Here is a 53,952-nt window from a genome sequence, read left to right as displayed (position 1 = left end):
CCTTCGGGGGCTTGTACGTCCGCGAGGAGATGCCGGCGGACGACTTCGAGCCGGTGGCCACAAGCCACGCGGAGCCCCCGGGCGCCTACGAGGTGCTGGGCGCGCGTCCCGGCCCGGTGAAGGCGTCCTTCCCCACCCTGCCGGCCGCCGCGCCCGCCAGGGAGGAGAAGCCACAGAGGCTCGACGTCGACGTGCCACTGGCGCCCCTTCCCCCCAAGGAGTCGGCGAAGGCCGTGGAGGTGGATGCCGCTGAAGCACCCCACTCCGCCGAGCCGTCCGCGCCGCGCGCCAGCCTCAAGGCCAGCGCCGTGGTGGTGGCGTTCGGCCCGTACAAGGGGAAGACAGCCTCGGAGCTCTCCGACGAGGAGCTGAGCGAGAGCATCGAGCTGGCGAACGAGAAGCTGATGGAGCAGCCCCGAGCGCGCTGGGCCAAGGCGATGCGAGACAACCTGCTCGCGCTGGAGGCGGAGACGGAGCTGCGCTGCCGGGTGCCCACCGCCGACAAGGGCAACGGCGCCTCGCACGGAGCCTGATCCGCACCCGGACGCGATGAAGTCCTCCTCCGCCGGAAGAGCCTCGGCGGAGGACAGGCCGCGCGGATCCACGGGTGCGAAGGGGCGGGCGTCTCTCCGGAAGCGCCGTTGCTCGGGCGCGGATCATCGGAGTGACAGGGTACTGGAGCGCGCTCGGAGGGACTTGAACCCCCAACCCCTGGGTTCGAAGCCCAGTGCTCTATCCAGTTGAGCTACGAGCGCAGAGTACGGAAGAGAAAAACGTGGGCGGCCAACCGGGGTCGAACCGGCAACCTCTGGAGTCACAGTCCAGCGCTCTAACCAGTTGAGCTATGGCCGCCGTTCCGCAACGGCGTTTGAAGCGTGGCTTCCCTACCGTGGAAAGCCGGGCCAGTTCAAGGCCCAAATGTCACGGCAGCCAGGTTGGCGCCCCAAGCAGGACTCGAACCTGCGACCCCCGACTTAGAAGGTCGGTGCTCTATCCAGCTGAGCTATTGGAGCTGGCCGGGCCGCCTGCTTCCACTTCGCTACTTAAAGTCGGGGCGAGAGGATTCGAACCTCCGACCCCCTGCGCCCAAGGCAGGTGCGCTACCAGGCTGCGCTACGCCCCGAAAAGTAGAGTGCGGCATTGTTGAACCATCGCGGACGGACGCGCAAGGACAACGTGTCTGACGGGCTCGCTCAAGTGCCCGTGGTGAGCATCAGCAGCCTGGGCTTCATCTTCCGGAAGGCCGCGCCCCGGTGCGACACGGCGGACTTCTCCTCCGGGGTCAGCTCCGCCATCGTCCGGCCACTGTCCGGAAACATGAAGATGGGGTCATAGCCAAAGCCATGCGTCCCGCTCGGCGCGTGGCCGATGCGGCCCTCGCACCGCCCCTCCTCCACGTGCGTCCGGCCGTCCGGCCACGCCAGCGCCAGCGCGCAGCGGAACGACGCCGTGCGCTTCGCGTCGGGCACCCCGGTCAGCGCGGAGAGCAGCTTCTGGTACCGGGCCTTGTCATCCCCCGGCGCGTACCGGGCGGACAACACGCCGGGCTGGCCGTCCAGCGCGTCCACGCAAAGTCCGGAGTCGTCCGCCAGCGCGGGCAGTCCGGTAGCCCGGGCATACTCCAGCGCCTTCTTCACCGCGTTGGCCTCGAAGGTGTCGCCGTCCTCCTCGGGCTCGGGGATGGGCGGCAGGTCCCCAAGCGACACCACCTCCACCGAGTCCCCCACCAGCTCCCGCAGCTCGCGCAGCTTTCCCTTGTTGGTGGTGGCGAAGAGGAGCTTCGACGTGCCCGTCGTCATTCGAGGGCCTTGGCCTGCGCGACGACGAGCTGCTGGATGGCGGCAAGCCCCCCGTCGAGCATCGCGTCCATCGTCTTGCGGTCGAAGAGCTGGTGCTCGGCGGTGCCCTGCACTTCCACCATGCGCCCGTCCCCCGTGGCCACGATGTTCAGGTCCACGTCCGCCTTCGAGTCCTCCTCGTAGTCCAGGTCCACGCGCACCTCGCCCCCCACCACGCCCACGGACACCGCGGCCATGGGCGTCAGCTTGGGCGTCTTGGTGAGGGTGCCCGCCTTCTGCAGCGAGCGCAGCGCGAGTACCAGGGCCACGTACGCGCCCGTAATCGAGGCGGTACGCGTGCCGCCGTCCGCCTGAATCACGTCGCAGTCCAGCGTGAGGGTGCGCGTGCCCAGGGTGGTCAGGTCCACCGCGGCGCGCAGGGAGCGGCCGATGAGCCGCTGGATTTCCATGGTGCGGCCGGTCTGCTTGCCCTTGGCCGCCTCGCGGTGGCTGCGCGTGTGCGTGGCCCGGGGCAGCATGCCGTACTCGGCCGTCACCCAGCCGGTGCCCTTGCCCATCAGGTGCGGGGGGACGCGCTCCTCGGTGGAGCACGTGACGAGCACCTTGGTGTGGCCGAACTCCACCTGCACGGAGCCCTCCGCATAGCGGGACACTCCGGGGGTGATGATGACGGGGCGAAGGTCCAGCGCACCACGTTGGAAGGAACGCACGGCGAGCTCCTGGGGAAGTGAGGCGAGCGTCCCTTCTCTACCAGAGCCGCGCGGCGCGCGTGGCGTCCCCATCGCCCGCCTGTCCACTCAGGGGGAGACAGGGCCCGCCACCTGGGCGGGCCGGGCGGCGTCCCGCCGACGCGTCTCACGCAGGAAGGCAAGCACGCCCTCGCTGATCGCCTCGGCCAGCTTCTCCTGGTAGTCGTCCCGCCCCAGCCGCATGCCCTCCTCCGGATGGGAGATGTAGCCCACCTCGACGAGCACGGCGGGGCACTCCACGCCGGAGAGCACGAAGAAGGGCGCCTGTTGCACGCCCCGGTCCGCCGCGCGTGTGCGAGCCACCAGGCGGGGGTGGATGGCATAGGCCAGCCGGGAGGAATCCGAGTGCGCCTCCGTGCGGACCAGGTCCTCGAGGATGAGCGCCAGTGTCGAGTCGCCGCGTGCCACGCGGGACATGGGCGCCTCCGCGTTCTCCCGGTCCGCCACCGCGAGGGCCGCCTCACCCGAGGCACTGGCGGACAGGAAGTAGGTCTCCACGCCCTCGGTGCGCGCGCGCATGCGGGGCGTGGGCATGGAGTTGGCGTGGATGGAGATGAAGAGGTCCGCGCCGTGGTCGTTCGTCATCTCCACGCGCTCGGTGAGCGTCACCAGCGCGTCGCGCTCCCGCGTCAGGTAGACCTCTCCACCCGCCGCCTCCAGCTTCGAGCGAAGCCGGTGGGCAATCTGGAGCGCCACTTCCTTCTCGCGCAGCGCGCCCGGCCCCTTCGCGCCTTCCTTGATTCCACCGTGCCCCGGGTCGATGACGATGCGCGCGGGGCGCTCGCCGGCACCGGCGGTGACGGGGACGAGCCAGAGGAAGGCAACGAAGGCCAGGAGGGGGCGAGGGGACAGCGGCATGCCGGGGTGGAATGCTAGCGGAGCCCCACCCCGGGCGCGAAATCCCAGCCCGGCCCGGGTTCTAAAGCTCGGCGGCCCGGCGGTTCAGCCGATGACTTCGATTGCGGGGCGCCCCGCCCGGACTTCACCGATGAGGGCCGCGTCCACGCCCGCCTTCTCCAGGGCCTTGAGGGCCTTGAGCGCGTCGCTCGCGGGCACGCTGGCCAGCAGCCCACCGTTGGTCTGCGCGTCGGCGAGCACCCACTGAATCGCCTCCGGCAACCCCTTGGGGAAGCGGACCTTCTTCTGGACGTGGGCCAGGTTGGACCGGGTGCCACCGGGCACCACCCCCGCCTCGGCCAGCGCGGGCACTTCGGCGATGAGGGGGATGCGCTCCAGGTCGATGGCCGCGCGCGTCTTCGCGCCCGTCATCATCTCCAACAGGTGGCCCAGAAGGCCGTAACCCGTCACGTCGGTGAGCGCGTTCACCTTGAACCTGCCGGACGCGAAGACCTCGCCCGCGGCGCGGTTCAGCGTGGTCATCACCGCGACCACGCGCTTCTGGAGCTGCTTCGAGGCGAGCCCGCGCTTGATGGCCGTGGTCGCGATGCCCGTGCCCAGCGGCTTGGTGAGCAGCAGCACGTCGCCCGGCTTCGCGCCCGCGTTGGTGAGGACCTTCTTCGGATCCACCACGCCGGTGACGGCCAGGCCGTACTTGGGCTCCGGGTCTCGAATGCTGTGGCCCCCGAGGATGGAGATGCCCGCCTCCTCCACCTTGGACTGGCCCCCCGCGAGAATCTTCGACAGCACGGACAGCGGGAGGCTGTCCGGGAAGCCGACGAGGTTGAGCGCGAACAGTGGCTTGGCGCCCATCGCGTAGATGTCCGAGAGGGCATTCGCCGCGGCGATGGCCCCGAACTGGAACGGGTCGTCCACCACCGGCGGGAAGAAGTCCACCGTCTCCACCACGGCGAGGCCGGGCGAGAGGCGGTAGACGGCCGCATCGTCGTTCGTGTTGAAGCCCACCAGGGCCTGAGGGGCGCGGGAGGATTTCAGTCCCCCCAGGATTTTCGACAGGTCCCCGGCCTTGAGCTTCGCCGCGCAACCCGCGCAGTGACTCAGCTCGGTGAGGCGCAGGCGCTTCACCGACTTCGCGTTCGCCACGGCGTGTTCCCCTTTTCGGACCCGCCCGGATGAGGGGCGGGCCAAGTGTCCGACTCAGATGATGCGCACGTACTCGCGCTTGAGGAGCTGTACCAGACCCTCCGCCGTGACGACATCATCCGCGTCCGCGCGGTCCAGCACGCCCACCAGGGTGCCCTGGTTGATGACCAGTTGGAGCACGTCCAAAAGCTCCGGCGTGAGTTCCTTGAGCGGCGCCGCCAGCGGGACAACAAGCTGGAGCATCGCCTCCGGGGGCGGCAGGCTCGGCTGGAGGCGCTTGAGTTCGTCGAGCTGACGGAGCGCATCCATCAGCAGCGCCTCCGTGGACGAGTCCAGCTCCACCATGAACTCCTGGCTGTCCGCCGGACGCAGCTCGAAGTCGCCCTGCTCCCAGGTGATGATGCGGTTGAAGCTCTTCTGCGGCCCCAGGTTGTGGTTCTCGTTGATGACCGCGTAGTACACGCGCCCCTGGCGCAGGTAGATCTTCCCCTCCTGGGCGCTGTTGACGACCAGCACGCCGTTCTTCTTGGAGGTGTGGAAGAGCTGGAGCAGGTCCGGCAGGGGGATTTCCTCAATCTTCCCCGTCATGGAGCTGCCCTTGGTGGTGGTCCGCGCGGCCTGGGCGGCGGCGGCCTCCTCCAGCTTCAGCTTGGCCATGCTCTCGTCCACGTTGGCGCCGTCAGCGCCCTGGTGCACGAGCTTGAGGATGGAGGTGCCAATGAGGATGCGGTCCCCCTCCTTGAGCCGGGCCTGCTTCACCTTCTCGCCGTTGACGAAGGTGCCGTTGGTCGAGCCGAGGTCCTCGATGGTGATCTTCCCATCCGAGAAGCTGATCTTCGCATGCTTGCGCGAGACCATGTCCTCGACGAGCACCATGTCCAGCTCGCTGGAGCGGCCGATGACGATCTGCTTCTCCGCCTTCAGCGGGAACTCTCCGCCCTGGTACTTCCCGGAGATGAACTTCAGGGCATAGGTCTTCGTAATATCCATGGTCATCAACCCGCCTGCTCCACCTTGCCGGGGTCCTTCACCAGGTTGAGATACATCTGCGCGCTCTTGTTGTCCGGGCTGCGCGCCAGCACGTCCTCCCACACCTGCACCGCCTCCGCCCTGCGACCGGCGGAGTACAGCGCCACGCCGTACTGGATACGGCCTGGGATGAAGGATGGGTTCTGGGCGATGACCTGCTCGTACTCGGCGATGGCCGCCACGTTGTCACCCGCGTCGCGCAGGGCGTTGCCCAGCTTGAGGCGGATGTCCACGAACTGGGGACACAGGCCCAGCGCGCGACGGTACTCCTCGACGGCCTTCTGCCAGGCGCCGCTGGACGCGTACACGTCGCCAATCTCGCCGTACATGTTGGCGATCTTCTTCTCGACGTAGGGGTCCAACTCACCGGGGCCGGTCTTCTGCCGGGACAAGGCGGCCTGGTAGACCTCCTTCGCCTCGGCGTACTTCCCCATGTCGTTGTAGATGACCGCCAGGTTCAGCGCCGCTTCGGTGTACGCCGGATTCAGGTTCAGCGCGGACTCGAACGCCCGCTGCGCCCGGGCGAACTGGCCCTGGTCGTGGTAGATGATGCCGAGCATGTTGAATACGTCCGCGAACGTCGGATTCTGCTCGACGATTTTCGCGAGGTACTGCTCGGCCTGGGCGTACTGCTTCTTCTCGAAGTAGCCGCGCCCGAGGGTCAGTAGCTGCTTGAGGGGCTCTTCCATGACTCGGCCCGTCCTCGGGCCCTGCCTCCGACGCAGGTAGCCTACATGAGCCCGGGCGAAAACAAGAATTCATCACCGTGAAGCGTGAGCGACAGCGACCGTTGGCCCCGGGTGTCCACCGGCCTCGACGGGAGAGAGCCCTGCAGCCGCCAGTGCTCCGTGACGACCGCCTCCTCCCGCTCCAAACGGATGTACCACGCCTCCGCCCGATAGACGCGTCCTCGCATCATCTTCAGCTCTTCCCATTCGGGTCCCGCCACTCCGGGATTTCCCGGCACGGTCAGCCGACTCAGGGCCTCCGCGTTCGCCGTCTCGAGCGCGCGGCGCCGGGCCTCCAGCGCGGCCACCACGGCGACCAGTCGGGGGGCGGCGGAGGGCTCGGGTTCCCAGTCTCCATTCTTGAAGACGAAGGGCACGCGCTCCACGCCGGCCGTGCCCACCTGGGTAGGGCCCAGCGTCCCCTTGAAGTCGAGGGTGGCGAAGGCCTCCGCCCGCTTCGCACCGGGCTCCACCGTCACGGTGATGCGGGCGAAGTGGTGCTCCTGGGAGACGAGCGGCACGGCCGCGTGGGGGATGGGCAGGGAAAGCCCGTAGGCCTCGGTCTGCTTCAGGACGGTGATGACCTCCGCCTCGGGCCCCGCGGCGAAGCCCAGGAGCCGGGGGACGAGCACCGCGCAGGCGGCGAGCACCGCCAGTCCGGCGATGAACAGGCCGCCCAGGCGACTCCACTGCTGCGTCGTCCTCACGTGCCCAGCATGCGCTGGGCCTTCTCCGCGGCGGGAGTCCCGGGCAGGCGGCGCAGCACCTGGCGCAGCGTCTCCTCCGCGCGCTTCGGGTCATTCAGCTTCACGTACGCCTCATGCAGGTCGAAGAGCGCCTCCTCCTCGAAGGGCGTGCCCGGGTACTTGGTGAGCAGGGCCTCCAGTCGCTGGGCGACGGCCTTCCAGCGCTCGCGCTTCGTGTAGAAGCGGGCCACGTACAGCTCGTGCTCGGCCAGCCGCTTGCGCGCCTCGTCCGCGTGCTTCTTGGCCTCCGGGGCGAACTCCGAATCGGGGTACTGGCGGAGGAACTCCTCCATGGTGGACAGCCCCGCGCGAATCTCCACCTGGTCCTTCTCCTCCGAGGGCGGGAGGGCGAAGAAGTCGGAGGGATACTCCTCCACGTGGGTGAGGGCGGAGCGGAAGGCGGCGTAGTCCACCTTGGCGTGGGTGGGGTGGAGCTTGATGAAGGACTGGTACTGGTCCCGGGCCTCCGGAAAGGCCTCGCGAGCGAAGTCCAGGTCCGCCAGTCGCAGCTCCGCTTCGCGCGCGGCCTCCTGGTAGGGGAACTTGGCGCGGACGTACTCGAAGTACTTCTGGGACTTGAGGAAGTCCTTGTTCTCCAGGGCCTCGCTGCCGAGTCGGAGGTTCTCCTCGGCGGTGACGGCGTAGTCAGGGTCTCCGCCCTGCGTGCCGGAGAGGGCGGCGCAACCGGAGGTGAGCAGCAGGACGGTGGTCAGGAAGGCGACGGCGGAACGCATCGGCGCCACGCTATTCGTCCGGCCCCGAGGGGTCCAGCGAAGGTTCTCCCAGGAGCTGATGGATGACGTCCTGGGAGAATCCACGACCCGACAGGAACCGTGCGGCGCGGGCCCACGCCTTCCCGTCGGGCGGGCGAGCCGACAGCCCCCGCTTCTCCAGGGCCGTGCGCGCGGCGGCCACCGCGTCGAACTCCACCGCGTCCCGGGCGGAGTCGAGCGCACCTTGGGCCTCGTCCTCGGACAACCCATGGGAGTGGAGGCGATGGAGGACGGCCGCGGGCCCCTTGCCGCCCTTCAGGAGGGAGGCGGCGCGCTCGCGGCCGAAGCGGGTGTCGTCGAGGTAACCCCAGCCCTGGAGCCGGGCGAGCGCGGCGTCACGCACGGAGGACGGGAAGCCCTTTTTCTCCAGGGCCTGGAGCAGCTCGTGGCGGGTGCGGGCGCGGGCCGCCAGGAGCTTGAGGCCCGCATCCGTGGCGCGCTGGACGGCCTCCGGTCCTTCATCCTCCGAGAGCATGGCGGGATACGTAGCATGTGGTAACAGGCGCGGGCATGCACCCTGTCCTCGCCCGCTTCCTCACCGCCGATGTCGCGAAGGAGACGCTCCGCAAGCAGCAGGCGGGAGAGTCCCTCGCTCCGGAGGAGAAGTCCTTCACCGAGGCCGCCAAGGCTCACCCGCGCCAGGCCTCCATCCTCATGGACGTGGGAGGCCGCGTCCTGTCCTCGGATGCCCAGGCCGCGCTCGTGCTGCTGGCGGCCCATGCCTCGGCGCGCGCGCTGATGGAGGACGCGGAGCTGGCCGAGCCGGCTCGCAAGGCCCGCGAGGCGCTGGCCGAGGAAGGAGCCAGTGAGGAGGAGACGGACGCGTTCATCGCCTCCATCCTCCTGGAGGAAGCCTTCGGCTACGCGCAGGACGTGGATTCGTTCGACGGGGACTACGTGAAGGAGTCCCTGGGCGAAGTGCCCGCGCTGGCGGGGCTCACCAAGGAAGCGGTGGACGCCCTCTTCCTCGGGTTCGTGAAGGGTGCGCCGAACGACGGCGAGCGCAAGGTGCGGGAGACCATGGCCCGCGCGCTCTTCGACATCGCCTGGGAAGAAGGGCCCGCGCCCATCAACCCCGAGCACATCGATTCGCTCTTCGACGCGGAGATCGCCAACAAGCCCGAGGAGGAGCAGGAGGCCAAGGTGCACGCCACCGCGCAGTTGCTCCAGGTGCTCTCGCGTGAGGGACTCATGGGGCCGCTGCGCCTGTCGCGGCTGCGCGCCATGCTCGGCGAGGAAGACGCGTAGAGACGAAGCTCGCGGCTGAAGGGCCCAGGGCGACTGGAGGGGCGAGCCCCCTGCCCTGCCTCAACGTCAAGCGCTCGGACGGTCCTGGGCAACCGCTGAACCGGCCGAAGCCACCGCTCGGAGCGAGCCGGCCCCTCTGGACGATGCGGCTCACGCAGGCGAACCGTCCGGTCGGCGGGTGCTGACGGGCTGCCGGGCGGGGCGACTCACTCAGGCCAGCGGGCCCATCCGTTCGATTGGATGGGCACCGCTGTCACATCAGAAGCGTTCGATCTGGAAGTCGTCGTCGCCGCCGGCCGCCGGTGCGGGCGCGGGGGCCGGAGCGGGAGGACGTGCGGCGGGCGCGGGGGCCGGTGGACGCGCGGCCTGGGCGGGCGCGGGCGGGCGGGCGGCGGCGGGAGCCATGGGCGGGCCCGGACGCTGGGCCTGGGCGGGCACCGGCGTGGGCGGTGAAGCCGGAGGCGGCGGGGCGGCTCCCGTGGGAGCCCCCTTCTGCGCGAAGGCGGCCGAGCCGGGAATCGGGCGGGCATCGCCGGGCTTCGCGTCGAAGTTGTCCCACTTCGAGTCGGACGTGCCGCTGATGCCGGAGAAGCGCAGCGCGAAGTCGTCCGGGTTGGACGCCTGCCGGTGGGCCTCCTCGTAGGTGACGAGTCCCTGTCGCACCAGGCTCATCAACGACTGGTCGAAGGTCTGCATGCCGTAGGAGTCGGTGCCCTGGGCGATGGCGTCGTGAATCTCCTTCGTCCGGTCCTTGTCCTCGATGAGCTCGCGCACGCGCGCGGTGACGCGCAGCACCTCCACCGCGGCCACGCGGCCCTTGCCGTCCGCGCGCGGCACCAGACGCTGGCTGACCACGCCCTTGAGCACGCTCGCGAGCTGGATGCGCACCTGCTTCTGCTGATGCGGAGGGAAGGCGGAGACGATGCGGTTGACCGTCTCGGTCGCGTCCAGCGTGTGCAGCGTCGACATGACGAGGTGGCCCGTCTCCGCCGCGTGCAGCGCCGTCTCGATGGTCTCGTGGTCTCTCATTTCGCCCACGAGGATGACGTCCGGGTCCTGCCGCAGCGCGCTCTTGAGCGCCTGCGCGAAGCTCATCGTGTCCACGCCCACTTCGCGCTGATTCACGATGGAGCGCTTGTCCCGGATGAGGAACTCGATGGGGTCCTCAATCGTCATGATGTGGCTGGTCTCGTTGGCGTTGATGTGGTCGATCATCGCCGCCAACGTCGTGGACTTGCCGGAGCCCGTCGTCCCCGTCACCAGGACCAGACCGCGCTCCTCACCACAAATCTTCGCCAGCACCTGCGGCAGCAGCAGGTCCTGCATGGTCATCACCTTGAACGGGATGACGCGCAGCACCGCGCCCACCGTGCCGCGCTGCTGGAAGACGTTCACGCGGAAGCGGCCCAGGCCCGGCACGCCGTACGCCAGGTCCACCTCGTTGCTCGACTTGAACTTCTCCTTCTGGAACTCGTTCATGATGCCGAAGGCCATGCGCGCCACCTCCTCCGGAGGGAGGCGACGACCGTCCTTCAACGGCACCAGCGAGCCATCCACCCGGAACATGGGAGGCAGGCCTGCCTTGAGATGAATGTCGGAGGCACCGCCGCGCAGGGCGATCTGGAGAATCTCATTCAGTTCCATGGGCGCCTGGAATCGTAGCAGACGCCCCCGCGCCGAAGCGACCGAGGGAAATGGTGAGTCCCGGAAAACACCACGGCGGAGACCCTCGTGAGAGAGCCTCCGCCGCGGGAGACAACCGAGCAACCAACCTGAGCGGTTAGCGCTTGGAGAACTGGAACCGGCGACGCGCGCCCGGCTGACCGTACTTCTTGCGCTCGACCGCGCGAGCATCGCGGGTGAGGAAGCCGGCCTTCTTCAGCGCCGGACGGAACTCCGGGTTGAAGGCGCACAGGGCGCGGGCGATGCCGTGACGGATGGCACCGGCCTGACCGGAGAGACCGCCGCCGCGAACGTTCACGGTGACGTCGAGCTTCCCCTTCTGCTCGAGGATCTCGAGAGGCTGATTGAGCACCATCTTCGAGGTCTCACGACCGAAGTAGTCGTTGATCTCCCGACCGTTGATGGTGACCTGACCCGTGCCGGGACGGAGCCACACGCGGGCGGTGGCTTCCTTGCGGCGGCCGGTGGCGTAGAAACCGAGCTCTTGGTGAATGGGCATGGACGTTGTCTCCCTTACGCCTCGACCGCGAACGCGGCCGGCTTCTGGGCGGCGTGCGGGTGGGTGTCACCTGCGTAGACCTTCAGCTTCGTCATCATCTGCCGACCGAGCGCGTTGCGGGGCAACATGCGACGCACGGCGTTGAGGATGACGTCCTCGGGGTGACGCTGGCGGAGCTTCTCCAGGTTGGTGATCTTCAAACCACCGGGGAAACCCGCACGGGAGTGCCGGTAGTAGAGCTTGTCCTGCTCCTTCGTTCCCGTCACCTTCACCTTTTCGGCGTTGATGACGATGACGTGGTCGCCCGTATCGATGGACGGCGTGTAGATGGCCTTGTGCTTACCCTTGAGCAGGGTGGCAATCTGGCTCGCCGCGCGGCCCAGCACCTTGTCGGACACGTCGATGACGTGCCACTGGCGCTTGATGTCCCCAGCCTTCGCGCTGTAGGTCTTCTGCGACATTTCTTGCACTCCAAACTTCTCGCGGCCGCCAGGTGCATGCCGGGGAACCGCTGAACGTGCCTAACCAACCGCAGGTCCGCCGTCGAAACTCCACGGAGGCCTGGAAAGGCCGACCCTCCTAGTCGGCATGGGGGATCAAGTCAAGGTTGGTGGGGCCTCGCCCCTGGAAAGCCTGTCTGCCGCCCCCACCCCACCCTACCGCCCAGGCCCCCCACCGCCCCCCGGAGCCCCGGGCGCCGGCTTCTTGAAGCGCTCCTTGAGGTTCGCGAAGAAGTTCTTCTCCTCCGGCGTGGGGTCGCCTTGACGCGGCGCGTCCATGGCGATGTGCTCGGCGACTTCCGGGGGGAGGTCCTCCAGGAACCGGGAGGGCGTCCGGGGGACTTCCTTGCCGCGCTTCACGCGGGTGACGGCGCGCGTGAGGTACAGCGTCTCCTTGGCGCGGGTGATGCCCACGTAGCAGAGGCGGCGCTCCTCCTCGAGGTTCTGCGCCTCGCCCTGCATGCCTCCGTGCGGCATCAGGTCCTCCTCCATGCCGATGAAGAAGACGAGCCGGTACTCCAGGCCCTTGGACGCGTGCACCGTCATCAGGGTGACGCGGCGGTTGGCGCCGGGCACGTCGTCGTCCTCCTCCTGCTTCGTGTCCAGGCTGAGGCGGTTGAGGTACGTCAGGAGGCTGGCCTTGGGGCCCTCGCGCTTCTCGAAGCGCTCCAGCGAGCCGAGCACCCCATCCACGCCCTTGAGCTTCTTGTCCGCGCTGGTGGCGCTGGGCGCGTGTGCGCGCGTGGCCTCGCGAAAGCCAATCTCCTCCAGGAGCTTGCGCGTCACGGTGGCCAGCTGGCCGTGCTCGTACGCGGCGCGGTAGCGCTCCACCAGCTCCACGAACTCGCGGACCTTCTCGCCGGCGCCGGGGGGCAAATCCTCGTACTCGGTGGCCTTGCGCATCACCGTCCACAGGGTGACGCCCTCGGAGCGCGAGTGCCCGTGCAGCCGCTCCATCGTCACGTCGCCGATGCCCCGGGACGGGACGTTGACGATGCGCATGAGGGAGATTTCATCCAGCCGGTTCACGATGACCTTGAAGTACGCGATGACGTCCTTCACCTCGCGCCGGTCGAAGAACTCGCTGCCGCCCACGACTTCGTAGGAGATGCCCTTCTCGCGCAGCATCTCCTCCACCGGGTGGGACTGGCCGTTGGTCCGGTAGAGCACCGCGATGTCGTCCTCGAGGACGCCCAGCGACACGTGCTTCTGGATTTCGTGCGCGACGAAGCGGGCCTCCTCCTCGTCATTGGGGCACGCCACGACCTTGACCTTGGGGCCGCCCTTGCGGTCGGTCCACATCTGCTTGGCCTTGCGCTCGGGGTTCTTCGCGATGACGGCGTTGGCCGCGTCCAGCACCATCTGCACGGAGCGGTAGTTCTGCTCCAGTCGCACCTCCTTCCCACCCGGGAAGAAGTGGTCGAAGTGGAGGATGTTGCGCACCTCCGCGCCGCGCCACGAGTAGATGCACTGGTCGTCGTCACCCACCGCGCACACGTTGCGCGACTCGCCGGCCATCAGCTTGAGCACGTCGAGCTGGGCCATGTTGGTGTCCTGGAACTCGTCCACCAGGAGGTAGCGGAAGCGGCGCGTGTACTTGACGTAGAGGTCCGAGTGCTCGCGTAGCAGCCGCGCGGGCAACAGGAGCAGGTCATCGAAGTCCACCGAGCCCTGCGCCTTCAGCGCGAGCTGGTAGCCCGGGTACACCATGTGGGTGATGAGGTCGTAGTCATCACCGATGCCCTCCGGCTTGGGCTCCGGGGCCTTGCCGGAGTTCTTCGCCTTGGAGATGAGGTTGAGCACCTTGCGCGCGTCGAAGGCGCGGTCGTCGATGCGGTGCTCGCGCATGGCGCGGCGGATGATGGCCAGCTGATCACCCATGTCCGCGATGGCGAACTTCTTGGGCCACCCCAGGCGATGGATGTCCTCGCGGAGCATCTCCGCGCCGAAGGCGTGGAAGGTGCACACCAGCACGCCCTGCGCGCGCGGCCCGGCCATGTGGACCAGGCGCTCCTTCATCTCGGTCGCCGCCTTGTTGGTGAAGGTGACGGCGAGGATGTTGCGAGCCAGGATGTGGTCTGGTCGCTCGTTGAGCAGGTGGACGATGCGGTGGGTGATGACGCGAGTCTTCCCGCTGCCAGCACCCGCGAGGACCAGCAAGGGCCCCTGGAGGGTAACCACGGCCTCGCGCTGCGGAGGGTTGAGCTTCGAGAGGTCCATTGCGCGCGGGCCGGGGATACCCTTTGATTCGTCCGTGCGCGACAACTTTCTCCTCCACCTCACCGCCGCCCTGCTCGCGCTCGCTCCAGGTGTCGGATGCCTGGACCGTGACGGCGCCTCACGCGAGGTGGAAGCCTCCGTGCCCGCCGCGAGCGCGCCCTGCGTGTACTTCAAGACGCTGGCCCCCTTCCTCCCAGAGACGCTGGAGGGGTTCACCGTCGCGCGCACCCAGGGCTCCACCGGCAAGTACGGCGAGGTGTCCGTCTCCGAGGCCGAGCGCCTGTTCACCCGAGGTGAGGGACGAGAGGTGAAGGTGCGCATCGTGGACACCACGATGGGCGAGAAGATTGGACAGGCCATCCGCGACGCGGCGGAGCGGGCCAAGGACCGGGCACCCAGCGACCCGGCGGCCCCCATCCACTGGAAGGACGCGGTGGGCTTCGTGAGGTACGACGCGGAGGAGTCGCTGGCGGAGGCCAACCTGCTGGTGGGCGACCGCTTCGTGGTGGCCGTCACCAGCCGGGGTTTCCCGGGTACGGTGGAGGTGCGGCGGGTGGCGCGTGGAATCGACCTGGCCGGGCTGGCCCGGCTTCAGTGAGCCCCGACAATGGGCAAGGAGTGTCCCGGGTGGTGAAGGAGAAAGGTACGCGGCCCGACGCAGTGGATCCGCTCGCCGCGGAGAAGGCCGCACGCGCGTTGGTGGCGACGCTCGGCAAGCGGGAGTTCCTGGAACAACTCCAGAAGCTCACCAAGAGCTTTGCGTCGGACCCCGGCAACCCCGGCTCCTACGCATGCGAGGGATGTCAGCGCTGCGCCAACTGCATGTTCTGCAAGGACTGCGACAGCTGCTTCCAGTGCACCCACTGCACGCGGTGCGAGCTGTGCAACAACTGCTCGCACTGCGTGGAGTGCAAGAGCTGCCACGCGTGCGCCTACTGCCTGCAGAGCGAGAACTGCACCACCAGCGCGTACCTGGTGCTCTGCCGCAACCTGCAGGACTGCAACTACTGCTTCGGCTGCGTGGGGCTGGCCAAGAAGGACTTCCACATCCTGAATGTCCCCTTCCCTCGAACCGAGTACTTCAAGGTCGTGGGCAAGCTGCGCAAGGAGCTGGGGCTGTCGTGAGCAGCCCCGTCGTCCCCGTGCGCGCTGCTAGAGGGCGCGCACGTAGAGGGCCTTGAGGTACTCCGTCTCCTGCAACCCACCGAGCACCGGGTGGTCCAGGCCCGCGCCCCGGCGCTCCAGAATCTGAATCGGGCGCTTGGCGTCCGCCGCGGCGCCGAGCAGCATCTCCTCGAAGCCCGCGCGGTCCAGCTTGCCGGAGCACGAGCAGGTGACGAGCAGTCCGTCCGGCTTCAAGCAGCGCAACGCGCGCAGGTTCAGCTCGTGATAGGCGCGCAGCGCGGTCTCCAGGCCCTCACGGCGCTTGGCGAGCCCCGGAGGGTCCAACACGATGGTGTCGAAGCGCCGGCTCTGTGAGTCGAAGCGCTTGAGCACATCGAAGGCGTTGGCGTTCTCCACGCTGACGTTCGTCCGGTTGTTGGCGCGGGCGTTTTCGCCGATGCGCGCCGCGGCCTTCTCGTCCTGCTCCACCGCGAGCACCGACTCGGAGTTGCGAGCCAGGGCCAGCGCGAAGCCACCGTGGTAGCTGAAGAGGTCCAGCGCCTCGCCGCGCGCCAGCTCTCCGGCGCGCAGGTGGTTGTCCACCTGGTCCAGGAAGGCGCCCGTCTTCATGTCGCCCAGCAGGTCCACTTCGAAGCGGTTGTCGCCCTCGTGGTACGTGAAGCGCGACTCTCCCTCGCCGTGCAGGAAGCGCGACTCGCGCGGAAGGCCCTCGAAGTCGCGGCCGGAGGCGTCGTCGCGGCACACCACGTGGGTGGCGCCGGTGAGTTCCACCAGCATCTTCGCGAGGGACTCCTTGCGGGCGTCCATTCCCTCGGAGAGCGTCTGGAGCGTCAGGCCCTTGCCGTAGCGGTCCACGAAGAGACCGGGCAGTTGGTCCGACTCACCATGCACCAGCCGCAGACCGTCGCGCCCGGACAGCGATGACCTGCGCGCGAGCGCGGCCTCCAGGCGACGACGGAAGAAGAGGTCGTTCACCGGCTGCTCGCGAGGAGGCTTGCGCGTCAGCAGCCGCAGCGCCAGCGGGGAGCGCCGCGCATAGAGGGCCTGGCCAATGGGGTTGCCCTGCGAGTCCACCACCAGCACCACCGCGCCAGGGCCCGTCACGTCGGGCGGGGCGGCCAGCTCGGTGCGGTACAGCCAGGGGTTTCCGGTGCGCAGGGACTTCGCGCCCTTGGGAGTCGTACGTGCCACGGGAAGCGTTACGTTGATGGCCATTCGCGTCACTCCAGGCCGCGCGCGGCCAGTTCTTCATCGTCCTCCCCTCGCAGATGCCCGATTTCGTGCAGCAATGTCACGCGAATCTGCTCGCGCAGCTCCGCCGGCGTGCGCACGGCCCTCGCCAGGTTGCGTCGGTAGAGCACCACGGAGCGGCACGGTGTCTCGGTTCCGTCGCACGGCGCGCCCAGCGGCGGCCCTCTGAACAATCCAAGGATGGTGGGCGACAGCGGAGGCTGGTTGGCCAGCAAGTCACCCTCGGCGGGCAACTCCTCCGCGGTGACGGGCACGCCTTCCAGGTCGCCCCGCATGTCCACGGGCAGCTCCGACACGGCCCGCGCCACGTCCACGCGGAAGGCGTCCTCGCCAGGCAGGGGCGGCGTCGGGAAGTCCTCCGGCGCCAGGCTCCGGGCCTTGTCGAAGTGGACCTGCGCCTGCTTCCACTTCCCCTCTCGCTCCAGCAACAAGCCCAGGTGCTGGTGCGCATGCGCGGCGCGCTCCGCGTCGGACACGAGCCCCTGGAAGGCCACCTTCGCCTCGGCGAAGCGACACAGCTCGAAGAGGGCCAGGGCCCGCTCGTAGAGCGCTTCCCTGCTGCCCGGCTCCCGGGCCAGGACGATGGCCGCGCGCGCCAGGGCCTCTTCCGACTGGCCCAGGTCGTTGAAGGCCATGGCCGCCACCAGCGCCAGATGCGGAATCAGCTCCGGAGGCGTGCCGGGCTGAGACAGGCCGCGCTCGGCGTAGAGCGTGCCCAGTTCGTCTCGCTCGCGCGTGGAGGGCAGCTGCACGGCATAGAGGTGCGCCGCGCCCAGCAGCGCATCCGAGTCCCCCGGGTCGATGGCGAGCGCCCGCGCGAAGGCGAGCTGGGCCTCGGGCTCGCGTCCCAGCGCGGCCAGCGCCACGCCGCGCTCGGCATGGGCCGCCGCGAGGTCCGGCTCCAGGGCCGCCGCCTGCGCCGCGCAGGACAGCGCCTCCTCGAAGCGACCTCCGTCGTAGTACCCGCGCGCCGCATCCAGCGGCGAGCTGCCCTGCGCGCGACACACCGCGAGCGGCTGCACGGGACGCGAGGCGACGTCGGCACCTTCCGCCGGGGAGGCATTGGCCGCCGGGGCCTTCACCGAGGACACCTCCGGCGGACCGGCGTCTCCCGTCTCCGGGGCCGAGGCGTTCCGCTTACACGCGGTGAGGAGAAGGCAGAGGGCGAGCAGACCGCGCCGCGACATGGGGCGTCAGGCTACGGCATCACCTCGTGGCCGGGAAGCGGGGACGTGCATGCTCGCTCGGCAGGCGGCATCCCCGCGCGCGCTCGGGTGAACTAGGGTGGGAGCCCCATGAGAGACTTGATTCTGGCGTCCACGTCCAGCGCCCGCCGAGCGCTGATGGACGGCCTGGGCCTGCCCTACCGCACCCAATCCCCAGGGGTGGACGAGATGGTGGCTCCCCACCTGTCCGCGAAGGAGGCCGTCCGGGAGCTGGCGGCCCGCAAGGCCCGCGCGGTCCACGCGCGCAACCCGGACGCCTGGGTGCTGGGCGCCGACCAGCTCGTCGAGGTCGCCGGCGAGACGCTCACCAAGCCCGACAACCGCGACGCCGCGCGCGGGCAGCTGGGCAAGTTGCTGGGCCATACCCACGACATCCACACCGGCGTCTGCCTCGTGGGCCCCGGAGGCCACTTCAGCGAGGCCGTGGAGACCGCCCGACTCACCTTCCACGCCGTGACGCCCGACGAGCTGGAGCGCTACCTGGACCTGAACGAGTGGGAGGGCTGCTGCGGCAGCTACCGCGTGGAAGGCGCGGGACAGGCACTGCTGGCGCGACTGGAAGGAGACCGCGCCAACGTGCAGGGCCTGCCCATGGTGACGGTGGTGCGACTGCTGCGGCAGGCCGGCTTCTCGTTCTTCGAGCGCCGATAGTCCGCCCCTCCGTCAGCCCGCGGTGGACAGCTCCGCGAGAATCTCCTGGTACGCGGCGCGGGCCTTGTCGGACTGGTCCGCCTTGAAGCTGGCCGCCGCTACCACTGGGTGACCGCCACCGCCGAACCGGCCGGCAATCGCGGACAGGTCGTGCTTGCGCAGCTCCGGCTTCCACGGGTTGGAGCCGAGCGACACCTTGGCGCGCGACGCGCCCTTGCCCACCCACAGCGTGTAGCGCGCATCCGGATAGAGCGCGTACGCGATGAACTTGTTGAGGCTGTCGACGCCCTCGTCCACCAGGTCGAAGAAGACGACGCCGCGCTCGTAACGGGCCTTCGCGCGCACCAGCTCGATGTGGCCCTGGTGACGCGAGAGCAGCGGGGCCAGCGGCGTGGCGATGAGCGGCGAGGCGGCGAGCTCCGCGAGCGACTCCGACTGCATGCGCCGGATGACCTCGGGGATGAGCGCCGGGTCCTTGTTCGCCTCCAGCACCGTCATGATGCGCAGCGCGGGCTCCTCCAGCGCCACCGCCATCTGGGGCGACGGAAACTGGGCGCCGTCGATGATTTCGGCCCAGTGGATGAGGTCCGAGAGCGACGACGCATCCCAGCCGAAGCGCTCGTGCGCCACGTCCGCCAGGTACTTCGTGCAGCTCTTGCGGTGCCCGTCGTGGAACTTGCGCCCGCTGGTGTCCGCGCGGAAGTGCGCCTCGTCCCCCGGCTGCTGGAAGGCGGAGGCATGGTGGTCGAACCACCACGTCAGCCGCGCGTCCTGGCTGTAGCGGAAGTCGACAATGACGTTCTCCTCGCCAGTGAAGACCGCCGGGTCGATGCCCTCCGCGCCCGGCTTGTGATTCAGGCCCTGGTAGCCAAAGGCCGCGTCCGCGCGGACGCGCTCCCGATAGAAGCGGGAGAACACCGCGGCGCTCGCGGCACCGTCGAAGCAGTTGTCGTGGAAGAGGACCTGAACGTTCATGGCGGGCTGCCCTTTACTGCAACGCGAGTCCCTCGCCCACCGCCGCGAAGGCCGCGGCCCCCTGCGCATCGCCCGTCTGTACATCACCCGACCCGGCGGCGACGACGGCCAGCCCCACCAGTCGACCATCCGCCAGCAGCCCGCAGCCCAGCGTGCCTCGCGCCCCCGCCGACGTGTTCAGCGCGTAGAGCTGCGTGCGGCCTCCCAGCGCCGCGGGCGCGGGACGCGTCAACGGCGCATTCGACGCCCCCCCCAACGAGCGCAGCAGGCCCTGACACCCCGCCGCCAGCGACACACCCGGCGAGCGCTCCACCCACAAGAGACCGAAGCGTCCTCGCGCCACGTCGCCGAAGCCCACGCCACTGCCATTCAGCGTCGCCGTGGGCAGCACCAGGTGCGTGGAGAGCTGCTCGCGCGTCAGCCGCTCCCACCCCACGGGCAGCTCCAGCCGGTATCCCAGCTCGCTGCCGACCAGGAGCTGGCGGACGCCGCCACCGCCCCCCGGAGTCAGCGTCCCCGGAATGGCGAGGAGCGCCGACGACGCCAACGCCACGGCGAGTCCCAGCCCCAGGCCCACGTACCGCCGCGCGGCGCCGGGCTCGCCCAGCACCAGCGTCAGCGCCACCAGTCCCAGCGCGAAGTAGGCCACGTGCACCGGGGCCGTCGGCGCCGCGCGCGCAAGCCAGGCCGTGGCCAACAGCTGCACCACCAGCCCCGTCTGCGCGAGCCCCTTCGCGGGCCCCCGGTTGACCACCAGCACCAGCGCGAGCAATAGGTCCAGCGCCACCAGCCCGTACGTCCACGAGGGGTCCTGGAGCGAGCCCAACACGCCACCGGCTCGCAGGAACCACGCCGCCGCGCTCGCCCCCAGCACACCCGCCACGGGCCCTGGATGGGCGGACACCGCGCTCGTCACCAGGTCGCCACCGAACACCGTGGCGTCGTCGTCCACCGCGTCCCCCAACCTGTCCAGCCGCGTGCGGCCGACCTTCTTGTACGACTGGAGATGATCGAACGGCTCACCACAGGCGGGACAGGCCGTGGCACCCCGGGGAATGGGGCTATGACCGCAGCTCGGGCAGAGGGTCTGAGGCATGCGCCGGCGTATACCGCACTGAACACTCCGCCCACGAGAGCGCGACGCGCGTGTCAGCCTCACCCCGCAGTGCCAATTTTTCGACCAAAAGGGCGGGGCTCGAATGACACCTGAGTCATTCAAGACTGAGCACACTCGCAGTCCTTGCGGCTTCTGGCCGACTCTCGACTCTTGAACGAAACGTCGAGATTCCCGGGCTGGCTGAACGAAAAATCTCGACAGAACGAGGAATCGGTTCCGAACCCCGACGTTTACCGTGAGGTGGTGAACCTGGAACCCTGCTTCACTACAGGGAAATCCCGTAGAGCAGGTTACCTGCCAGGTGAGCCTCCGACTGGCACCTCGTCTGCATATGTCAGACCCCAGGTGTACTCACCCGCGCTGAACCGCGTGGTGGGAGGAGCACATGGCCAAGAGGACGACACGCAAGAGCGTCACGGTCCGCAGGCAGGGTCGCCGGGTGATGCCCGCGCTCCGGCGGACGGCTCAGCGGGCCCGGGTGGCCGCGGAGAGGGCCCAGCTCACCGTGGGGGAAGTCATCGCCGCGGCCTTCGACACGGCCGGTGGCGAACTCGGTGAGGCGCTGGAGGTGATGACCTCGCCGCAGATGGCGCGGGCCCTGGGGCGCCGCATCATCGTCGTAGGTTGAAGCACGACAGCATCCCAGGCTCCCTCGGGCCGCTCCCTCGACTCGGGACGCGGCCGGGAGCCCTGGGTGTCAGTCTCCCGCCAGCAGTTCGCTGGTGTAGTTCTGCTGGGTAGGCTCGCCCGCGAGCGCGCGTGAGAAGTCCTCGGCGTTGTTCGGGTGCACCAGGAAGGTGCCCGCGCGCGTCTCCAGGCGCACAGGCTCCACGTCCGGGTGCGGGTCAGCGGCCACGGTGCCACCGCCGCCATCGTCCAGTCGCGCGGTCGGCACGGTGGCACAGCCAGCGAACAGCAGGACACCGAGCGTCACGAGGCCAGTCTTCATCCGAGTCCTCCGGGGCACGGCCCCCACACATGCGGCGGACCGAGGGCCCCTGCCTATTCCGGTGACACCCCGAGCCGCAAGGCTCGACGCGTCGCACGCGAAGGACGGAAGGCCCTCGCCCCGGACACTCCACCGGAACGCGGGCCGAGCACGACTCGGACTACCGGGGCTGCCAGCGCGGCCGAGCAGTACTCGACGCGTCGCTCGCGAAGGACGGCAGGCCCGCGCCCCGGACACTTCACCGGAACGCGGGCCAAACACGACTCGGACTACCGGGGCTGCCAGCGCGGCCGGTGGTCGTCGCTGTCACCTGTCTGGAGCGTGTAGCCCGCCCTGGGATGGACGATGGCCGCGTTCACCGGAGCGCCGGTGGCGGGGTCGACCTGCTGGACGTTGAGCTGCCCCGCCTTGATGAAGGCAACGAAACGTCCGTCCGGAGAGAACGACGGGAGCGTGCCGTCATCCGCGAGCCGCACCTCGGTGCCCGTGGCGGTGCCATCCTGCGGATTGATTGCGCGCAGGAAGACGGCGTTGCCCGGTCGCGTCTGGCAGGGAGAAACGCCCCCGCCGCACAGCACGGCATCTCCCGTGGTGGGCTTGAAGTAGTACGCGCGCACGTACGCGGACCAGGTCCCATCCGGAGCCCAGATGGGACTGGCGATGAACGAGTCGATGGTGCCATCCGTGGACGTCTCCGTGGAGACATCCGCGATGAGCTGGGGCTGCCCACCCCCCGTCACGTTGAGCGAGTACAGCCGGAACAGCGGCACGGGGATGGCGTCCCCGGCGAACGTCACCATTTCGTTGTTCGGGTTGGACAGGAACAGGAGCTGGGAATTGACGTGGTTGTAGTGCGCCTGCTCCGCGGTGGCCCCCGAGTTGGCCAGGGGCGTCGGCGAGGCGCCGAGGCTCGAGGTCAACAGGCCCTCGCCCGTCACGTTGTAGACGAACGTCGTGCCATCCGGAGCCCAGTCCGGGAACGCGCCCGTCGTCGTGGCCTGCGATACCACGCTGCCCGCGGGGTCCGTCGACACCACGGAGATGCCCGAGCGGCTGCTGCCGTTCTGCCGCACCCAGGCGATGGAGCTGCTCGGCTCCCACTCCATGGAGCGGAAGCTCTCCGTGTTGCCCGAACCACCATCCGCGAGGACCAGGGCCTGCCCCTGAACGAGCGGAACATCGCGCACCGTCAGGTCACCCGCGACCTTCTCCGTGGACGTGTCCACGGCCCCCTGCGCGAACGATACCCGCGTGCCGCTCGGTGCCCAGCGCGGGTAGCGGCTGTCCGTATCCCCGTCCGACAACGCCGTCATGCCCGGCGTGTCGTAGCGCATGACGAGCGCCTTCGAGACACCCGCGTCGTCGCGCCCCGTCACTGCGACATGCTGCGCCTGACACGTCAGGGGTGTGCCCTCACAGCGCAAGCCCGCGATGCAATCCGCGGAGGCCGCGCAGCTCTCGCCCTTCCCCGCCGTGCCCTGGCCTCCACCATCCGCCGGGCCCGCATCCGGCACGCCCGCGTCAGGCTCTCCCGCATCCGGGACACCCGCATCCGGCTCTCCCGCGTCAGGCTCTCCCGCGTCCGGCTCGGGAGGAGCGGGAATGGGACGCTGCTCACATTCATTGTCGGCGGTGCAGACCCACTCCTGCCCCTCGGCGGGCTGGCCATTGTCCGCGCGACAATCGAACTGGTCGACGCACTCGTCAGCACACCCCGACGAGAGTACCCACAGCGCGCAACACAGCGCCCCGACGACTCGCTTGTCCATATTGCCCCTCCAAAAAAGAGGAGGGCGTATAGCCTCGGGAAAATGACCGCGATGGTTCCCCGGGGTGGGTTCCAGAAGCGTGTTCCTGATTGAACGGCGATGCCCCATGGCGTGATGAATGATCGACACCCACTGCCATCTCGATGCGACGCGATTCGATGAGGACCGAACCTTCGTGCTGGAGCGAGCCTGGGCCGCGGGCCTCCAAGGCATCCTCATCCCCGGCGTGGGCACGCATGACTGGGAACCCTTGCTGGCGCTGTCCCGGAACGAGCCCCGCATCCAGGTGGGCCTGGGCATCCACCCCCAGCTCCTGCCGGAGATGACGCCCGAGGAGGACGACGTGGCGCTGGAGTTGCTCGACGCGCTGTTGTCGAAGGGCGGCGCGGTGGCCGTGGGCGAGTGCGGACTGGATGGTCCGTCCCTTCCCGGCGCGCCGCTGGAGCGACAGGTGTCGGTGCTCCGGAGGCACCTGGCGCTCGCTCGCAAGCACCAGCTCCCCGTGTTGATGCATTGTCACCGACTCCATCCCGCGCTCATCGAACTGCTCAAGCAGGAGCAGATTCCGGAGGCGGGCCTGCTCATGCACAGCTACAGCGGCGGCGTGGAGCTGGCGCGCTTCTATCTCCAGAAGGGCTGCCACTTCTCCTTCGCGGGCCCGGTGACGTGGGCGGAGGCACGCAAGCCGCTGGATGCGCTGCGCGCCATTCCCCTGGAGCGACTGATGGCGGAGACGGACGCCCCGGACCAGGCGCCCACGCCCCACCGGGGGGGCCGCTCCGAGCCGGCCTACCTGCCCCACATCCTGGAGGGGATGGCCCGCGTCCGAGGGGAGCCCCTCGACGAGGTCGCCCAGCGGACGACCGAGAATGCCCGCAGGCTCTTCCGGGAAGGTTTTCCCCCCGCTTCGCGGTAGGCGAGCGGTCGCGTTATAGAGGACTCCCATGAACCCGCAGCCCCCACCGCCCGCCCCTCCCCAGCCCGAGACCCCGCCCGCCGCCACGACGGCCACGCCGAATGCGGCCACGGGCTCGCTCGCCAGGCCCTTCAAGCTGTCCCGGCGCTTCGACCGCACGGGCCGACTGCTGGGCGACACTGCGATGGAGCGGCTGGCCAACGCACGCGTGGTGGTGTTCGGATTGGGCGGCGTGGGCAGCTACGCGGCCGAGGGACTGGTGCGCAGTGGCATCGGCCACCTCACGCTGGTGGACCACGATGACGTGTGCGTCACCAACACCAACCGCCAGCTCCACGCGACGGTGAAGGCCGTGGGCAAGCCGAAGGCGGACCTGATGGCGCAGCGCTGCCGGGAGATCAACCCGGAGGCGAAGGTCGAAGCCGTGCGCGAGTTCTACCGCGAGGAAATCGCGGAGCAGATGCTCCAGGCCGGTCAGTACGACTTCGTCGTCGACGCCATCGACAACGTGAAGGCGAAGCTGCACCTCCTGCACCGCTGCGTGTCGCTGGGCATTCCCGTGGTCAGCTCCATGGGCGCCGCCGCGCGACTGGACCCCACCGCCATCCGCGTGGAGGACCTGTCCGAGACGCACATGGACCCGTTCGCCAAGGACATCCGCAAGCTGCTCAAGCGCAAGTACGGCGTGGAGACGGACCGGCACACCGGCATCACCGCCGTCTACTCCATCGAAGCGCGGCGCATGCCCGTGGCCCTCAACTACGACGACTCCACGGACGGCTTCCTCTGCGTGTGCCCGAACGACAACGACTTCCACACGTGCGACCACCGCACGCAGATTGACGGAAGCGTGTCCTTCGTCACGTCGTGCTTCGGGATGAACGCGGCCGGCGTCGTCGTGCGCCGGCTCGCCTCCACCCGCTGACGCCTCACGCCACCTGCTGGGACGAGGACTGCTGCGCCGTCACGGCGGCTTCTCGCCCGCAGGGACGACGGAAGACGCAACGCACGCACGGAGACAGGGACTCCGAGGTCGGAAAGGCGGACGCGTCCAGCGGCGTGTTCGTCGCCGGGTCCTTCAAGAGTGAGCGCATCTTCGCCACGCTCGTCTCGAAGTGCTGGTGGAAGGACGCCATGGCGCCCAGGTCCACCTGGACGTCCTGCTCCTTGCCCTCGTTGAGGTACACCAGCGACGCGCGCACCTTCTCCACCGGGAAGCGGTAGCGCTGCGACACGTAGAGCGCGTAGCCGAGCACCTGCTCGTCATAGCCATCGCGAGACTTGCCCGTCTTCCAGTCCACCACGACGGGCGTGCCGTCGGCGTCCACGAAGGCGAAGTCGGGGATGGCGAACACCTTCAGCCCGTTCAGCGTGAAGTGGGCGAAGTCGAAGCCCGCGTCGACCTCCAACCACTGCTCGGGCTTGAGGCTCTTGGCGATGACGGGCCAGCGCGACGTGAAGAACCACGCCAGCGCCGCGCGCACCGTCTCCCAGTTCTGCTTCCAGGCCTCGTCCGGCAGCACGTCGCCGTACTCGTGCTCGACGAGTCCGGTGAACGGCTTGCGGTACTTCTGCGACCAGTAGAGCTTCCCGCGCGAGTGCCGGAAGTCGTCCTGCATCACCTTGCGGGCCCGGGCCTCCACCGCGGCCGGGTCGACAGTGCGCCCCGCGCGCCAGTCCAGGAGCACGTCCTTGATCTGCTCGTGCACGATGCTGCCCGCCCAACTGAAGCGGTTGGCCAGCTTCTTGAGCACGTACAGCTCTCGCACGTCCTTCGGCGCGTCCGCCTCCCACCCGCCCCACGAGCGGTAGTAGTAGAAGTAGTAGGAGCGCAGGCATTCGGAGAACTTCTCGTGGCGGCTCTTGGACCAGGAGAAGTCGTTGCTGAGAGGGGGGCGCCGCATGGAGGCGGCGCATCCTAGGCGTTCGCTCGCTCCGCCAGAAGGGGAACAGGCAGGGAAACGAGCCCCCGGAGCGGGTTGAATGACAGTCCGGGTGCGCAACCCTGGGAGTATGGTCCCCGCCACCATGAAGAGCCAACCCTTCAAGGAGCGAGTCGTCCTCATCACAGGAGCGTCCAGCGGCATCGGCCGCGCGGCGGCTCGGGCCTACGCCGCTGCCGGGGCGCATGTCGTGCTCGCCGCCCGGCGACTGGAGCGACTGGAGGATGTGGCCCATGAAGTGGAGTCACTCGGCGTCAGGGCACTGTCCGTGCGGTGCGACGTGACGCGCAGCGAGGACGTGGAGCACCTCATGCGCGAGACACAGGCCGCCTTCGGTGGGCTGGACGTGCTGGTGAACAACGCGGGCCAGGGCTTGTACGGCCCCCTGGCGTCCATCAGCGAGGAGCAGCTTCGGCAGGTCTTCGAACTGAACGTGTTCGCGCTGTGGCGGGTGACTCGCGCGGCGCTGCCACTGCTGCGCGGACGGCGCGGGGCCCAGGTGGTGAATGTCAGCTCCGTGCTCGGACATCGCGGGTTGCCGTTGCTGGGTGGGTACTGCGCGTCGAAGGCCGCGGTGAACGCGATGACGGAGTCGCTGCGCACGGAGCTGGCGACGGAGGGCATCCGCGTGCTGCTCGTGTCTCCGGGCTTTACCGAGAGCGAGTTCCGCGAGCACCGGTTGAACGCGGAGGGCTGGGCGCAGGAAGCCGTTCCGTTGAAGGCCATGTCGTCGGAGGAAGTCGCCCAATCGATGGTGCGCGCGAGCGTGCGAGGACGGCGCGACACCATCCTCACCCTCCCCGGACGCGTCATGGTACTGGCCAACCGATTCGTCCCCGGCCTGTTCGACCGTGTTGCCCACCGCATGGCCAACCCCGTGAAGAAAGACGCATGAGTCCCCGCAGTCGCCCCACGAAGCGCGCCGCAACACCGGACACCCAGACGCAGCTTGGAATGCTGGACTCGGGTGCGGCGCCCCCGGCCGAACCCACGACGGAGCAGGACCGGAACATGGTCCGTCCGCGTCGAGGTCGTCCGCCGCGCAAGCCTGAAGCCGTGCCCGCACAGTCTTCAGTCCCCGTTGCCGCGATGACTCATGAGGCCACACCCGTGGAGCCTCCTCGCGCGAAGCGCGGTCGTCCACCGCGTACCGTCGTGTCGGCCCGTGTTCCCACGGTGACTCCGAGCACCGCGCACCTCGCCTCGGTCCGCGCCCCCCTGTTGGACTGGTACGACCGGAACAAGCGCGACCTGCCCTGGCGCCGCACGAAGGACCCGTATGCCATCTGGCTGAGCGAGGTCATGCTCCAGCAGACGCAGGTGGCCACCGTGATTCCCTACTGGGAGCGCTTCCTCGCGCGATTCCCCACGGTGCTCGCCCTGGCCGCCGCTCCGCTGGATGACGTTCTCTCCGGCTGGAAGGGCCTGGGCTACTACTCCCGCGCGCGCAACCTGCACCGCGCCGCGCAGGAAGTGGTGTCGCGCTTCGGCGGCAAGCTGCCCTCGACCGCGGCGGAGCTGCTCTCTCTCCCTGGCTTCGGCCGCTACACCTCCGGCGCGGTGGCCTCCATCGCCTTCGGAGAACAGGCTCCGCTCGTCGATGGCAACGTCGCGCGCGTGCTGTCCCGACTCTTCGAAGTGGAAGGTCTCCCCGGTGACCGCGAGCGAGAGGCCACGCTCTGGGAACTCGCCACCCTGCTGGTGAAGGGCGAGCGGCCCGGCGACTTCAACCAGGCGCTCATGGAGCACGGCGCCACGACGTGCCGCCCGGAGAACCCGCTGTGTCTGTTGTGCCCGGTGCGCACCGGCTGCGTCGCCTTCCGCAAGGGCCGCGTGGACGAGCTGCCACCCGCCAGGGTGCGCGCCGCGCCGAAGAAGCTGACGCTGGCCCTCGCCGTGTGGGCCCACGCGGACACCCTGTTGTTCGCTCGCCGCGCGGACTCCGGCCTCTTCGGGGGCCTGTGGGAACTCCCCGCCGCCGAGGTGGATGAGGACGCCACCGAAGCGGAAACCACACTCCGCCTCACTGGAGCGCTGGGCGCGGGCGTGAAGCTGGAGGCCATGCTGGGCACGGTGAAGCGGCAGCTCACCCATCGCGACCTCACGCTGCGCCTCTACCGGGTATCGGGGCCGCTGCGCCCCACCCGCTCGGCGGCATTCCAGGAACTGCGCTGGTGCACACCGTCTGAAGCGGCGACCCTCGGCATGAGCACCGCGATGCAGCGCGCGCTCGAAGCAGCGATGACCGCGCTGAAGTAGGGCCGTGCCTGCTCGCTCTGCCTCGCGAGTCACGTCAAATCCGCGTCACGCGCCCGCGCTGTCCACCGCGCGACACGGCGTCACTCGGCATGTTGCGTCGCCAACCCCCAACGCATCAGGTCGCTTTCGCGTGCACCTCTCGAGACTCAAGCTTCGCGCGCCCTTTCCCGGAGGCGCCTCGATGGCTCGCAACAACACACAAAAGTCGACCCCGCATACGGCGACGCAGCCCACGGAACACGCCAACGGGTCCAAGGCCTCACGCGGCCCCATTCCTCATGAGCAGATTGCCCGGCGCGCCTACGAAATCTATCTGGCACGAGGCGGCAACCACGGCAGTCACGAGCAGGACTGGCAGCAGGCCGAACGAGAGCTGAGGCTCGGCCGCCAGTAGACACGCCTCGCTCCGCGCCTTTTGGCGTGGAGCGTCCGACACCGGAGCGCGGACGGCCTCCGTGGCCGTCTTGCTCAGTGAGGAGGCGGCGAGTGCAACACGGGGCGCTCGGCTTCGAGCGCTCCACGCGACCTCCACCGTGCCGCCTTGCTCAGTGCGGGGGCGGCGAGTGCAACACGGGGCGCTCGGCTTCGAGCGCGCCACGCAGCCTCCGCTGGGCCACCTTCAGCTCGGAGAGGACGCGCTCCGCATCCACCACCGAGCGCATGGCCAGTCCGCACGCGGGCGTCAGCAGCACCGTCGACACGGCCCGAGGGAACGTGAAGCCGCGCGGCAATGCGGCCTTCAGCGAGGCCTCCACCGAATCCGCCAGCTCCGTCACCTCGTACGTCGACGCCAGGTCCGTGGGAATAATGCCCAGGCTCAGCGTCGCGCCCGAGTTCAGGTAGCGCTCCAGCGCATCACCCTCCTCCAGCATCGCATCCAGCGACAGCCGCACATCCAGCGACAACAGGTCCGGCTGCACGTCCAGCAGCGCGGCCCAGTCCGTGTTGCCACAGCAGTGCAGCCCCACAAGCGCGCCTTCACGCTGGAGCGCCACCACCAAGAGCCTCAACTCCTGGAGCGCCAGCAGGTGACGAGGCTGGACGCGCTGGAAGGCATAGAGCCCGGGCTCATCCAGGAAGAACAGCGGCGTGGTGCCCGCGCGCCGCAGCGCCTTCACCATCGCCAGCGAGCGCGCCAGCACCAGTCGGAAAATCACCTGGTCCAGTCCGGGGACCTCCAGCGCGGACAGGCCCGAGTCCGTGCGCGCCACCGAGCGCACCGTGAACGGCCCCGCGAGCTGCGCCTTCGCGAACGCCAGCTTGCGATGCTCCACTTCCCACAAGAAGGGACGCCACGCACGGCACGCCTCGGGGGTGGGCTCGTACGCCTCCAGCGTCCCCGCCGCGAGAGCCGCGTCCAGCTTCGCCTCGAACTCGCCGCGCCCCTCCTCCCAGGCCTTCAGGTCCACCGTGCACAGGCCCTCCTCGTCGAAGCGCAGGCCCGGCAACCCCTCGAGCGCCGCCGGAATCATCAGCTCCGAGGGCTTGCCCACCGGAAGCTGCGGGAGGAACGGGATGTCCATCGACAGGGCGACCTGGAGCCCCAGCTCCACCTGCGTATGGGGCAGGCTTCCAATCCCCGTCGTGGCACAGGCGGGCAGCAACTGGACGGCTCGGCGGATGTTGGGCGCGCTCATGGCCGGCGAGTCTACCCGCTCCCTCCGCCAGCGGGGCACCTCGGGCTTCCCCGAGCGCCGGGCCTTCTCTGAACGAGACGACCTCATCCTTGCCAGGGGCCCCCTGGGGCGTCCCAAGGAGGAGGAATCCGACATGGTGCTTCCAATCTGGCGAGCAGGCGTGCTGCTGGCGACCTTGGGATGGGCTGCCCCCTCCCTCGCGAAGGACTCCCAGGTGCGCGAACAGCAGCAGCCAGCCCCCTTCTTCGGCGCCCCTGGCCTCACCGTCCGAGGCGGTGTCACGGCGTACACCGGTGACTTGGGCACGGAAACGGATGTGGGCACGTTCCTGGGGCTCCAGGCGGATGCGCAGCTGTTGCCCGCGGTGGGCCTGGAGCTGGGCTACGAGGGCTCCGCCAACGGCTTCGCGGACATCGACAACGCGACACTGTGGCGCCACAACCTGGGAGCGCTGGCCAAGGTGGGCCCCACCGTCCGGGAGAACTGGAAGCCCTTCCTCGGCGCGGGCGTGGGCGTCAGCTACCTGGACGCGACCTCCGAGGCCAACGCGCGCCAGTTCGACGACACCTTCCTGGCCGAGGTGCCGCTCACCGCCGGAGTCGAGTACCGCTACAACGGCGTGACGGCGGGCGCGCGTGCCACCTATCGCGTGTTCGCCGGCGGCGGAGACTTCGCCCCCGGCGCCGATGATGACGGCGACCTCTTCAGCGCCGGGCTCAGCCTGGGCGGCCGCTTCTGACGGACCGCCCGGGCCTCAAGCCACTTCCATTCGAGTCACGGGCGTCCAACGCCAGCGGGCGGTGCTGACCACCGCCCTGGCGTCACGGCACCTTCCGCTCACGTCACGGAGAAGTACGACGCCTGCTGATGGTGGAAGACGAGGGCGGACACGGAGGCCTCCGGCTCCATCATGCAGCCGTCGGTGAGCTGCACGCCGATGTCCTCCGGTCGCAGCGCGGTGAAGAGCTTCGACTGGTCTTCCAGCCGAGGACACGCGGGGTAGCCGAATGAGTAGCGCTTGCCCGCGTACTCCGCGCGGAAGCGCTCCAGCATCGTCATGTCCGGCTTGTCCGGCGTGCCCCACATGCTGCGCAGCTGCGTGTGCAACAGCTCCGCGTAGCCCTCGGCCGTCTCCAGCGCGAGCGCCTGCACCGCGTGCATCTTCAGGAACTCGCCCTTGGCCTTCATGCCCTCGGACAGCTCGCGGATGCCAGAGCCCGCCGTCACCACGAACATCGCCACGTTGTCCGTGGGCACGCCGCGCTCCAGCGGACGCAGGTAGTCGGCCAGGCACAGCCCTCCCTCGCGGTCCTGCCGGGGGAAGTCGAACGACGCCGCCTCCTTGCCGGTGCTCCCGTCGAAGAGCACCACCCGGTTGCCGTCGCTGCCCGCCTTGAAGAACTGGAACACCGCGCGCGCCTGCATCAACCCACCGCGCAGCATGCCCTTGAGTTCCTCCACCGCATCCTTCAGCGCCAGCGCCTTGCGCCCCTCCTCCGTCTTCGCCAGCTCCGCTTCCGCCGGAGTCCCCAACGCGCGCGACGACGTGCGCAGGCCCAGGTGCCGGCCGTACAGCATGACCGGGTTGATGAACTTCCAGATGTGGTCCAGCGGCGTGTTCGTCAGCACGTGCCGCTCCCAGTCCGGCGCCGAGGGCACCGTGTCCAGGATGCGAATCTCCGCGCTGCGCGCACGCGACGTCTGAGCCTCCACGCGAGGACGCTCTTTCACCTCTTGCGCCAGCTTCACGCGCCGCTCGGACAGCTCTCCGCGCAGCTTCTCGTGCGAGGACGGGTCCACAATCTGCTTCGCCAGGTCCAGGCCGCTCATCGCGTCCTGCGCGTAGGCCACCGTGCCGCCGCCGTACGCCGGAGCGATGTTGCGGTCCACGAAGTTGCGGCTGAGCGCCGCGCCGCCCACCAGAATCGGCACGCTCACACCCGCGCGCTTCAAGTCCTCCGCCGTCGCCACCATCTGGTGCGCGCTCTTCACCAGCAGCCCCGACAGGCCGACGATGTCCGGCTTGTGCTCGCGCACCGCCTGCACCAACTGCTCGGGCGGAACCTTGATGCCCAGGTTCACGACCTGGAAGCCGTTGTTGGCCAGGATGATTTCCACCAGGTTCTTCCCGATGTCGTGCACGTCACCCTTCACCGTGGCCAGGACAATCTTGCCGCGCATCGCCGCCTGGGCGGCGCTCATGTGCGGCTCCAGGAAGGTCACCGCCGCCTTCATCGACTCGGCGCTCTGGAGCACCTCCGCGACAATCAGCTCGTTGGCGGCGAAGAGCCGGCCCACCTCGTCCATGCCCTTCATCAACGGCCCGTTGATGATGTCCAGCGGCGCGTACTTCGCCATCGCCGCTTCCAGGTCCGCGAAGAGGCCGTCGCGCGAGCCCTCGATGATGTAGCGCTGGAGCCGCTCCTCCAGCGGCAGCGTGCTCACCTGCGCCTTGGGCGGCTTGCGCTCGCGGAAGTGCGCGGCGAACGGCGTCACCGGGTCCGTGCCCCGGTTGTAGAGCAGGTCCTCCGCCAGCTTGCGCTCTTCCTCGGGCAGCGACGCGTAGCGCTCCAGCTTCTCGGAGTTGACCAGCGCCATGTCCAGGCCCGCCTGGACGCAGTGGTACAAGAAGACGGAGTTGAGCACCTCGCGGCCCGCCGTCGGCAGACCGAAAGACACGTTGGAGATGCCCAGCACGGAGCGGCACTGAGGGAAGCGCTGCTTGATGAGCCGCACGCCCTCCACCGTCTCCACGCCGCTGCCCGTGTACTGCGCGTCACCGGAGGCGCACGGGAAGACGAGCGGGTCGAAGTACAGGTCCTCCGCCTTCATGCCGTACTTCTTCGTCAAGAGTTCGAACGAGCGCTCCGCGACCTCCAGCTTGCGCTGGCGCGTCACGGCCATGCCAATCTCGTCGATGCAGCCCACCACCAGCGCCGCGCCGAAGCGCCGCGCCAGCGGCACCACCTTCTCGAAGCGCTCCTCTCCGTCCTCCAGGTTGACGGAGTTGATGATGGCCTTGCCCTGGCTGTACGTCAGGGCCATCTCGATGACGCGCTCGTCGGTGGAGTCAATCATCAAGGGCACGCGCACCTTCTTGATGACCACCTCCAGGAACTCGCGCATGTCCTCCAGCTCTTCCCGGTCCGGGTTGGCCAGGCAGATGTCGATGATCTGCGCGCCCCGCTTCACCTGCGCGCGGGCAATCTCCGACGCGTCCTCCAACTGCCCCGCGACGATGAGCTCCTTGAACTTCTTGCTGCCGATGACGTTGGTGCGCTCGCCGACGATGACCGGCCGCATCTCGTCCGTCACTTCCAGGTAGTCCACGCCAGACAACGTGGAGCGGGGCTTGGGCGTGGACGCGCGCGGCTTCAGACCCTTCACCGCCTGGGACAGCGCGCGGATGTGGCCCTCCTGCGTGCCGCAACAGCCACCCACCACGTTGAGCCAGCCCTGCTCGCAGAAGCGCGTGAGCGAACGCGCGAGCATCTCCGGCGTCTCCAGGTAGTTTCCGTTCTCGTCCGGCAGGCCCGCGTTGGGCACGCACGACACCGGGAACGGGCTCAGCGCCGCCAGCGAGCGCAGGTGGTCCGTCATGAAGTCCGGACCCGTGGCGCAGTTGAGCCCCAGGTACAGCAACTCCACGTGCTCCAGCGACGTGGCCAGGCTCTCCACGCTCTGGCCCGCGAGCATGGTGCCCATGGGTTCAATCGTGCCGGACACCGCCACCGGCAGCGAGTAGCCCAGCTTGCGGAACGCGCGGTCGATGCCCAGGAGCGCCGCCTTCACGTTGCGCGTGTCCTGCGCCGTCTCCACCAGGAGATAGTCGGAGCCGCCGAGCGCGAGGCCCTCGGCCTGCACGGCGAAGTTCTCCACCAGCTCCTCGAAGGTGATGCCGCCCGTGACGCTGATGGCCTTGGTGGTGGGGCCCACCGAGCCCGCCACCCAGCGCATGCGCCCATCCTTCGCCTCGGCCTCGGCGGCGGCTTCACGTGCCAGTCGCGCGGAGGCCGCGTTGATTTCGAGCGCCTTGTGCCCCAGGCCGAACTCGTTGAGCACCACCGGCGTGCCGCCGAAGCTGTCGGTCTCCGTGACGTCCGCGCCCGCCGCGAAGTAGCGCGCGTGGATGTCCCGGATGATTTCCGGCCGGGTGAGGACCAGGTTCTCGTTGCAGCCCTCGAACTCGGCGCCGCCGAAGTCCGCGGCCTTGAGGTCCAGTTGCTGCAGCAGCGTGCCCATGGCGCCGTCGAGCACCAGCACGCGCTCACGCATCGCGGTGCGCAGGGCCTCCACGCGACGACCGTTCTCTCCAGAGGGGGGCGGAAGGGCAGTGGGACTCGTCATGATGGCTTCACTCCAGTCAGCAGAAAGACTCGAAAAGGGCTGGCACCCTCGCGGGCATGCGCCTCGCGGGTGAGCGACGCGAAACCCTGCTCGCGCAGCGCCGTCTCCAGCTGTGACGGCTCGAAGCCCAGGTGGCGGTGGCCCAACCGCTCCACCACCCAACGCTCGTCATGCGGCATCAACTCCAGCAGCACCAGCCGGCCGCCCGGCTTGAGCAGCCGCGCCGCCTCCGCCAGCACACAGGCGGGGTCCTCCACGTGGTGGAGGCTCTGCGAAATCACCACGAGGTCCATCCGCCCCGACCCCAGCGACAGGTGCTGAAGGTCCTCGCACAGGAAGGTGACGTTGGCGGCGTGCTCATTGCCGGCCCGCTCGCGCGCCTGCTCCAGCGCCACGGCGTTCTGGTCGATGGCCCACACGTGCCGCGCCCACCGGGCGATGGCCACGCTCAAGACGCCCGTGCCACAGCCGAAGTCCGCCACGTCCAGGGGCGGCAACAGCGACGCCAGCGCGCCGGCCCACAGGAACCAGGATTGGCCCGGCTCCAGGAGTCGCTCGTTGAGCGCCTGCCGGTCCGCGCGCGCACGCAGCAGGTCCATCAACCGCGCCGAGTCACCCGCCGCGTCCTCGGCCTCCCTCGCCAGTCGGATGAGGGGCCAGCGCGTGTCGTCCCCCTCCAAGGCCAGCGAGTAGTAGCTGAAGCCCGCCTGCCGCTCCTCGCGGATGAGCCCCAGCCCCTTGAGCTTCCCCAGGTGGTGCGACACCGACGACTGCGCCACGCCCACCAGCGACACCAGCTCCGTCACGTTCAGCGGAGCCTCCGCCACCAACCGGAGGATGCGCAGCCGCGTCGGGTCCCCGAGGGCCCGGAAGGATTGGGACAGGGCTTCCATATCGCCGCATCAACATACATCGATGTCTCACTGGTGGCCAGCGGACTTTCGACGCACTGCGTGCTTCATGGCGGACAGTGGTAGATGTGGGACATGGCTTCTCCCTCCCTGCACCAGCTCCTTGAAGGCAAGCGGTTTGGCCTGGTCCTCTCCGCGGGCTACTTCGGCTTCTACGGGCACGCCGGCTTCCTCAAGGGGCTGACGAGTTCGGGGCTCAAGCCGCATGCGTACGCGGGGACGAGCGCGGGCGGCATGGTGGCGGCCTACGCGGCGGCGGGGATGCCGGTGCACGCCATCGAGGAGTTGGTGCTGCGCCAGACGCGCGCCAACTTCTGGGACCCGGATCCGATTGGCGCGGTGCTGAACGCGGACGCCAGCGGCCATGGGCTGACGGGGCTCCTCAAGGGAGAGCGCTTCCGGAGGCTGCTCGAGGACACGCTGGGCGCCAGGACGTTCGAGGACCTGCCGCACCCGCTGTTGCTCGTCGGCGCGAACCTCACGCTGGGCAGCCACGAGGTGTTCACCTCGGGAGAGCTGGCCCCGCGCGTCCACGCCACCTGTGCGTACCCGGGCCTGTTCCGCGCGGTGCCGCTGGAGGGCAACCTGTACTGGGACGGCGGCCTGGTGGACAAGGCGCCCGCGCTGTCGCTGCATGACAGCAACGTGGGGAAGGACTTGGACGCCATCCTCGTGCACTTCCTGCCCAGCAAGACGCGCAAGGTGGTGGGTGGCCCCATGGCGTACGCGCAGGGGCTCGCGGCGGGCTCGGCGGCGCTGCGCCGCGACCACTTCCGCCTCCAGCTCACCGTGCTGGAGGGGCGCAACATCCCCGTCTACGTCGTCGTCTCCAACCTGCCCCCGGTGACGCCCACCACCATGGAGCGCGGCTTCGACGCGTTGGACCAGGCGCGCCTGTCCGCCGCCGTCTCCCTGGCCCGGCCTCCCGTGCCGTTCGCCCAGGCGCAGTGGTGAGCGGACCTTCGCGGGAGGGCGCTCACCTTCCGCCGTAGCGCCGGTGGTCCACCATCAGGCAGCGGTCCTGCACCACCTGGATGCCCGCGCGCGCCAGCTTCTCCGCCGCCGCGTCATTGCGGATGCCGGACTGGAACCACACCGCCTTCGGCTTCTTGGCGATGAGGTCGTCCACGTGCGCGTCGATGTCCTGCGGCCGCCGGAAGACGTCCACCAGGTCCACCTCGCCCGGCACGTCCGCCACCCGGCGGAACACGGGCTTGCCGAGGATGTGCGTCACGTCCGGGTAGTAGACGGGCACGGGCACCACCTCCACGCCCGCGCTCGCCAGATAGTCCGGCACGTAGAAGGCGGGCTGACCCGAGTGCTGCTCCGTCTTCATCCCCAGCACCGCCACCCGCCGCGCGCTCTTCACCACGCGCTCCACGCCCGCTTCGTCCTTGATGAGGTTCTCTTCCCAGCTCATCGCGCCTCCTCTTGAAGCCCTTGTGCTCGCGACTCCATCGTCACCGTCCACGCCGCCCCGTCCACTGGCGCCTTCACCGTGAGCTCGCGACTCACTGGCACGAAGCGCCCATACGCCATCACCTGCTCACCCTGGCACGTCACGCCCGGCGTCAGCTCCGGCCGTCCCGCCTCTTCCCACGCATCCGTCAGCTCGTCCGGCGCGTCCTGAGGCACCGCGTCCAGGCACCGCAGGCTCAGCACCACCGCGTCACCGTACTCCGTGTCCCGAGTCCCCTGCACCGTGCGCTCCAGCACATAGGCCACCTGCTTGTCGCCCGCTGGCAGCGTGTCCACCGCCCAGGTGCGTTGTCCCTCCGACAGATGGCGCTGGAACAGGCCGCCGAACTTCGCCTCCCACTCGCGCCGCGTGCGCCCCTCCAGCGCCTCCGGCGCGAAGAAGCGCGCCAGTGGCTTCGCGTCCACGCCCGAAGGCACCGACTGCCGCACGGCCTCCGCCGCGGCCTCGGGAGACACCAGCTTCACGAACGTGCCGTCCGCCGCCAGTTGGAGTCGCAGCGCGAAGCGCAGGAGCACATCGTCCACCCAGCCCTCCACCTCCACCTCCACCCCGGCCCGCGACTGCTTGGCGTGCGTCACCGACTGAGTCAGCAACCAGCCGCCCTCGTTCGGCGTGAAGCGGGACTCGGTGGTCAGCTCCGCCTCCTCGCGCAGCACGGAGCCACCCTGCTCGACGACGCGGACGCCGCGCTGGGACTCGGTGAGGACCCGGTCGACGGGGGGCAGGAAGGACACGCGCACCCGGGGCTTCACCTCGGGCACGGGAACCCGCAGCGGGGACGGCTTCCGACAAGCGGACGTCAGGGACAACACGAGACAGCTCAACAGGAGACCTGGACGCATGCGCCCGCGAACGCTGGCAGAAACGGCCAGCGCCCGCGAGCGCTTCCTCACCGCGAGGGCCCGTGCCTCACGGGTGACGCGTGCTGCCGTCGGGCGCGTTCTCCACCAAATCCCGCCCGATGTTGCGCCTGTCCCGCCGCACACCGTCATCGTCGGGCAGCCCGCCGCGGGCGGAGCGCCTCGACGCCTCCGACAAGTCCCTCATCACGGCCTCGCGCGACGCGTACTCGGTACTCGGCAGGCACTTGAGGACGTTGATGATGCTCACGGGGGCCCCGCCATCCTCGGCGGACTCCACGAGCTCCTCCCGCGTCGACGGGTAGTCCACCGAGTCGATGTGAGGGGTGATGGAGAGCCCGGGGTCTTCCGCGGTTCCGAATGCCATCTGGCGCTGCCTTTCTGCCCGGCCCGCGAGGCCCGGGCGTGCGTCACTGGGTACGAGGAATCTGGTGACGGCGCTCGCGCCGGACCACCCGGCCATCCCCCTCCCCGCCCCTGCCCGGCCAGGGGGCCAGCCGCCCCGGCACCTCCCGAGGTAGAGTGCCGCCCGCCGCCCCTGTCGCCCGGAGCCCCATCCATGCCCGCCGCACCCCTGCTGCTCGCCTGGCTCGTGTTCGCCAGCACGCCGCCCACGCCAGCCGCCGCCCCCAAGAGCGTCTACTCCCTCGATGACGCCGCCTTCGTCGCCCAGGCCCAGGCCGACCTGGAGCAGTTGGAGCGGCACGCCCGTGGCCTGCGACGTCTCCAGGACGAGGTGAAGCAGTCGCGCGGCCTCTACCTCCAGAAGCAGAGCGAGCCGTACACGCCGGACCAGAAGCAGCGGCTGCTCACCACGTGGGCGGCCTTCTTCGACTACTTCGTCTCCACCGAGGTCATCCGTCAGCGCTACTGGGACTTCGTGAAGGTGCCCGCCCTCACCCAGCCCAAGAAGCACGCCTGGGGCTTCCTGCTCACCCACGGCGCGCTCACCACGGAGCTGGCCCACGGCCTCACCTACGCGGAGCTCACCGGAGGCCGCAAGCAGTTGGAAGTCCTCCTGGACGAGCCCGCCCCCGAGTTCGGCCTGCCCCCGCGCGCCTTCGCCCGCTTCAAGGAAAAGGTCATCCACGTGGGCACCACCACCCAGCTCTACACCGGTGACACGTACAAGGAGCAGCTGCGCCCGCTGCTGGTGAAGGCCGGCGCGCTGGACGGCCCCCGCGTGCCCTGGGTGATGCAGGAGATGAAGCTCAACAGCGAGGTGGCTCGGGGCCTTCTCGCCAAGCGCGGCGCCACGATTTTCGCCAAGGCCGCCACGGACCTCACCCAGGACTCCGCCCAGCGCGCCTTCTTCCCCGTCCAGCGCGCCGTGGCCGAGTGGATGGGCGACACGCGCGTGCACCGCTCCGGCCAGCCGCTCATCAGCCGCGAGCAGGTGCTGGGTGTGCTCAAGAAGATGGAGCCCGGCGACATCATGGTGGCGCGGCAGAACTGGTACCTCTCCAACATCGGCCTGCCGGGCTTCTGGCCGCACGCGGAGCTGTTTGTCGGCACCGCGCCGGAGATGGCCGCGTACTTCGACGAGGACGCGGACGTGAAGGCCTGGGTGGCCACGCTCCCCGGCAAGCCCGCGTCCTTCACCGCGCACCTGGCGCGCGCGTTCCCCGCCAAGTGGGCCGAGTACTCCGGCAAGGACTCCCACGGCGACCCCATCCGCATCATCGAGTCCATCAGCGAGGGCGTCAGCTTCACCGGCCTGGAGCACGGCATGCGCGTGGACTACCTGGGCGTCATGCGCCCGCGGCTGCCTCGCGTGGACAAGGCGCGCGCCATCCTCCGCGCCTTCGCGTACCAGGGCCGCCCGTACGACTTCGACTTCGACTTCTTCTCGGACCAGACGCTGGTGTGCACGGAGCTGGTGTGGAAGTCCTACGCGCCCTCGCAGGAGATGCGAGGCCTGGCGGTGCCCCTGGTGGACGTCGTCGGCCGGCGCACGCTGCCCGCCAACGAGCTGGTCCGCCTCTTCGACACCGAGCACGGACGCGACAACCGCCAGCTCGACTTCGTCGCCTTCCTGGACGGCCGGGAGGGCGAGGGGCTCGCGAAAGAGGCGGATGAGGCCGCTTTCCGTTACAGCTACCGCCGAGCCAAGTGGGACATCGCCCAGGAGTAGGCACGCACATGACGGAAGAAGTGGCCCAGGACATGCTGGAGCTGTCCGCCCAGCTCTTCGAGCGGATGATTTCGCAGCAACAGGCCAAGGTGCTGCGACTGGCCCGCGAGGCCGTCCCCAACCTCACCCCCGAGGAGCTTCGCAATCCCCACGACTTTCCCGAACTCAAGGAACACCCGACTTTCGAGTACGAGGACGGAATCCTGGCGGGGCTGATTTCGGCTCAAATGGGGCTGCGCGCGGAAATCAAGGGGAGGCTGCCCTATGCACCGCCCACCTTCTGACGCTCGGTTGCCTGCCTTTGCCGTCAAGCCCGGTGTGGGTTAGTGGTTGCGGCCGTGAGCATCCCCACAGGATTCAGCCCGCCGCTGGCCCGGGAACGGTTGGTGTCGGCGCTGGCCGCGGAGCCACCGCGTCTGGACCTGGCCGCGCTGGCCATCGCCACGCTGGACAGGCCGGAGCTGGATGCCCCCGCGTGTCTGCACGTCCTGGACGTCCTGGCGTGCCGGGTCCAGGTGGAGTCGGAGCGGCTCACCGACAAGGGCGAGGCGCTGGCATCGCTGCGAGCGCTGCGCCACGTGCTGTCGGACATCGAGGGCTTTCGCGGCAACGAGGACAACTACCACTCGCCCGAGAACAGCTTCCTGGACCAGGTGCTGGAGCGGAAGCTGGGGCTGCCGATAACGCTGTCCGTCGTCTATCTGGAAGTCGCGCGTCGGGCGGGCATCCCCCTGTACGGAGTGCCGTTTCCCGGACACTTCCTCGTCGCCCATGACGCGGGGGACCACAAGCTGGTGATGGACCCCTTCCACCACGGCGACATCCTCACCGAGCACGGCTGCGAGGAGCTGCTCAAGCGGGTGGCGCCGCAGCTCAAGTTCGACCGGGCCATGCTGGCGCCGGCGCCGGTGGAGTTGATTGCCTACCGCATGCTGTCCAACCTGCGGCGCGTGTACCTGGGCCGCGAGGACCGCGAGCGGGGGCTGGCGGTGGTGGACCTGCTGCTCCTGTTGGCGCCGGATCATCCCGGGGAGCTGCGCACGCGCGCGGCGCTGCTGGCCAACCTGGGGGCGTACCGCGCGGCGCTGCGCGACGTGGAGCGGTGCCTGGAGCTGTCGCCGGAGGCGCCAGACCGCGACCGCCTGGAGATGACGGCCCGCGAGCTGCGTGAGCGCGCCTCGCTGCTCAACTGAAAACCCCAAGGCCCTCGCCCGTGTCGGGGGGGCCGGAGCGTCAACCATGTCCCAGACGGTGAAGCCCTGGCGGCGACTGCGCCTTGGGTTGGAGCACGACTATCAGGTGATGAAGGTCCGCGAGGACAAGTGGGCGGACCCGAGGACGGAGCAGGAGCATCCGCGCGTACGGGTGGTCTGCGCGGACTGGGTCAATGTCATCGCGGTGACGCCGGAGGACTCGCTCGTGCTGGTGCGGCAGTTCCGCTTCGGCGTCGGCGCGGACACGCTGGAGCTCGCGGGAGGACTCGTCGAGGAAGGCGAGGACCCGGCCGTGGCGGCGGCGCGCGAGCTGGAGGAGGAGACGGGTTACGTCGCGGGCCGCGTGGTGCCGCTGGGCTGGATGCATCCCAATCCCGCGCTGCAGGACAACCGCTGCTTCATCTTCCTCGCGCGGGACTGCGTGAGGGCCCATGCGGGCCGGCAGGACGAGGCCGAGGACATCGCCGTGGAGCTGCACCCGCGCGCGGACGTGCCCCGGCTCATCCTGGAGGGACACATCACCCACTCGCTCGTGGTGGGGGCACTCTTCCTGGAGAAGCTGCGCGAGGACGCGGACAGGAAGCGGTAGCGCACGCTACCTGCGCTCGCAGCCACAGCCACACGCGTCGAAGAAGGGCGTCTCGCCCGGGGCGCAGACGAACATGATTTGACGGCAGCCCTTGGGGTCCTTGGAGATGGAGCGGCGGCCCGAGCCCCCTGGGGAGCAGCGTGAGTGGGCCCCCGCCGCGACGAGCGTGGGCGACTCCGGCGCATCCCCGTCCCCGTCCCCGAATGCGGGGCTGCAGCCCATGCCCATCATGAGCGCGAGGAGCCCCACGGTGGAGTGGGTCGTCCTGACGTTGAGCACCCTTGGACCTCCTCTACGGCCTCCCGCGCTTGCTGGGCGCATGGTGGCGAGAGTCCAATCTGGACGACCGCTCCGACAAGCGGGAGCCCCGGAGGGCACGAGTTCAGGGGAGGCCGTGCTCGGGAGCACACTGTCCACGTCCTGAAGCGGACACAGGGCAGCCCGCACGTGCCGCGCTTCACCGCGCGGGAATTGCGTCAGGCGGGTGGGCATGCGGCTCCACCTCGCGGCGTGAAGCGCCTCCCCGCGCACGCCTCCAGGGCACGGAACGGGGAGGACGCGGACTCATGTCGCGCTCCCCTTCCCGCGTGCTCGCAAGCGCGTCCGCGATCAACCCTTCGCGCGCTTGCGTGGACGTGACGGGGCGGCACGAGTCGCCCCCGCGCCGTCCTTCGCCGAGCCCCGCTCCCAGGTCCCCGAGCGTCCCCCGGACTTGTGCTCGAGCTGGACGGCCTCCAGCACCATGCCCCGGTCCACGCTCTTGCACATGTCATAGACGGTGAGCGCCGCCGCGCACGCGGACGTCAGGGCCTCCATCTCCACGCCCGTACGGTCCACCGTCCGCACCGTCACGCGGACGGACAGCCCCTCCTTCACGGCGTCCAGCGTCACCTCGACTCCGGACAGGGCGATGGGGTGGCACAGCGGGATGAAGTCCGGGGTGCGCTTGGCGGCCATGATGCCGGCGAGCCTCGCCGCGGCGAGCACGTCCCCCTTCTCCACCTTCCCCGCGAGGATGCGCTCCCGCGTGGCGGGCAACATGCGCAAGAGCGCGGTGGCCACCGCCACGCGCTCCGTCTTCGGCTTCGCGCCGACATCGACCATCTTCACCGGCCCACCCCCTGGGCCACGGCCTGGAGCAGGTCATCCACCACGTCGTCCGGGTCCTCGAGTCCGACGGATACCCGGATGAGGCTCTCGCGAATCCCCGCCGCCTCGCGCTCCTCGGGCGTCAGGCGTCGCGCGCTGGCGCTGGCCGCGTGCATCACCAGCGTGCACACGTCCCCAAGCGACGGACCGGGTCGACCGACCTTGAGCGCCTCCAGGAAGCGCATGGCCTCGGGGCGGCCCGCGCCCCGGATTTCAAAGGACACCATGGGGCCGCCATCCTTGAGCACCTCGCGAGCCACCGCATGGTCCGGATGCGAGGCCAGCCTCGGGTAGATGACCCGCTCCAGCAGGGGCGACTCCGCAAGCCGCCGCGCCACGTGCGCCGCGTGTTCGGCATGGGCCTTCATCCGTACGGGCAAGGTGCGCAGGCCGCGCAGCGTGAGCCACGCCTCGAAGGGGCCCAGCACATCGCCGGAGAGCACGCGCGCGGCGCGCAGCACATCGATGCGCGAGCGAGCACCACTCACCGTGCCGCCCAGCGCGTCGCTGTGCCCGTTGAGCCACTTGCTGGTGGACTGCACCGCGTAGTCCGCGCCCAGCTCCAGCACGCGCTGCCCCATGGGCGAGGGGAACGTGGCGTCCACCGCGAAGGCCGCGCCCACGTCCCGGCACGCCTTCGCCAGCTCGCGCAGGTCCGCCACGCGCAGCAGCGGATTGGTGATGCTCTCCGCCAGCACCAGGCGCGGCTTCAGCTCGCGGATGCGCGCCTGCGTCCCCGCGTCCGTCAGCTTCAGCGCATGCAGCTCCACGCCGAGCGCCGCGCACAGCTTCTTGTAGAGCGCGCGCGTGACGCCGTAGCCGTCCGCCGGCATCACCAGCCTGTCGCCGGGCCGGAAGTCCTGGGCCTCGAAGAGCGAGCGCAGCGCGGCCATCCCACTGGCGTAGGCCACGCACGCCTCGGCGCCCTCCAGCGCCGCCACCGCCTCTTCGAGCAGCGTGGTGTTCGGAGCACTGATGCGGGCATAGGCGTAGTCCTTGCCGTCCAGCGCGCCGTCCAGGTCGTCGCTGCTGTCGAACCAGCTCACCGCGGACACGGAGATGGGGGGCGAGACGGGGACCGCCTTGCTGCCCGTCAGCCGCGTGCCGGCGTGCACCGCCAGCGTCTTCTGCTTCGTGCTCATGAGAGTCCTGTTCCGCCCTTGCCTGGCTCGAAAAGAAGGCCGGTCCGCCATGGAGACGGACCGGCCTGGAGCATGCGTCACGCGGTGGTGAGCGGGCTACTCGCCCTGCTCAATCAGCCAGCGCTCCGCGTCGATGGCCGCCATGCAGCCGGTGCCGGCGGCGGTGATGGCCTGACGGTAGTAGCTGTCCTGCACGTCACCACAAGCGAACACGCCCGGGATGTTCGTGCGGGTGCTGCCCGCCACCGTCTTGAGGTAGCCGCCCTGGTGCGTCTCCAGGATGCCCTGGAACAGCTCCGTGTTCGGCGTGTGGCCAATGGCCACGAACAGGCCCGTGGCATTGAGCAGCTGGCTGTCGCCCGTCTTCAGATTGCGCACCACCGCGCCCGTCATTCCCTTCGCGTTGCCGGTGACTTCCTCCACCGCCGAGTTCCACAGGAAGGAAATCTTCGGGTTGTTGAGCGCGCGCTCCTGCATCACCTTCGACGCGCGCAGCGAGTCGCGACGGTGGACGAGGGTGACGTGCTTGACGATTTTCGCCAGGTACGTGGCCTCTTCCATCGCCGTGTCTCCACCGCCCACGACGAGTACTTCCTGATTCTTGAAGAACGCGCCGTCACAGGTGGCACACGCGGACACTCCCCGGTTCTTGTAGATGTCCTCACCCTTGACGCTCAGCCACTTGGCCGTCGCGCCGGTGGAGATGATGACGGTCTCCGAGAGAACGCGGATGCCGCTCTCCCCTTCGATGACGAAGGGGCGCTTGCTGAAATCCACCTTCACCACGTTTTCCATGTGGATGACCGTGCCGAACCGCTCCGCCTGCTTCTGGAAGCGGTCCATCAGCTCCGGGCCGGTGATGGCCTCCGGGAAGCCCGGGTAGTTCTCCACGTCCGTGGTCACCATGAGCTGCCCGCCCGGCACGCGCTGGGGATGCTCCAGCGTGGGCCCACCAGCGAACACCATCGGTTCCAGGTTGGCGCGCGCGGCATAGATGGCCGCGGTGTAACCCGCCGGCCCCGAGCCGATGATGGTCACCTTGTTGATTTTCTCCTCCGCCACGGGTGGCTCCTCCCTCTTTCCGTTGAGGCCGCGAAGGTACCAGAGGCCCTCGGGCGCGTGATACGAAGCTGGCCTCATGGATGCCGAGCTCCTCAAGAAGGTTGCGCTGTTCGAGGGTTTGACCCAGGGCCAGCTCGCCAAGGTGGCGCAACTCGGCCACACCAGGGACTACCCGGCGGGCGCCTTCCTCTTCCGCGAGGGGGAGTCCGGCCAGGAAATGTTCGTCATTTCCAGCGGCAAGGTCCGCATCTCCAAGTCGGTGCCCGGCATCGGAGAGGAAGCGCTCGCCATCCTGGAAGCCGGCCAGTACTTCGGAGAGATGGCGGTTATTGAGGACTCTCCCCGCTCCGCGGACGCCATCGCCCACATCTCCTGCTCGGTGTGGGCCATCGAAAGGTCCAAGCTGGACCAGCTGATGTTCACCGACAAGGACCTGGCGTACGTACTGCTCTGGACGTTCGTCCGCACGCTGAGCGAGCGACTTCGCGAGACGAACGACAAAATCAAATCGTTCTTCGCCATCTCCCGCTTCTGAAAGCAGGCCCGCACCGCCCACCTCTCACCGCCCGAGAGGGCCCGTGGTGTGCGGGTGACCGTCCGGGAGTCGAGCCCTGTCGCGCCAGACGGGATGGGTAGGCCCACCGCGCCCCAGGTAGCGACAGCGGGCACATGCCTTGCTCAAGCACCGCGCCGGGGAAGGTGGGCGGGATGGAGTGGAGCATGGGCGGGGCGTGGACGGGGAGCGGTGAAGTGGTGGGCGAGGAGTCGGTGGGGGCGCTCGCGCCCGGGGGCATGGAGCAGTCCCGGGAGCGGCTCTTCCGGTTGGGGGCACAGGCTCTCACCGACTCGGAGCTTCTGTGTGTCACGTGGGGTCTGGCACCGCGCTCGCGAGGCGGGCTGGAGGCGGCGGGGGCGCTGCTGAAGCGATGCGGAGGACTCAAGGCGCTTCTGCAGGCGGAGCCTGTGGAGCTCCGAGGGGTGCCGGGCCTGGGGCCTCGGAGGGCCGCGCAGGTGCTCGCGGCGCTGGAGCTGGGCCGTCGCGCCCAGCGTTCACCGGAGCGGCGTCCCAAGCTGCGCACGCCCCGGGAGATTCACGCGTACCTCACCCCCGCGCTGGGCGCGCTGCGGCGGGAGGTCTTCCACGTGCTGTGCTTCAACGCGCGCAACGTGCTGGTGCATGACGCGCGGGTGGCGGAGGGCACGCTGAACACGTGCCCGGTGGACCCCCGGGAGGTGTTCGCCGCGGCGCTCGTCTCCCGCGCGACGGCCATCGTCCTGGCGCACAACCACCCTTCGGGGGACCCGGAGCCCAGCGTCCAGGACGTGGGGCTGACGCGGCACCTCGTCGCGGGGGCGAAGCTGCTCAACCTCAAGGTGCTGGACCACCTGGTGGTGGGAGACGGGGCCTTCGTGTCGATGCTGGAGCGGGGACTGCTCCCGGACGGGGAGTGGGAGTCGAAACGGGAATGGAACGTGGCGGGAGGAGATGGGTGATGGCGGGGTGCCTTGTGGGGATGGTGCAGGTGGAGCTGCTGGAGGACACGCGGGCACAGGTGGTGCGGCTGGAGACCGGGCGGGCCTGCACGGTGGAGCGCGTGGAGCTGCCAGCGGACGCCCGTGAAGGGGACGTGGTGGTGGATGGGCGACGGGAGCCGGACGCGACAGCGCTGCGCGTGCTGGAGGTGGCGCTGAGGAGGGCCCGCCTGGCTGTCCCCGTGCCGCCGGGGCTCGAGCTGTGAGGGGCGGCGAGGCGCCGTTTCCGTTGACGGCCGGGCCAGGATGGTGAACATGCGAGCGATGCCGTTGGCCCTGCCCTACTTCGAGGAAGCTCAGCAGGGCCTGGTGCGCCACTTCGGACTGACGCAGTTTCGTCCCGGGCAGGCGGAGGTCATCTCCACCGTGCTGAGCGGGCGCAACACCGTGGTGGTGATGCCCACGGGCGCGGGCAAGAGCCTGTGCTACCAGCTCCCGGCCACGCTGCTGCCGGGGCTGACGCTGGTGGTGTCGCCGCTCATCGCGCTGATGAAGGACCAGGTGGAGCAGCTCACCGCGCGCGGCATCAGCGCCACGTTCATCAACTCCTCGCTGTCGGACCTGGAGCGGGCGGAGCGGATGCGCCGGCTGCGCGCGGGCGAGTACAAGCTCTTGTACGTGGCGCCCGAGCGCTTCCGGAGCGCGAGCTTCGTCCAGACGGTCCTCGACGTGGGCGTGGACCTGCTCGCCGTGGATGAGGCGCACTGCATCTCCCAGTGGGGGCACGACTTCCGGCCGGAGTACGCGCAGCTCGGCCAGGTGCGCAAGAAGCTGCGCCCACCGCGCACCGTGGCGCTCACTGCGACGGCGACGCCGGAAGTGCGCGCGGACATCGTCCGGGTGCTGCTGATGAAGGAGCCCCGCGAGTTCGCCATGGGGTTCGACCGGCCCAACCTGTTCCTGGGCAAGCAGGAAGTCGGCGGAGACACGGACCGTCACGAGGCCTGCGCGCGGCTGGCGGCGCTGGGAGGCAGCGGCATCATCTACTGCTCCACGCGCCGCGCGGCGGACGGCATCTTCGCGGAGCTGCATGGCCGGGGCCTGAAGGCGGTGCTGTACCACGCGGGCATGGAGGACGACGCGCGGAGGCGGGCGCAGGACACCTTCATGTCCACGAAGGACGCGGTGGCGGTGGCCACCAATGCGTTCGGCATGGGCATCGACAAGTCGGACATCCGCTTCGTCGCGCACGCCAACATCCCCAGGGCGGTGGAGGCGTACTACCAGGAGATCGGCCGAGCGGGCCGGGACGGCGGCGACGCGCGCGCGGTGCTGCTGTTCAACCACTCGGACGTGTACACCCAGGAGCGGCTCATCCAGGGCAGCCACCCGTCGGAGACGGTGCTCGCGGACGTGTGGGGCGTGCTCCAGTCGGTGGAGGAGTTCGAGCGGGGCGTGCACGTGCTGGCGGGGATGGTGAACGCCAGTGAGTTCGAGGTCTCCGCGGCGCTGCGCATCTTCGAGCGTGCCGGGAAGCTGGAGCGCGGGGGACGGGGTGAGGGAGAGCACGGGCTGACGCTGACGGAGAAGGCCCAGGCCGCGCACCCGCATGCGGCGGACGCGCAGCGGCTGTTGAAGTCCCTGCTGGAGACGTTTCCCCTCGGGCGGCAGGTCACCACGGAGCTGACCATCCTCGCGCGGCGCGTCGGTCTGTCGGTGGACGAGGCGCGCCACGCGCTGGGTCTGCTGGAGAAGTCGGGCGTGGTGAATGTGCGGCGGCCCTTCTCCGGTCGCTCCATCCGAGCGCTGGCGCGGCTGCCCTTCCGCGAACTGGGCATGGACCTGAGCCACGTCCGGGAGCAGGAGCGGCAGAACCTCCAGCTCCTGCGGCGGATGACGGACTACGCCTACGCGGACCGGGAGCAGCGCTGCCGGCGGCGCGCCGTCCTCCACTACTTCGGTCAGCAGGACGTGGAGGCCTCCTGCGGCAACTGCGACGTGTGCACACCCGCGAAGATGCCCGTGCTGCTCTCGAGCGGGCCGACCGCGTCCCGAGGCCGCACGTCGGCCTCGGCGCAGCCGGTGCTGAACTACAGCGAGCTGGCCTCCACGGAGCTTCGTCGCTGGCGCAAGGAGCTGTCGAAGGACCTGGGCGTCGCGCCCTTCATCATCTTCAACGACGCCACGCTGCTCGGGCTGGCGGCGACGCTTCCCATCGACCGGGAGGCCTTCCTCACGGTGAAGGGCACGGGAGAGAGTCGCTGGGAGCGCTTCGGCCCCAAGGTCGTCGAAATCTGCCTGATGGCGCGCGCCGCGGGGCATGAGCCCCAGGCAGCCCCCCTGGCGGCGCCACGCAAGCCGCGCGTCCGGCGGGCCCTGGGTACGAACTGACGAAGAGCCCCGCGGCCGGTGCCCCCGTCTTCGCGACGGAAGAGGCTACGGGCCGTTGCCTCCGCCTCGGCGCATCCCTCGGGCGATGAGGTAGCGCAGGCTGCCCATGACGGTGCCGACCACCAGGGCGAGCAGGAAGATGACCGCCACCGTGGTGAGTCCGAAGATGAGGCGCACCCCGTACTCGGGAATGCGGCCGTTGAAGAAGGCCGTACGCAGCGGCTCCATGGCGCCGACCAGCTCCAGCGCACGCGCCGGCAGCGAGTCCAACGACAGTGACAGGCGCTGGAGGAACTTCGAGGGGAACAGGCGCAAGGCGCCCTCCACCACGACGCCCACCAGCAGGTAGAGCGCCGACAGCAGGAAGGCGTTGCCCCACATGATGCGCAGCAGCGGGGACTCGGGCCCGGGGCCAGAGGGAGGGTGGCGCACGCTAGCGAGCCGCTTTCTTCTTGAGGGACGGCAGCGCCTTCTTTACGCGCCCCGCCTCCTCGCTGCCACCCGCCAGCCGGAGAAAGGCCTCGTAGGACTCCACCGCCCGATTCAGCTCCGCCGACTCGCGCACCAGCACATCCGCCAGGGCCAGGTACGCCGGGCCGTCCGTGGGCTCCAGCTCCACGGCCTTCAGCAGCGACGCCTTCGCCACGGCCTCCTGCCGCTGCTTCAGGGCCACCAACCCCAGCGCCAGGTGCGAGCGGCCCTGGAACGGCGCCAGCCGCACCGCCTCCTCCGCCGCCGCCCGCGCGTCCTTCAACACGCCGGCCCCCAACAGCACGCGGGCCATGGCGGCCTGGGCGAAGGCCTTGTCCCAGACGGTGGGCGCGCGCGAGGCCAGGTCCTCCAGCGTCCGCGCCGCCCCTCGGCCTCCGCCGGGGAGCTGCACGTAGAGTTCGCCCACCCGGCCACAGGTGGCGTCAGACCCCTCGCGCCGAGCCGCCGCGAAGGCCGCGTCCGCGTTGTCCACGTTGCCCTGTCGCAGGAAGGCATGGGCAATCTCGCAAAAGGTGTCCGGGTCCTTCGGGTCCAGCTTGTTGGCGCGCTCCAGCGCGGAGAAGCCACTCTTCGCGTCACCCGAGGCGAACAGGATGGCCGCGCGCAGCCGGTGCGCCTCCGCGTCGTCGGGCGCCAGCTTCGCCGAGCGACCCGCGGCCCCTTCCGCCTCCTTGCGGCGTCCGGCGTGGAAGAGGGCCAGCGCGAAGCCCTTGTGCGCGGCGGCGCTGCCGGGGTTGTCCAGTTGCCAGGCTTCAAACTGCTTGAGGGCCTCCGGAGTACGCCCCATCGCCAGCAGCGTGCGGCCCAGCGCGTCGCGCGACTCGCCGTGCGCGCCGTTGCGCTCCACCGCCTGCGTCAACGGCTTGAGGGCCATGTCCGGCAGGCCACGAGATAGGAGCAGCCGCCCCAGCGAGCAGGAGGCCTCGTAGTCGCGCGGGTCCTTCTGCGCCTCCTCGAACTGGGCCTGCGCCTTGTCGAAGGCGCGCTCACGCCAGTACACCTGCCCCAGCGCCAGTCGCATGTCGTTGCGCGGGCGCTTGGAGGCGGCCAGCGCCTTCTCGAGCAGCTCGCGGGCCTGGGGCGCGTTGCCCTCGGCCGCATCCGCCAGGGCCAGGAGCGACACGGCCTCCGGAGGGTAGCGCTCGTTCACCCGCGTGCGCGCGAGCTCCGCGCGGGCGCGCTTCCAATCCCCGAGCCGCGCGTACGCCGCGCCTCGCACCAGGGACACCTTGCGGCCACTGTCGGCCTCCAGGCGCGTCAGCACGTCGCGCTCGCGGTCCCTGTCCAGCAGCGTGCGGCCCAACCCCTCACGGGCCTCGTCGCTCTTGGGTTGCAGCTTCAGGGCCGCCTCGTACGCGGCCTGCGCCGCATCCAGCTTCCCCGCGGCGCGACTGGCGGCCCCCAGCGCGAGCTGGAAGTCGAAGGCCAGTGCCCCCTGCGTGCCCTTCCCCAGCAACGTGCGCGCCTCGTCGTGCTTGCCCACGGCGGACAACAACCGGCCGTGCACCAACTGCTGGCGCGACTTGAGGTCCGCCGGCAGCGCCTTGTCCTCCGCGAGCGGCGCCACATCCGCGAGCGAGGCGTCCAGCTCCTGCTCCAGCGCGAGCCGGGCCTCCGCCTGACCGATGCGCGCCACGGGGTGCTTGGGAGACTTGGTGCGCGCCTTCTCGAACATCTCGATGGCGTGCGGGAAGTCCTCCGACGCCAGGTAGTAGCCGCCCAGCGCCACCAGGGCCCGCACGTTGGCGGGCGAGGTTCGCAGCGCGCGGTCGAACCGCTCCAGCGCCTTCTTCTCGTCCTTCGACGCCAGGAGGATGCTGGCCGCGAGCGCCTGGGCCTCGGTGCTCTCGTCCATCGCGGTGAGCAGCGCGCGGCGCGCCGGCTCCCGTCCCCGGTCATCCGCCACGAGGACATTGGTGGTGAGCACCAGTCCCGGCGCGGCCTCCTTCACGCCCGGCTTCTCCAGGGCCTCCAGCGCCTTGAGGCGGTCCTCCGGAGACATGCCGTGGTCCGAGAAGAGGAGCGCATGCGTCCAGGCCGTGAGGGCCCAGGCGCGGCTGCTGCCCTCGTCCATCTCCAGGGCGCGCCCCAGTTGCTGCAACGCCCCATCCAGCGAGGCGCGCGTGTCCTGGGTGATGAGGTCCTCGGCCCGGGCCAGCGCCTCGTTCAGCGTCTGGCCACCAGTGGCCGCGCGAATCCGGAGGAAGCCGACGACGATGGTGATGAGCACCATCGCCAGCGCCGTCACTCCGGCGACCTTCACGCCGTTGCGCTTGAGGAAGGACGTCTTCGCCGCCTCGCGCACCAGCTTCTGGCGCAGCTCCTTCTCGTAGGCGGCGGTGAGCGCTTCGGTGTCCTGCTTGGGCTGACCCGCCTTGGGTTTCGCGGCGCTCCCGGCGGCATCGGAGGCCTCCGGCAGGTCGTCGAGCAACGAGCGCTTGGAGCCCGAGCCCCGCGTCGCGGGCTGTGCGCGAGCGACCACGGGATTCTGCGCGGTGGGGTCCGGCGGAGGCAGATCTCCGAGGAGTCCTCCCGAAGCGGCGGGAATCACCGGCTTCGCGGTGGTGAACTCGCTGGAGCGCAGCAGCACGTCGTCGTCGGAGTCGGCGGACGCGGCGGGAATCACCGGCTTCGCGGTGGTGAACTCGCTGGAGCGCAGCAGCACGTCGTCGTCGGAGTCGGCGGACGCGGTCCCCGCCTCACCCTCGCCCGTGGACGTCAGGTCGGCAGAAGCCCCCGCCGTGTCGGAGGCAGCTCCCAGCGAATCCTGGGGCGGGGGCTCGCTGCCCTCCCCCGTCGACGCGCCAGACAAGGGCTCCGAGCCCGACGGCCGAGGAGCGTCATCCTCATCCGACAACGACAGGTCCAGGCTCGGCAGCTCGGAACCGAGCGAAGGCAGCAGCACCGGCACGGGCCGGTCAATCAGCCCCAGCGAAGACCCCGTCGCGGACGCGGCAGGATGCTCACCCGAGCGGGTGCGAGCGCCCCCGGTGCCCGCCGCCGTGTCCCCGGAAGCTCCAGCGTCAGCAGTGGAGCCGGAGGCACTCACGCCCCCCGCCGAATCCGCGTCGCGCTCGGGAGCGGAGACGTCCTCCGTGCTCGCGCGCCCCCCCGCCGCCGCCGCGCTCGCCAGGTCGGCGGCAGCACGAGCGCCCGCGTTCCTCGCGGCCCCGGGACCCGAAGCCGTCGCGGCCTTCGCGGTATCTCCGAGCGCGGCGGCCCGGAGCCTCGCGGCCGCCATCGGAGACGCGGCCACTGGCGCGGGCTCGGCGTCGTCGCCCTCGGCCTTCGCTTCTCCGTCGGACTCCCCTTCCGACGACGACGCGGTCTTCTCCAGCCCCATCAGGTCGGCGAAGACGGGGGCCGGTCCACCGGCCAGCGCCTGCTGGGCCTGCTCCAGCCACAGCTTCACGCGGCCGTCATTGGGTTGCAGTGCCACCGCCTTTCGCAACAGCGGCAGCGCCGAGCGGTACAGCCCGCGCTGGAGCAACACCTCGCCAATCAGGTTGTAGGCGTAGGGGTTGTCCTTCTCGATGGCGATGGCCCTGTCGAACTGCTCCATCGCCTCCGCGGGGCGGCCCAGGTGGATGAGCGCCTTGCCCCAGAGCACGCGTCCCACCGTCGAGGACGGATGGTGGGAGATGCCCTGTTCACACACCTCGATGGCGCGTGCCGCGTCCCCCTTTTCCAGCAGGGCCTTGGCCAGTTCGACGAAGACGGAAGATGTGGGGTCCTGCCGGAGGAGCTGCTCGTAACGCTCCACCATCGACTTGGCCATGTGGGCTTGCGACTCCGGTGCTCGGGCGGGGGAGCGGGACCATACCACCGTGCTCTCGTCCCGGGCGGCCACCGGATGCTACCGTTCCCCCTGTGAATCGCCTGCCTGCCCTGTTTCTCGCGCTCGCCCTGTCGGGATGCGCAACCGTATCCAAGAAATCCGACCTGGAAGAACTCAAGCCCACCGTGGACAAGTTCCACCAGCTCATCCGGTGGAAGGATTTCCGGAGCGCCTCCCGCCTCCTCGTCCCGGAGCGCCGCGCGGCGTTCTCGCGCGCCCGCGTCGAGCTCCATGACGAGCGGGACCTCTCCATCACCGACTACGAAATCGAGGAGGTGCGGCTGGCCGAGGACGGGGCGCACGCCACGGTGCAGAGCCGCATCCAGTGGATGCGCCTGCCGTCCGCCTCGGAGAACACCGCCGTCGTCGTCTCGGAGTTCGTCTTCCGGGACGGCGTGTGGCTCCTGGAGCGGCAGGACGCGGGGCCCTTCGTGGACGAGCTGAAGGGCGCGCTGCCCTGAAAAGAAACCGCCCACCGACTCGGGGCCGGCCGAGGCGGTGGGCGCCGGGAGCTCCCCAATGGAGCGCCCTACAAGAATCCGCCCATCGGCTCGGGGCCGGCCGAGTCGATGGGCGTCGGGAACTCCCCAATGGAGTGCCCTACAAGAATCCGCCCATCGGCTCGGGGCCGGCCGAGTCGATGGGCGTCGGGAGCTCCCCAATGGAGCGCCCTGACATGTGAGCGGGGCGACGGTGTTGTTCAGGCCCGCGTCGCCGCGCGGTGACGCCGGAACCTAGAGCAATGGCGATGCCACTCCGCGCACCGGGGGTGGCGTGCGGGGCCCTGCATTGGAGATTCAAGGGCTTGCACTCGCGGCCGCCCGACAATGAGGGGGGCAGGCCGTCGGGGTGCTGACACTCCTGTCAGAGGGTCCAGCCTCCGGCGTCGTGCCATGCACGACAACCGTGTCAGGGAACCCTCGGACTTTCCTTCCCTACTCGGCCTGCACCGCGCGGATGGTTTCCCGCATGGAGTAGTGGGGCTTCCAGGCCACGTCCTGCACCCAGCGGCTGCCGTCCACGGCACACAGGAACTGGATGTGGTCCAGCTCCGGGGGCGGGAAGTTGGCGATGCGG

General features: G+C 69.6%; 55 protein-coding genes and 4 tRNA genes (2 of these 59 running past the window's edge). 22 read left to right on the top strand and 37 right to left on the bottom strand.

Features of this window, described 5'->3' with window-relative positions; all coding sequences use genetic code 11:
* Positions 1–533: the end of a phage recombination protein Bet gene (bet, locus tag HUA74_RS38435; RefSeq protein WP_174458559.1), read on the top strand. Its footprint begins 559 nt before the window's first position; the window shows 533 of its 1,092 coding nt (coding positions 560–1,092); its start codon lies off the left edge, out of view; its stop codon occupies positions 531–533.
* Positions 534–681: 148 nt separating this feature from the next.
* Here bet and HUA74_RS38430 read toward each other — a convergent pair.
* The 13 genes from HUA74_RS38430 to HUA74_RS38370 all read right to left on the bottom strand — a co-directional run bounded on the left by HUA74_RS38430 (position 682) and on the right by HUA74_RS38370 (position 8,300).
* A tRNA-Arg gene (locus HUA74_RS38430) sits at positions 682–755 on the bottom strand.
* 23 nt (positions 756–778) lie between these two features.
* Positions 779–852, bottom strand: a tRNA-His gene (locus tag HUA74_RS38425).
* An 84-nt stretch (positions 853–936) separates the two neighbouring features.
* A tRNA-Arg gene (locus tag HUA74_RS38420) sits at positions 937–1,013 on the bottom strand.
* A 36-nt stretch (positions 1,014–1,049) separates the two neighbouring features.
* Positions 1,050–1,123: transfer RNA gene (locus HUA74_RS38415), tRNA-Pro, on the bottom strand.
* Positions 1,124–1,193: 70 nt separating this feature from the next.
* On the bottom strand, positions 1,194–1,799 hold the full coding sequence (locus HUA74_RS38410; protein ID WP_141642438.1) for an XTP/dITP diphosphatase: 606 nt from the start codon (positions 1,797–1,799) through the stop codon (positions 1,194–1,196).
* Entirely contained in the window at positions 1,796–2,509 is a 714-nt protein-coding gene (rph, locus tag HUA74_RS38405) for a ribonuclease PH (RefSeq protein ID WP_141642439.1), read from the bottom strand. The genes HUA74_RS38410 and rph overlap by 4 nt, the downstream gene beginning before the upstream one ends.
* A gap of 87 nt (positions 2,510–2,596) precedes the next feature.
* On the bottom strand, positions 2,597–3,406 hold the full coding sequence (locus HUA74_RS38400) for an N-acetylmuramoyl-L-alanine amidase (RefSeq protein ID WP_174458558.1): 810 nt from the start codon (positions 3,404–3,406) through the stop codon (positions 2,597–2,599).
* An 84-nt stretch (positions 3,407–3,490) separates the two neighbouring features.
* A complete protein-coding gene (gene selD / locus HUA74_RS38395) occupies positions 3,491–4,531 on the bottom strand; it encodes a selenide, water dikinase SelD (protein ID WP_371745706.1) in 1,041 nt (346 codons plus the stop codon).
* A 72-nt stretch (positions 4,532–4,603) separates the two neighbouring features.
* Positions 4,604–5,539, bottom strand: coding sequence for an FHA domain-containing protein (locus HUA74_RS38390; protein ID WP_174458602.1), 936 nt, complete (start codon positions 5,537–5,539; stop codon positions 4,604–4,606).
* A 5-nt stretch (positions 5,540–5,544) separates the two neighbouring features.
* Positions 5,545–6,267, bottom strand: coding sequence for a lipopolysaccharide assembly protein LapB (locus HUA74_RS38385; protein WP_141642442.1), 723 nt, complete (start codon positions 6,265–6,267; stop codon positions 5,545–5,547).
* A 41-nt stretch (positions 6,268–6,308) separates the two neighbouring features.
* Complete coding sequence (locus HUA74_RS38380) at positions 6,309–7,013, bottom strand: hypothetical protein (RefSeq protein ID WP_174458556.1); 705 nt, start codon at positions 7,011–7,013, stop codon at positions 6,309–6,311.
* Positions 7,010–7,786: an outer membrane protein assembly factor BamD gene (locus HUA74_RS38375; protein WP_174458555.1), complete on the bottom strand. Its 777-nt coding sequence runs from the start codon at positions 7,784–7,786 to the stop codon at positions 7,010–7,012. Before HUA74_RS38375 ends, HUA74_RS38380 begins: the two co-directional genes overlap by 4 nt.
* 10 nt (positions 7,787–7,796) lie before the next feature.
* Complete coding sequence (locus HUA74_RS38370) at positions 7,797–8,300, bottom strand: regulatory protein RecX (RefSeq protein WP_174458554.1); 504 nt, start codon at positions 8,298–8,300, stop codon at positions 7,797–7,799.
* Between the two features lie 35 nt (positions 8,301–8,335).
* Here HUA74_RS38370 and HUA74_RS38365 point away from each other — a divergent pair, with 35 nt between their 5' ends.
* Entirely contained in the window at positions 8,336–9,073 is a 738-nt protein-coding gene (locus HUA74_RS38365) for a hypothetical protein (protein ID WP_174458553.1), read from the top strand.
* 258 nt (positions 9,074–9,331) lie between these two features.
* Here HUA74_RS38365 and HUA74_RS38360 read toward each other — a convergent pair whose 3' ends face one another.
* The 4 genes from HUA74_RS38360 to HUA74_RS38345 all read right to left on the bottom strand — a co-directional run bounded on the left by HUA74_RS38360 (position 9,332) and on the right by HUA74_RS38345 (position 13,975).
* Positions 9,332–10,717 carry a type IV pilus twitching motility protein PilT gene (locus HUA74_RS38360; protein ID WP_174458552.1) on the bottom strand — a complete coding sequence of 462 codons (1,386 nt, stop codon included), beginning with the start codon at positions 10,715–10,717 and terminating at the stop codon, positions 9,332–9,334.
* Between the two features lie 136 nt (positions 10,718–10,853).
* Complete coding sequence (gene rpsI, locus HUA74_RS38355) at positions 10,854–11,255, bottom strand: 30S ribosomal protein S9 (protein ID WP_046712181.1); 402 nt, start codon at positions 11,253–11,255, stop codon at positions 10,854–10,856.
* Positions 11,256–11,269: 14 nt separating this feature from the next.
* Positions 11,270–11,716, bottom strand: a complete 447-nt coding sequence (gene rplM, locus HUA74_RS38350; protein ID WP_141649452.1) for a 50S ribosomal protein L13 — start codon at positions 11,714–11,716, stop codon at positions 11,270–11,272.
* Between the two features lie 195 nt (positions 11,717–11,911).
* Complete coding sequence (locus HUA74_RS38345) at positions 11,912–13,975, bottom strand: ATP-dependent helicase (protein ID WP_174458551.1); 2,064 nt, start codon at positions 13,973–13,975, stop codon at positions 11,912–11,914.
* A 34-nt stretch (positions 13,976–14,009) separates the two neighbouring features.
* Here HUA74_RS38345 and HUA74_RS38340 point away from each other — a divergent pair, with 34 nt between their 5' ends.
* Complete coding sequence (locus tag HUA74_RS38340) at positions 14,010–14,573, top strand: hypothetical protein (protein WP_371745699.1); 564 nt, start codon at positions 14,010–14,012, stop codon at positions 14,571–14,573.
* A 29-nt stretch (positions 14,574–14,602) separates the two neighbouring features.
* Entirely contained in the window at positions 14,603–15,100 is a 498-nt protein-coding gene (locus tag HUA74_RS38335; protein ID WP_174458550.1) for a caib/baif family protein, read from the top strand.
* Positions 15,101–15,127: 27 nt separating this feature from the next.
* Here the strand turns inward: HUA74_RS38335 and HUA74_RS38330 are convergent, their stop codons facing one another.
* Positions 15,128–16,315 carry a class I SAM-dependent rRNA methyltransferase gene (locus HUA74_RS38330; RefSeq protein WP_174458549.1) on the bottom strand — a complete coding sequence of 396 codons (1,188 nt, stop codon included), beginning with the start codon at positions 16,313–16,315 and terminating at the stop codon, positions 15,128–15,130.
* 5 nt (positions 16,316–16,320) lie between these two features.
* Complete coding sequence (locus HUA74_RS38325; protein WP_141648510.1) at positions 16,321–17,538, bottom strand: metallopeptidase family protein; 1,218 nt, start codon at positions 17,536–17,538, stop codon at positions 16,321–16,323.
* 108 nt (positions 17,539–17,646) lie between these two features.
* Here HUA74_RS38325 and HUA74_RS38320 point away from each other — a divergent pair, with 108 nt between their 5' ends.
* A complete protein-coding gene (locus HUA74_RS38320; protein ID WP_174458548.1) occupies positions 17,647–18,228 on the top strand; it encodes a nucleoside triphosphate pyrophosphatase in 582 nt (193 codons plus the stop codon).
* Between the two features lie 12 nt (positions 18,229–18,240).
* Here the strand turns inward: HUA74_RS38320 and HUA74_RS38315 are convergent, their stop codons facing one another.
* A complete protein-coding gene (locus HUA74_RS38315; RefSeq protein ID WP_141648508.1) occupies positions 18,241–19,203 on the bottom strand; it encodes a DHH family phosphoesterase in 963 nt (320 codons plus the stop codon).
* 13 nt (positions 19,204–19,216) lie between these two features.
* Positions 19,217–20,299, bottom strand: coding sequence for a zinc ribbon domain-containing protein (locus HUA74_RS38310; RefSeq protein WP_174458547.1), 1,083 nt, complete (start codon positions 20,297–20,299; stop codon positions 19,217–19,219).
* Between the two features lie 406 nt (positions 20,300–20,705).
* Between HUA74_RS38310 and HUA74_RS38305 the strand changes: the two genes are divergently transcribed.
* Positions 20,706–20,948 carry a hypothetical protein gene (locus tag HUA74_RS38305; RefSeq protein ID WP_141648506.1) on the top strand — a complete coding sequence of 81 codons (243 nt, stop codon included), beginning with the start codon at positions 20,706–20,708 and terminating at the stop codon, positions 20,946–20,948.
* A gap of 69 nt (positions 20,949–21,017) precedes the next feature.
* Here HUA74_RS38305 and HUA74_RS38300 read toward each other — a convergent pair whose 3' ends face one another.
* Together HUA74_RS38300 and HUA74_RS38295 are read right to left on the bottom strand one after the other, a co-directional pair.
* Positions 21,018–21,269 carry a hypothetical protein gene (locus tag HUA74_RS38300; protein WP_141648505.1) on the bottom strand — a complete coding sequence of 84 codons (252 nt, stop codon included), beginning with the start codon at positions 21,267–21,269 and terminating at the stop codon, positions 21,018–21,020.
* 269 nt (positions 21,270–21,538) lie between these two features.
* Positions 21,539–23,038 (bottom strand): PD40 domain-containing protein, encoded by a 1,500-nt coding sequence (locus tag HUA74_RS38295; RefSeq protein WP_174458546.1) that lies wholly within the window; start codon positions 23,036–23,038, stop codon positions 21,539–21,541.
* A 118-nt stretch (positions 23,039–23,156) separates the two neighbouring features.
* On the opposite strand from HUA74_RS38295, the gene HUA74_RS38290 reads away from it, so the two are divergent.
* Both HUA74_RS38290 and HUA74_RS38285 read left to right on the top strand, forming a co-directional pair.
* Positions 23,157–23,954 (top strand): TatD family hydrolase, encoded by a 798-nt coding sequence (locus tag HUA74_RS38290; protein ID WP_174458545.1) that lies wholly within the window; start codon positions 23,157–23,159, stop codon positions 23,952–23,954.
* Positions 23,955–23,982: 28 nt separating this feature from the next.
* Complete coding sequence (locus tag HUA74_RS38285) at positions 23,983–24,879, top strand: ThiF family adenylyltransferase (RefSeq protein ID WP_174458544.1); 897 nt, start codon at positions 23,983–23,985, stop codon at positions 24,877–24,879.
* Between the two features lie 4 nt (positions 24,880–24,883).
* Here the strand turns inward: HUA74_RS38285 and HUA74_RS38280 are convergent, their stop codons facing one another.
* A complete protein-coding gene (locus HUA74_RS38280) occupies positions 24,884–25,858 on the bottom strand; it encodes a PD-(D/E)XK nuclease family protein (RefSeq protein ID WP_141648125.1) in 975 nt (324 codons plus the stop codon).
* 109 nt (positions 25,859–25,967) lie between these two features.
* On the opposite strand from HUA74_RS38280, the gene HUA74_RS38275 reads away from it, so the two are divergent.
* The 3 genes from HUA74_RS38275 (at position 25,968) to HUA74_RS38265 (ending at position 28,550) form a co-directional block, all read left to right on the top strand.
* Positions 25,968–26,792, top strand: a complete 825-nt coding sequence (locus HUA74_RS38275) for an SDR family oxidoreductase (RefSeq protein WP_174458543.1) — start codon at positions 25,968–25,970, stop codon at positions 26,790–26,792.
* A 194-nt stretch (positions 26,793–26,986) separates the two neighbouring features.
* Positions 26,987–28,156, top strand: coding sequence for an A/G-specific adenine glycosylase (gene mutY, locus HUA74_RS38270; protein ID WP_217440919.1), 1,170 nt, complete (start codon positions 26,987–26,989; stop codon positions 28,154–28,156).
* 181 nt (positions 28,157–28,337) lie between these two features.
* Positions 28,338–28,550 carry a DUF2934 domain-containing protein gene (locus HUA74_RS38265; protein WP_141648123.1) on the top strand — a complete coding sequence of 71 codons (213 nt, stop codon included), beginning with the start codon at positions 28,338–28,340 and terminating at the stop codon, positions 28,548–28,550.
* 151 nt (positions 28,551–28,701) lie between these two features.
* On the opposite strand, the gene HUA74_RS38260 is transcribed toward HUA74_RS38265, so the two are convergent.
* Entirely contained in the window at positions 28,702–29,793 is a 1,092-nt protein-coding gene (locus HUA74_RS38260; protein WP_141648122.1) for a hypothetical protein, read from the bottom strand.
* 133 nt (positions 29,794–29,926) lie between these two features.
* On the opposite strand from HUA74_RS38260, the gene HUA74_RS38255 reads away from it, so the two are divergent.
* A complete protein-coding gene (locus tag HUA74_RS38255; protein ID WP_174458542.1) occupies positions 29,927–30,532 on the top strand; it encodes an outer membrane beta-barrel protein in 606 nt (201 codons plus the stop codon).
* Positions 30,533–30,630: 98 nt separating this feature from the next.
* Here HUA74_RS38255 and metH read toward each other — a convergent pair whose 3' ends face one another.
* Both metH and HUA74_RS38245 read right to left on the bottom strand, forming a co-directional pair.
* Positions 30,631–34,140 carry a methionine synthase gene (metH, locus tag HUA74_RS38250; protein WP_174458541.1) on the bottom strand — a complete coding sequence of 1,170 codons (3,510 nt, stop codon included), beginning with the start codon at positions 34,138–34,140 and terminating at the stop codon, positions 30,631–30,633.
* A complete protein-coding gene (locus HUA74_RS38245) occupies positions 34,137–35,033 on the bottom strand; it encodes a metalloregulator ArsR/SmtB family transcription factor (protein ID WP_174458540.1) in 897 nt (298 codons plus the stop codon). The genes metH and HUA74_RS38245 overlap by 4 nt, the downstream gene beginning before the upstream one ends.
* Before the next feature lie 84 nt (positions 35,034–35,117).
* Between HUA74_RS38245 and HUA74_RS38240 the strand changes: the two genes are divergently transcribed.
* The gene (locus HUA74_RS38240; protein ID WP_371745700.1) at positions 35,118–36,005 is read left to right on the top strand and encodes a patatin-like phospholipase family protein; all 888 of its coding nucleotides are present in this window, start codon (positions 35,118–35,120) and stop codon (positions 36,003–36,005) included.
* A gap of 22 nt (positions 36,006–36,027) precedes the next feature.
* Here the strand turns inward: HUA74_RS38240 and HUA74_RS38235 are convergent, their stop codons facing one another.
* The 3 genes from HUA74_RS38235 to HUA74_RS38225 form a co-directional block, all read right to left on the bottom strand.
* Complete coding sequence (locus HUA74_RS38235) at positions 36,028–36,471, bottom strand: CoA-binding protein (RefSeq protein ID WP_141648117.1); 444 nt, start codon at positions 36,469–36,471, stop codon at positions 36,028–36,030.
* On the bottom strand, positions 36,468–37,373 hold the full coding sequence (locus HUA74_RS38230) for a hypothetical protein (RefSeq protein ID WP_174458538.1): 906 nt from the start codon (positions 37,371–37,373) through the stop codon (positions 36,468–36,470). The genes HUA74_RS38235 and HUA74_RS38230 overlap by 4 nt, the downstream gene beginning before the upstream one ends.
* A gap of 67 nt (positions 37,374–37,440) precedes the next feature.
* Entirely contained in the window at positions 37,441–37,758 is a 318-nt protein-coding gene (locus HUA74_RS38225; RefSeq protein ID WP_141648115.1) for a DUF2795 domain-containing protein, read from the bottom strand.
* A 192-nt stretch (positions 37,759–37,950) separates the two neighbouring features.
* On the opposite strand from HUA74_RS38225, the gene HUA74_RS38220 reads away from it, so the two are divergent.
* From HUA74_RS38220 to HUA74_RS38205, 4 genes are all read left to right on the top strand, one after another.
* The gene (locus tag HUA74_RS38220) at positions 37,951–39,525 is read left to right on the top strand and encodes a YiiX/YebB-like N1pC/P60 family cysteine hydrolase (RefSeq protein ID WP_174458537.1); all 1,575 of its coding nucleotides are present in this window, start codon (positions 37,951–37,953) and stop codon (positions 39,523–39,525) included.
* Between the two features lie 8 nt (positions 39,526–39,533).
* Positions 39,534–39,809, top strand: a complete 276-nt coding sequence (locus HUA74_RS38215; protein WP_141649139.1) for a hypothetical protein — start codon at positions 39,534–39,536, stop codon at positions 39,807–39,809.
* Positions 39,810–39,893: 84 nt separating this feature from the next.
* Entirely contained in the window at positions 39,894–40,718 is an 825-nt protein-coding gene (locus tag HUA74_RS38210; protein ID WP_141649142.1) for a SirB1 family protein, read from the top strand.
* A gap of 46 nt (positions 40,719–40,764) precedes the next feature.
* Positions 40,765–41,328 carry an NUDIX hydrolase gene (locus tag HUA74_RS38205; protein ID WP_141649138.1) on the top strand — a complete coding sequence of 188 codons (564 nt, stop codon included), beginning with the start codon at positions 40,765–40,767 and terminating at the stop codon, positions 41,326–41,328.
* A gap of 6 nt (positions 41,329–41,334) precedes the next feature.
* Here HUA74_RS38205 and HUA74_RS38200 read toward each other — a convergent pair whose 3' ends face one another.
* The 4 genes from HUA74_RS38200 to trxB all read right to left on the bottom strand — a co-directional run bounded on the left by HUA74_RS38200 (position 41,335) and on the right by trxB (position 44,681).
* Positions 41,335–41,607 carry a hypothetical protein gene (locus HUA74_RS38200; protein ID WP_174458536.1) on the bottom strand — a complete coding sequence of 91 codons (273 nt, stop codon included), beginning with the start codon at positions 41,605–41,607 and terminating at the stop codon, positions 41,335–41,337.
* Between the two features lie 330 nt (positions 41,608–41,937).
* Positions 41,938–42,438: a cyclic pyranopterin monophosphate synthase MoaC gene (gene moaC / locus HUA74_RS38195; RefSeq protein WP_371745701.1), complete on the bottom strand. Its 501-nt coding sequence runs from the start codon at positions 42,436–42,438 to the stop codon at positions 41,938–41,940.
* On the bottom strand, positions 42,435–43,619 hold the full coding sequence (locus HUA74_RS38190) for a PLP-dependent aspartate aminotransferase family protein (RefSeq protein ID WP_174458535.1): 1,185 nt from the start codon (positions 43,617–43,619) through the stop codon (positions 42,435–42,437). The genes moaC and HUA74_RS38190 overlap by 4 nt, the downstream gene beginning before the upstream one ends.
* A gap of 96 nt (positions 43,620–43,715) precedes the next feature.
* Positions 43,716–44,681 (bottom strand): thioredoxin-disulfide reductase, encoded by a 966-nt coding sequence (trxB, locus tag HUA74_RS38185; RefSeq protein WP_141649140.1) that lies wholly within the window; start codon positions 44,679–44,681, stop codon positions 43,716–43,718.
* 76 nt (positions 44,682–44,757) lie between these two features.
* Here trxB and HUA74_RS38180 point away from each other — a divergent pair, with 76 nt between their 5' ends.
* From HUA74_RS38180 to HUA74_RS38165, 4 genes are all read left to right on the top strand, one after another.
* On the top strand, positions 44,758–45,216 hold the full coding sequence (locus tag HUA74_RS38180) for a cyclic nucleotide-binding domain-containing protein (protein ID WP_141649135.1): 459 nt from the start codon (positions 44,758–44,760) through the stop codon (positions 45,214–45,216).
* Positions 45,217–45,389: 173 nt separating this feature from the next.
* Complete coding sequence (gene radC, locus HUA74_RS38175) at positions 45,390–46,175, top strand: DNA repair protein RadC (RefSeq protein WP_174458598.1); 786 nt, start codon at positions 45,390–45,392, stop codon at positions 46,173–46,175.
* Positions 46,175–46,420: a DUF3006 domain-containing protein gene (locus HUA74_RS38170; RefSeq protein ID WP_141648994.1), complete on the top strand. Its 246-nt coding sequence runs from the start codon at positions 46,175–46,177 to the stop codon at positions 46,418–46,420. Before radC ends, HUA74_RS38170 begins: the two co-directional genes overlap by 1 nt.
* Positions 46,421–46,460: 40 nt before the next feature.
* On the top strand, positions 46,461–48,545 hold the full coding sequence (locus tag HUA74_RS38165; RefSeq protein WP_141648993.1) for an ATP-dependent DNA helicase RecQ: 2,085 nt from the start codon (positions 46,461–46,463) through the stop codon (positions 48,543–48,545).
* Positions 48,546–48,590: 45 nt separating this feature from the next.
* Here HUA74_RS38165 and HUA74_RS38160 read toward each other — a convergent pair whose 3' ends face one another.
* Positions 48,591–48,926: a hypothetical protein gene (locus HUA74_RS38160; protein WP_141648995.1), complete on the bottom strand. Its 336-nt coding sequence runs from the start codon at positions 48,924–48,926 to the stop codon at positions 48,591–48,593.
* Positions 48,927–48,978: 52 nt separating this feature from the next.
* Positions 48,979–52,815: a tetratricopeptide repeat protein gene (locus HUA74_RS38155; protein ID WP_174458534.1), complete on the bottom strand. Its 3,837-nt coding sequence runs from the start codon at positions 52,813–52,815 to the stop codon at positions 48,979–48,981.
* A 92-nt stretch (positions 52,816–52,907) separates the two neighbouring features.
* Here HUA74_RS38155 and HUA74_RS38150 point away from each other — a divergent pair, with 92 nt between their 5' ends.
* Positions 52,908–53,336 (top strand): hypothetical protein, encoded by a 429-nt coding sequence (locus tag HUA74_RS38150; RefSeq protein ID WP_174458533.1) that lies wholly within the window; start codon positions 52,908–52,910, stop codon positions 53,334–53,336.
* A 474-nt stretch (positions 53,337–53,810) separates the two neighbouring features.
* On the opposite strand, the gene HUA74_RS38145 is transcribed toward HUA74_RS38150, so the two are convergent.
* Positions 53,811–53,952: the final stretch of an SDR family oxidoreductase gene (locus HUA74_RS38145; RefSeq protein ID WP_174458532.1), read on the bottom strand. The gene runs 782 nt beyond the window's last position; the window shows 142 of its 924 coding nt (coding positions 783–924); its start codon lies off the right edge, out of view — the gene reads right to left on this strand; the stop codon is at positions 53,811–53,813.

This window comes from Myxococcus sp. CA051A (genome assembly GCF_013336705.1).
Taxonomy (GTDB): Bacteria; Myxococcota; Myxococcia; order Myxococcales; family Myxococcaceae; genus Myxococcus; species Myxococcus llanfairpwllgwyngyllgogerychwyrndrobwllllantysiliogogogochensis.
The sequence above is the reverse complement of the archived record's forward strand: the minus strand, read 5'-3'. Positions and strand labels throughout refer to the sequence as shown.

What these genes read in the sequence shown, in the direction of transcription:
- HUA74_RS38205 (WP_141649138.1), top strand. Translation starts at nt 40,765, where the DNA reads ATGTCCCAGACGGTGAAGCCCTGGCGGCGACTGCGCCTTGGGTTGGAG.
- HUA74_RS38365 (WP_174458553.1), top strand. Translation starts at nt 8,336, where the DNA reads ATGCACCCTGTCCTCGCCCGCTTCCTCACCGCCGATGTCGCGAAGGAG.
- HUA74_RS38180 (WP_141649135.1), top strand. Translation starts at nt 44,758, where the DNA reads ATGGATGCCGAGCTCCTCAAGAAGGTTGCGCTGTTCGAGGGTTTGACC.
- HUA74_RS38225 (WP_141648115.1), bottom strand. Translation starts at nt 37,758, where the DNA reads ATGGCATTCGGAACCGCGGAAGACCCCGGGCTCTCCATCACCCCTCAC.
- HUA74_RS38220 (WP_174458537.1), top strand. Translation starts at nt 37,951, where the DNA reads ATGCCCGCCGCACCCCTGCTGCTCGCCTGGCTCGTGTTCGCCAGCACG.
- HUA74_RS38315 (WP_141648508.1), bottom strand. Translation starts at nt 19,203, where the DNA reads ATGAACGTTCAGGTCCTCTTCCACGACAACTGCTTCGACGGTGCCGCG.
- HUA74_RS38285 (WP_174458544.1), top strand. Translation starts at nt 23,983, where the DNA reads ATGAACCCGCAGCCCCCACCGCCCGCCCCTCCCCAGCCCGAGACCCCG.
- HUA74_RS38290 (WP_174458545.1), top strand. Translation starts at nt 23,157, where the DNA reads ATGATCGACACCCACTGCCATCTCGATGCGACGCGATTCGATGAGGAC.
- HUA74_RS38165 (WP_141648993.1), top strand. Translation starts at nt 46,461, where the DNA reads ATGGTGAACATGCGAGCGATGCCGTTGGCCCTGCCCTACTTCGAGGAA.
- HUA74_RS38375 (WP_174458555.1), bottom strand. Translation starts at nt 7,786, where the DNA reads ATGCGTTCCGCCGTCGCCTTCCTGACCACCGTCCTGCTGCTCACCTCC.
- HUA74_RS38325 (WP_141648510.1), bottom strand. Translation starts at nt 17,538, where the DNA reads ATGTCGCGGCGCGGTCTGCTCGCCCTCTGCCTTCTCCTCACCGCGTGT.
- HUA74_RS38360 (WP_174458552.1), bottom strand. Translation starts at nt 10,717, where the DNA reads ATGGAACTGAATGAGATTCTCCAGATCGCCCTGCGCGGCGGTGCCTCC.
- HUA74_RS38390 (WP_174458602.1), bottom strand. Translation starts at nt 5,539, where the DNA reads ATGGATATTACGAAGACCTATGCCCTGAAGTTCATCTCCGGGAAGTAC.
- HUA74_RS38345 (WP_174458551.1), bottom strand. Translation starts at nt 13,975, where the DNA reads ATGGACCTCTCGAAGCTCAACCCTCCGCAGCGCGAGGCCGTGGTTACC.
- HUA74_RS38245 (WP_174458540.1), bottom strand. Translation starts at nt 35,033, where the DNA reads ATGGAAGCCCTGTCCCAATCCTTCCGGGCCCTCGGGGACCCGACGCGG.
- HUA74_RS38300 (WP_141648505.1), bottom strand. Translation starts at nt 21,269, where the DNA reads ATGAAGACTGGCCTCGTGACGCTCGGTGTCCTGCTGTTCGCTGGCTGT.
- HUA74_RS38160 (WP_141648995.1), bottom strand. Translation starts at nt 48,926, where the DNA reads ATGTGGGGCAACGCCTTCCTGCTGTCGGCGCTCTACCTGCTGGTGGGC.
- HUA74_RS38310 (WP_174458547.1), bottom strand. Translation starts at nt 20,299, where the DNA reads ATGCCTCAGACCCTCTGCCCGAGCTGCGGTCATAGCCCCATTCCCCGG.
- metH (WP_174458541.1), bottom strand. Translation starts at nt 34,140, where the DNA reads ATGACGAGTCCCACTGCCCTTCCGCCCCCCTCTGGAGAGAACGGTCGT.
- HUA74_RS38410 (WP_141642438.1), bottom strand. Translation starts at nt 1,799, where the DNA reads ATGACGACGGGCACGTCGAAGCTCCTCTTCGCCACCACCAACAAGGGA.
- HUA74_RS38295 (WP_174458546.1), bottom strand. Translation starts at nt 23,038, where the DNA reads ATGGACAAGCGAGTCGTCGGGGCGCTGTGTTGCGCGCTGTGGGTACTC.
- HUA74_RS38230 (WP_174458538.1), bottom strand. Translation starts at nt 37,373, where the DNA reads ATGCGTCCAGGTCTCCTGTTGAGCTGTCTCGTGTTGTCCCTGACGTCC.
- HUA74_RS38255 (WP_174458542.1), top strand. Translation starts at nt 29,927, where the DNA reads ATGGTGCTTCCAATCTGGCGAGCAGGCGTGCTGCTGGCGACCTTGGGA.
- HUA74_RS38280 (WP_141648125.1), bottom strand. Translation starts at nt 25,858, where the DNA reads ATGCGGCGCCCCCCTCTCAGCAACGACTTCTCCTGGTCCAAGAGCCGC.
- HUA74_RS38275 (WP_174458543.1), top strand. Translation starts at nt 25,968, where the DNA reads ATGGTCCCCGCCACCATGAAGAGCCAACCCTTCAAGGAGCGAGTCGTC.
- HUA74_RS38320 (WP_174458548.1), top strand. Translation starts at nt 17,647, where the DNA reads ATGAGAGACTTGATTCTGGCGTCCACGTCCAGCGCCCGCCGAGCGCTG.
- HUA74_RS38370 (WP_174458554.1), bottom strand. Translation starts at nt 8,300, where the DNA reads ATGCTCTCGGAGGATGAAGGACCGGAGGCCGTCCAGCGCGCCACGGAT.
- HUA74_RS38240 (WP_371745700.1), top strand. Translation starts at nt 35,118, where the DNA reads ATGTGGGACATGGCTTCTCCCTCCCTGCACCAGCTCCTTGAAGGCAAG.
- HUA74_RS38235 (WP_141648117.1), bottom strand. Translation starts at nt 36,471, where the DNA reads ATGAGCTGGGAAGAGAACCTCATCAAGGACGAAGCGGGCGTGGAGCGC.
- rpsI (WP_046712181.1), bottom strand. Translation starts at nt 11,255, where the DNA reads ATGCCCATTCACCAAGAGCTCGGTTTCTACGCCACCGGCCGCCGCAAG.
- HUA74_RS38260 (WP_141648122.1), bottom strand. Translation starts at nt 29,793, where the DNA reads ATGAGCGCGCCCAACATCCGCCGAGCCGTCCAGTTGCTGCCCGCCTGT.
- mutY (WP_217440919.1), top strand. Translation starts at nt 26,987, where the DNA reads ATGACTCATGAGGCCACACCCGTGGAGCCTCCTCGCGCGAAGCGCGGT.
- rplM (WP_141649452.1), bottom strand. Translation starts at nt 11,716, where the DNA reads ATGTCGCAGAAGACCTACAGCGCGAAGGCTGGGGACATCAAGCGCCAG.
- HUA74_RS38265 (WP_141648123.1), top strand. Translation starts at nt 28,338, where the DNA reads ATGGCTCGCAACAACACACAAAAGTCGACCCCGCATACGGCGACGCAG.
- HUA74_RS38155 (WP_174458534.1), bottom strand. Translation starts at nt 52,815, where the DNA reads ATGGCCAAGTCGATGGTGGAGCGTTACGAGCAGCTCCTCCGGCAGGAC.
- HUA74_RS38400 (WP_174458558.1), bottom strand. Translation starts at nt 3,406, where the DNA reads ATGCCGCTGTCCCCTCGCCCCCTCCTGGCCTTCGTTGCCTTCCTCTGG.
- HUA74_RS38170 (WP_141648994.1), top strand. Translation starts at nt 46,175, where the DNA reads ATGGCGGGGTGCCTTGTGGGGATGGTGCAGGTGGAGCTGCTGGAGGAC.
- HUA74_RS38190 (WP_174458535.1), bottom strand. Translation starts at nt 43,619, where the DNA reads ATGAGCACGAAGCAGAAGACGCTGGCGGTGCACGCCGGCACGCGGCTG.
- radC (WP_174458598.1), top strand. Translation starts at nt 45,390, where the DNA reads ATGGAGTGGAGCATGGGCGGGGCGTGGACGGGGAGCGGTGAAGTGGTG.
- HUA74_RS38305 (WP_141648506.1), top strand. Translation starts at nt 20,706, where the DNA reads ATGGCCAAGAGGACGACACGCAAGAGCGTCACGGTCCGCAGGCAGGGT.
- HUA74_RS38330 (WP_174458549.1), bottom strand. Translation starts at nt 16,315, where the DNA reads ATGGCCATCAACGTAACGCTTCCCGTGGCACGTACGACTCCCAAGGGC.
- HUA74_RS38385 (WP_141642442.1), bottom strand. Translation starts at nt 6,267, where the DNA reads ATGGAAGAGCCCCTCAAGCAGCTACTGACCCTCGGGCGCGGCTACTTC.
- HUA74_RS38215 (WP_141649139.1), top strand. Translation starts at nt 39,534, where the DNA reads ATGACGGAAGAAGTGGCCCAGGACATGCTGGAGCTGTCCGCCCAGCTC.